This window comes from Tepidisphaeraceae bacterium (assembly GCA_035998445.1).
In the GTDB taxonomy this organism is placed as follows: domain Bacteria; phylum Planctomycetota; class Phycisphaerae; order Tepidisphaerales; family Tepidisphaeraceae; genus DASYHQ01.
Map to the genome: position 1 here is coordinate 282,650 of DASYHQ010000018.1, position 57,671 is coordinate 340,320.

51 protein-coding genes and 1 tRNA gene (1 of these 52 cut by a window edge) are annotated in these 57,671 nt (G+C 64.0%); 19 read left to right on the forward strand and 33 right to left on the reverse strand.

Annotated features, from left to right (window positions below; all coding sequences use genetic code 11):
• Positions 1-449 precede the first annotated feature (449 nt).
• Entirely contained in the window at positions 450-1,505 is a 1,056-nt protein-coding gene (locus VGN72_07885) for a hypothetical protein (GenBank protein HEV7299269.1), read from the forward strand.
• A gap of 66 nt (positions 1,506-1,571) precedes the next feature.
• On the forward strand, positions 1,572-2,264 hold the full coding sequence (locus VGN72_07890) for an SOS response-associated peptidase (protein HEV7299270.1): 693 nt from the start codon (positions 1,572-1,574) through the stop codon (positions 2,262-2,264).
• A 26-nt stretch (positions 2,265-2,290) separates the two neighbouring features.
• Here VGN72_07890 and VGN72_07895 read toward each other — a convergent pair whose 3' ends face one another.
• Positions 2,291-3,541, reverse strand: a complete 1,251-nt coding sequence (locus VGN72_07895) for an HD domain-containing phosphohydrolase (GenBank protein ID HEV7299271.1) — start codon at positions 3,539-3,541, stop codon at positions 2,291-2,293.
• Positions 3,542-4,043: 502 nt separating this feature from the next.
• On the opposite strand from VGN72_07895, the gene VGN72_07900 reads away from it, so the two are divergent.
• The gene (locus tag VGN72_07900) at positions 4,044-7,751 is read left to right on the forward strand and encodes a S8 family serine peptidase (protein HEV7299272.1); all 3,708 of its coding nucleotides are present in this window, start codon (positions 4,044-4,046) and stop codon (positions 7,749-7,751) included.
• 232 nt (positions 7,752-7,983) lie between these two features.
• Here VGN72_07900 and VGN72_07905 read toward each other — a convergent pair whose 3' ends face one another.
• Entirely contained in the window at positions 7,984-8,421 is a 438-nt protein-coding gene (locus VGN72_07905; GenBank protein ID HEV7299273.1) for a hypothetical protein, read from the reverse strand.
• A gap of 3 nt (positions 8,422-8,424) precedes the next feature.
• Positions 8,425-9,585: an ROK family transcriptional regulator gene (locus VGN72_07910; protein HEV7299274.1), complete on the reverse strand. Its 1,161-nt coding sequence runs from the start codon at positions 9,583-9,585 to the stop codon at positions 8,425-8,427.
• Between the two features lie 119 nt (positions 9,586-9,704).
• Between VGN72_07910 and VGN72_07915 the strand changes: the two genes are divergently transcribed.
• The 3 genes from VGN72_07915 to VGN72_07925 all read left to right on the forward strand — a co-directional run bounded on the left by VGN72_07915 (position 9,705) and on the right by VGN72_07925 (position 13,293).
• A complete protein-coding gene (locus VGN72_07915; protein HEV7299275.1) occupies positions 9,705-10,661 on the forward strand; it encodes a sugar phosphate nucleotidyltransferase in 957 nt (318 codons plus the stop codon).
• Between the two features lie 186 nt (positions 10,662-10,847).
• Positions 10,848-11,882, forward strand: coding sequence for a hypothetical protein (locus VGN72_07920; protein HEV7299276.1), 1,035 nt, complete (start codon positions 10,848-10,850; stop codon positions 11,880-11,882).
• A 145-nt stretch (positions 11,883-12,027) separates the two neighbouring features.
• Positions 12,028-13,293, forward strand: coding sequence for an NAD(P)/FAD-dependent oxidoreductase (locus VGN72_07925; protein HEV7299277.1), 1,266 nt, complete (start codon positions 12,028-12,030; stop codon positions 13,291-13,293).
• A gap of 23 nt (positions 13,294-13,316) precedes the next feature.
• Here VGN72_07925 and VGN72_07930 read toward each other — a convergent pair whose 3' ends face one another.
• The 5 genes from VGN72_07930 to glgX all read right to left on the reverse strand — a co-directional run bounded on the left by VGN72_07930 (position 13,317) and on the right by glgX (position 23,000).
• A complete protein-coding gene (locus VGN72_07930; GenBank protein ID HEV7299278.1) occupies positions 13,317-13,733 on the reverse strand; it encodes a hypothetical protein in 417 nt (138 codons plus the stop codon).
• A 27-nt stretch (positions 13,734-13,760) separates the two neighbouring features.
• Positions 13,761-15,530: a PP2C family protein-serine/threonine phosphatase gene (locus VGN72_07935; GenBank protein ID HEV7299279.1), complete on the reverse strand. Its 1,770-nt coding sequence runs from the start codon at positions 15,528-15,530 to the stop codon at positions 13,761-13,763.
• A gap of 59 nt (positions 15,531-15,589) precedes the next feature.
• Entirely contained in the window at positions 15,590-18,628 is a 3,039-nt protein-coding gene (treY, locus tag VGN72_07940) for a malto-oligosyltrehalose synthase (GenBank protein ID HEV7299280.1), read from the reverse strand.
• Positions 18,628-20,628 (reverse strand): malto-oligosyltrehalose trehalohydrolase, encoded by a 2,001-nt coding sequence (gene treZ, locus VGN72_07945; GenBank protein ID HEV7299281.1) that lies wholly within the window; start codon positions 20,626-20,628, stop codon positions 18,628-18,630. The genes treY and treZ overlap by 1 nt, the downstream gene beginning before the upstream one ends.
• A 146-nt stretch (positions 20,629-20,774) precedes the next feature.
• A complete protein-coding gene (glgX, locus tag VGN72_07950) occupies positions 20,775-23,000 on the reverse strand; it encodes a glycogen debranching protein GlgX (GenBank protein HEV7299282.1) in 2,226 nt (741 codons plus the stop codon).
• Positions 23,001-23,157: 157 nt separating this feature from the next.
• Between glgX and malQ the strand changes: the two genes are divergently transcribed.
• Together malQ and VGN72_07960 are read left to right on the forward strand one after the other, a co-directional pair.
• Positions 23,158-24,711, forward strand: coding sequence for a 4-alpha-glucanotransferase (gene malQ, locus VGN72_07955; protein ID HEV7299283.1), 1,554 nt, complete (start codon positions 23,158-23,160; stop codon positions 24,709-24,711).
• 61 nt (positions 24,712-24,772) lie between these two features.
• A complete protein-coding gene (locus VGN72_07960) occupies positions 24,773-25,168 on the forward strand; it encodes a hypothetical protein (GenBank protein ID HEV7299284.1) in 396 nt (131 codons plus the stop codon).
• Positions 25,169-25,192: 24 nt separating this feature from the next.
• Here the strand turns inward: VGN72_07960 and VGN72_07965 are convergent, their stop codons facing one another.
• The 3 genes from VGN72_07965 to VGN72_07975 form a co-directional block, all read right to left on the reverse strand.
• Positions 25,193-25,678 carry a DUF2809 domain-containing protein gene (locus tag VGN72_07965; GenBank protein ID HEV7299285.1) on the reverse strand — a complete coding sequence of 162 codons (486 nt, stop codon included), beginning with the start codon at positions 25,676-25,678 and terminating at the stop codon, positions 25,193-25,195.
• 4 nt (positions 25,679-25,682) lie between these two features.
• A tRNA-Arg gene (locus VGN72_07970) sits at positions 25,683-25,756 on the reverse strand.
• A gap of 53 nt (positions 25,757-25,809) precedes the next feature.
• Positions 25,810-26,247 carry an EamA family transporter gene (locus tag VGN72_07975; protein ID HEV7299286.1) on the reverse strand — a complete coding sequence of 146 codons (438 nt, stop codon included), beginning with the start codon at positions 26,245-26,247 and terminating at the stop codon, positions 25,810-25,812.
• A 176-nt stretch (positions 26,248-26,423) separates the two neighbouring features.
• On the opposite strand from VGN72_07975, the gene VGN72_07980 reads away from it, so the two are divergent.
• Positions 26,424-26,633 (forward strand): hypothetical protein, encoded by a 210-nt coding sequence (locus VGN72_07980; protein HEV7299287.1) that lies wholly within the window; start codon positions 26,424-26,426, stop codon positions 26,631-26,633.
• Between the two features lie 271 nt (positions 26,634-26,904).
• Here VGN72_07980 and VGN72_07985 read toward each other — a convergent pair whose 3' ends face one another.
• Both VGN72_07985 and bamE read right to left on the reverse strand, forming a co-directional pair.
• Positions 26,905-27,300 (reverse strand): hypothetical protein, encoded by a 396-nt coding sequence (locus VGN72_07985; protein ID HEV7299288.1) that lies wholly within the window; start codon positions 27,298-27,300, stop codon positions 26,905-26,907.
• A 62-nt stretch (positions 27,301-27,362) separates the two neighbouring features.
• Positions 27,363-27,728: an outer membrane protein assembly factor BamE gene (bamE, locus tag VGN72_07990; GenBank protein ID HEV7299289.1), complete on the reverse strand. Its 366-nt coding sequence runs from the start codon at positions 27,726-27,728 to the stop codon at positions 27,363-27,365.
• 295 nt (positions 27,729-28,023) lie between these two features.
• Here bamE and VGN72_07995 point away from each other — a divergent pair, with 295 nt between their 5' ends.
• Positions 28,024-28,431: an RNA-binding protein gene (locus VGN72_07995; protein HEV7299290.1), complete on the forward strand. Its 408-nt coding sequence runs from the start codon at positions 28,024-28,026 to the stop codon at positions 28,429-28,431.
• A 137-nt stretch (positions 28,432-28,568) separates the two neighbouring features.
• On the opposite strand, the gene VGN72_08000 is transcribed toward VGN72_07995, so the two are convergent.
• Positions 28,569-29,081, reverse strand: a complete 513-nt coding sequence (locus tag VGN72_08000; GenBank protein HEV7299291.1) for a DinB family protein — start codon at positions 29,079-29,081, stop codon at positions 28,569-28,571.
• A 90-nt stretch (positions 29,082-29,171) separates the two neighbouring features.
• Between VGN72_08000 and VGN72_08005 the strand changes: the two genes are divergently transcribed.
• Positions 29,172-29,537 carry a hypothetical protein gene (locus VGN72_08005; GenBank protein ID HEV7299292.1) on the forward strand — a complete coding sequence of 122 codons (366 nt, stop codon included), beginning with the start codon at positions 29,172-29,174 and terminating at the stop codon, positions 29,535-29,537.
• A 751-nt stretch (positions 29,538-30,288) separates the two neighbouring features.
• Here the strand turns inward: VGN72_08005 and VGN72_08010 are convergent.
• From VGN72_08010 to VGN72_08025, 4 genes are read right to left on the reverse strand one after another with little or no spacing between them, the layout of a single operon-like run.
• The gene (locus VGN72_08010) at positions 30,289-30,780 is read right to left on the reverse strand and encodes an anthrone oxygenase family protein (protein HEV7299293.1); all 492 of its coding nucleotides are present in this window, start codon (positions 30,778-30,780) and stop codon (positions 30,289-30,291) included.
• A 24-nt stretch (positions 30,781-30,804) separates the two neighbouring features.
• On the reverse strand, positions 30,805-31,167 hold the full coding sequence (locus tag VGN72_08015) for a hypothetical protein (protein ID HEV7299294.1): 363 nt from the start codon (positions 31,165-31,167) through the stop codon (positions 30,805-30,807).
• 57 nt (positions 31,168-31,224) lie between these two features.
• On the reverse strand, positions 31,225-31,683 hold the full coding sequence (locus VGN72_08020; GenBank protein HEV7299295.1) for a hypothetical protein: 459 nt from the start codon (positions 31,681-31,683) through the stop codon (positions 31,225-31,227).
• 18 nt (positions 31,684-31,701) lie between these two features.
• Positions 31,702-32,502, reverse strand: a complete 801-nt coding sequence (locus VGN72_08025) for an AMP nucleosidase (GenBank protein ID HEV7299296.1) — start codon at positions 32,500-32,502, stop codon at positions 31,702-31,704.
• Positions 32,503-32,605: 103 nt separating this feature from the next.
• Between VGN72_08025 and VGN72_08030 the strand changes: the two genes are divergently transcribed.
• Positions 32,606-32,950 carry a DUF6321 domain-containing protein gene (locus tag VGN72_08030; GenBank protein ID HEV7299297.1) on the forward strand — a complete coding sequence of 115 codons (345 nt, stop codon included), beginning with the start codon at positions 32,606-32,608 and terminating at the stop codon, positions 32,948-32,950.
• Between the two features lie 197 nt (positions 32,951-33,147).
• On the opposite strand, the gene VGN72_08035 is transcribed toward VGN72_08030, so the two are convergent.
• Both VGN72_08035 and VGN72_08040 read right to left on the reverse strand, forming a co-directional pair.
• On the reverse strand, positions 33,148-33,648 hold the full coding sequence (locus VGN72_08035; GenBank protein ID HEV7299298.1) for an HD domain-containing protein: 501 nt from the start codon (positions 33,646-33,648) through the stop codon (positions 33,148-33,150).
• Positions 33,649-33,659: 11 nt separating this feature from the next.
• Positions 33,660-34,010 carry an HNH endonuclease signature motif containing protein gene (locus VGN72_08040; GenBank protein ID HEV7299299.1) on the reverse strand — a complete coding sequence of 117 codons (351 nt, stop codon included), beginning with the start codon at positions 34,008-34,010 and terminating at the stop codon, positions 33,660-33,662.
• Positions 34,011-34,077: 67 nt separating this feature from the next.
• Here VGN72_08040 and VGN72_08045 point away from each other — a divergent pair, with 67 nt between their 5' ends.
• Entirely contained in the window at positions 34,078-34,617 is a 540-nt protein-coding gene (locus VGN72_08045; protein HEV7299300.1) for a DUF1697 domain-containing protein, read from the forward strand.
• An 83-nt stretch (positions 34,618-34,700) separates the two neighbouring features.
• A complete protein-coding gene (locus VGN72_08050; GenBank protein ID HEV7299301.1) occupies positions 34,701-35,294 on the forward strand; it encodes a YdeI/OmpD-associated family protein in 594 nt (197 codons plus the stop codon).
• A 968-nt stretch (positions 35,295-36,262) separates the two neighbouring features.
• Here the strand turns inward: VGN72_08050 and VGN72_08055 are convergent.
• The 4 genes from VGN72_08055 to VGN72_08070 all read right to left on the reverse strand — a co-directional run bounded on the left by VGN72_08055 (position 36,263) and on the right by VGN72_08070 (position 40,133).
• Positions 36,263-37,252, reverse strand: coding sequence for an ankyrin repeat domain-containing protein (locus VGN72_08055; GenBank protein HEV7299302.1), 990 nt, complete (start codon positions 37,250-37,252; stop codon positions 36,263-36,265).
• Between the two features lie 291 nt (positions 37,253-37,543).
• Entirely contained in the window at positions 37,544-39,187 is a 1,644-nt protein-coding gene (gene groL, locus VGN72_08060) for a chaperonin GroEL (GenBank protein ID HEV7299303.1), read from the reverse strand.
• 113 nt (positions 39,188-39,300) lie between these two features.
• The gene (gene groES, locus VGN72_08065) at positions 39,301-39,591 is read right to left on the reverse strand and encodes a co-chaperone GroES (GenBank protein HEV7299304.1); all 291 of its coding nucleotides are present in this window, start codon (positions 39,589-39,591) and stop codon (positions 39,301-39,303) included.
• 113 nt (positions 39,592-39,704) lie between these two features.
• Positions 39,705-40,133: a response regulator gene (locus VGN72_08070; GenBank protein ID HEV7299305.1), complete on the reverse strand. Its 429-nt coding sequence runs from the start codon at positions 40,131-40,133 to the stop codon at positions 39,705-39,707.
• Positions 40,134-40,434: 301 nt separating this feature from the next.
• On the opposite strand from VGN72_08070, the gene VGN72_08075 reads away from it, so the two are divergent.
• The gene (locus VGN72_08075) at positions 40,435-41,088 is read left to right on the forward strand and encodes a hypothetical protein (protein HEV7299306.1); all 654 of its coding nucleotides are present in this window, start codon (positions 40,435-40,437) and stop codon (positions 41,086-41,088) included.
• 114 nt (positions 41,089-41,202) lie between these two features.
• Here the strand turns inward: VGN72_08075 and VGN72_08080 are convergent, their stop codons facing one another.
• From VGN72_08080 to VGN72_08105, 6 genes are all read right to left on the reverse strand, one after another.
• Positions 41,203-42,483 carry a competence/damage-inducible protein A gene (locus VGN72_08080; GenBank protein ID HEV7299307.1) on the reverse strand — a complete coding sequence of 427 codons (1,281 nt, stop codon included), beginning with the start codon at positions 42,481-42,483 and terminating at the stop codon, positions 41,203-41,205.
• 242 nt (positions 42,484-42,725) lie between these two features.
• On the reverse strand, positions 42,726-44,663 hold the full coding sequence (locus VGN72_08085; protein ID HEV7299308.1) for a hypothetical protein: 1,938 nt from the start codon (positions 44,661-44,663) through the stop codon (positions 42,726-42,728).
• 98 nt (positions 44,664-44,761) lie between these two features.
• Entirely contained in the window at positions 44,762-46,966 is a 2,205-nt protein-coding gene (locus VGN72_08090; GenBank protein HEV7299309.1) for a site-2 protease family protein, read from the reverse strand.
• 100 nt (positions 46,967-47,066) lie between these two features.
• Positions 47,067-48,974 (reverse strand): HlyD family efflux transporter periplasmic adaptor subunit, encoded by a 1,908-nt coding sequence (locus VGN72_08095; protein HEV7299310.1) that lies wholly within the window; start codon positions 48,972-48,974, stop codon positions 47,067-47,069.
• Between the two features lie 101 nt (positions 48,975-49,075).
• Entirely contained in the window at positions 49,076-49,957 is an 882-nt protein-coding gene (locus tag VGN72_08100) for an efflux RND transporter periplasmic adaptor subunit (GenBank protein HEV7299311.1), read from the reverse strand.
• A gap of 271 nt (positions 49,958-50,228) precedes the next feature.
• Entirely contained in the window at positions 50,229-50,597 is a 369-nt protein-coding gene (locus tag VGN72_08105; protein ID HEV7299312.1) for a metallopeptidase family protein, read from the reverse strand.
• A gap of 124 nt (positions 50,598-50,721) precedes the next feature.
• Between VGN72_08105 and sppA the strand changes: the two genes are divergently transcribed.
• The 3 genes from sppA to VGN72_08120 all read left to right on the forward strand — a co-directional run bounded on the left by sppA (position 50,722) and on the right by VGN72_08120 (position 54,105).
• Positions 50,722-51,702 carry a signal peptide peptidase SppA gene (sppA, locus tag VGN72_08110; protein ID HEV7299313.1) on the forward strand — a complete coding sequence of 327 codons (981 nt, stop codon included), beginning with the start codon at positions 50,722-50,724 and terminating at the stop codon, positions 51,700-51,702.
• 146 nt (positions 51,703-51,848) lie between these two features.
• Positions 51,849-52,832 (forward strand): hypothetical protein, encoded by a 984-nt coding sequence (locus VGN72_08115; GenBank protein ID HEV7299314.1) that lies wholly within the window; start codon positions 51,849-51,851, stop codon positions 52,830-52,832.
• Positions 52,833-53,010: 178 nt separating this feature from the next.
• Positions 53,011-54,105, forward strand: coding sequence for a hypothetical protein (locus VGN72_08120; GenBank protein ID HEV7299315.1), 1,095 nt, complete (start codon positions 53,011-53,013; stop codon positions 54,103-54,105).
• A 53-nt stretch (positions 54,106-54,158) separates the two neighbouring features.
• On the opposite strand, the gene VGN72_08125 is transcribed toward VGN72_08120, so the two are convergent.
• From VGN72_08125 to VGN72_08135, 3 genes are all read right to left on the reverse strand, one after another.
• Positions 54,159-54,548 (reverse strand): hypothetical protein, encoded by a 390-nt coding sequence (locus tag VGN72_08125; GenBank protein ID HEV7299316.1) that lies wholly within the window; start codon positions 54,546-54,548, stop codon positions 54,159-54,161.
• 164 nt (positions 54,549-54,712) lie between these two features.
• The gene (locus VGN72_08130; protein HEV7299317.1) at positions 54,713-55,333 is read right to left on the reverse strand and encodes a sigma-70 family RNA polymerase sigma factor; all 621 of its coding nucleotides are present in this window, start codon (positions 55,331-55,333) and stop codon (positions 54,713-54,715) included.
• Positions 55,334-55,528: 195 nt separating this feature from the next.
• Positions 55,529-56,488, reverse strand: a complete 960-nt coding sequence (locus tag VGN72_08135; GenBank protein HEV7299318.1) for a hypothetical protein — start codon at positions 56,486-56,488, stop codon at positions 55,529-55,531.
• Positions 56,489-56,711: 223 nt separating this feature from the next.
• On the opposite strand from VGN72_08135, the gene aspS reads away from it, so the two are divergent.
• Positions 56,712-57,671 carry the 5' portion of an aspartate--tRNA ligase gene (gene aspS, locus VGN72_08140; GenBank protein ID HEV7299319.1) on the forward strand. The gene runs 846 nt beyond the window's last position, so 960 of the gene's 1,806 nt are visible here — the first part of the coding sequence; the start codon lies at positions 56,712-56,714; its stop codon lies off the right edge, out of view.

A 57,671-nucleotide genomic window follows, 5' to 3' on the forward strand; every position in this document is an offset into this window, starting at 1 on the left:
TTTTCAGCCTAAGGATTCCGCTTTTAATTGCACAGAACCGCGATAGACTGCGAATAACCAAACAACGCCCCGCCGCCGCAAATGAGCGGATTATCAGGGGTTTTCGACTGAATCCAGCGCCGGCCCATTGGTCATGACACGCTGGGGGTCACAGGTTCGAGCCCTGTACCGCCCATTTTTTGGTTATCCCCTCGCAGTTCGCGTCTTGAGCATCTGCCGCCAGCAGATTGACGGCATTTTCCGAAACTGGAAATCTTCCAGGCTCCGGTGAAGCTTCTATCGTGGCGACATCCGGAAACGCGGCGTGGCGGTGCTGGATTACATTTCTTCACAGGGGTTCCGTGAAACGCGCACAACTATTCATCTGCGGAGCGGTCTGCTGCGCCTGTACCTACGTTCTTGCGGCGCCGCCGGCGCTGCCTGCCGTGTCATCGCCGACGCCTCGAACGGTGCATGAACTGCTACTTGCCGCTCCACCACCCTCGGAGTTGGAAAAGCAACTGGCTGAGATGGTGAAGCTGAAATCGAAGGATCCCGCGACGCTGGAGTCCATCGGGTTCGCGTACCTGATGCTCGGCAAGTTCGACAAGGCCCGCCCGGTTTTGGAGGCGGCGGTGGCTGCGTCGGCGGGAACGCCGTCGCGGGACCTGGTCTACAACCTCGGGGTGGTCGACCTGAAGCAACGGACGAACGCGATGCGTTCGGTCATCAACATCGCCAACCTTCTCGGCCGACCGGGGCTGCCACCCGACGAGCCGCTGCAAGACCTGTTCGGTTCGCTCATCATCGCGGCGGGTAAAAACAAACCTGCTCGCAAGGCGCCGCTGTTCGTCAACGCGGTCAGCACGTACGTCGGGCACGACGCCAAGCTCGAAGGGGCTCGGCGCGACGGGTTCACCCGTTGGGGAGGCGGCTGGTTGAGCCCCGCACAGAAGCAGGCTGACGATAAGCTGCGGCGGGATTTACAGCCCCAAATCGACTACTTGGCCAACGATTTCGAAGAGAATCGCGCAGCGTTTGAGGCAGCCAAGAAGCGTGCCGAGAAGCTGAGAAGCCAAGTCGCGTTCACGAAGTCGGCAAGCGACAAGTACGAGCTGCGCGTCGCCACCGAACGGGCGGCGCATTACGATCGGGAAGCGATCGAGTCGAAGGGGAAACTGGATCAGGTTCGGCGGCGACTCCCCGCCCGGCAGTGGGCCGAGTCGCACGAGCCGATCCTTCCGCGGACGTTGGCGCGGTTGCAGGCGGATGACGCAGCTGCCAAAGTTGCAACGGTGGAGCCGGCGATGCCCGAACCGGTAACAGACGCCGCTCCGGTCGACGGTGCACCTACGCGCCAGTTGCAGCCCGAGCCCGAATTGGCCACCGCCGAACCCGAAGCCCCGAGGGTCGAAGCTGAAGTGGTTGCCGAGCCGGTAAAGGCCAATCCCCGGCCAATTAAGCGATCACCTGATGAACGGGCACAGCCGACCGCCACGTCGATCTTCGATTTTGGCGATGATTGAACGGCGCGAGTACGCTGCGGGCCCTTTGCAGGACGCGATCGCGATTCTCAGGTGTACAATGGTGGGATGTGTGGCCGCTACACGTTGCGTCGGGTCGATCTGGTACGGGCCGCGTTCGACGCGATGCCGACGTTGCCGTTCGAGGAGTTTACCGAACGGCCGCAGTACAACATCGCGCCGTCGCAGGACGTCGCGGTCGTGCGCGTAAACGGCAAAGGGGAACGGGTGCTGGGGTTGGTGCGGTGGGGACTCATTCCTTCGTGGACCAAGGACAAGCCCAAGCAACAGCCGATCAACGCGCGGGCGGAGACGATCGCGACCAGTGGCATGTTCCGGCAGGCGTTCGAGCGCCGGCGGTGCCTGGTGCCGGTCGACGGGTTCTACGAATGGCGGAAGCTAGGCGACCGCAGGCAGCCGATGTTCGTGCATCGCACGGATGACGCGCCGTTTGCCTTCGCCGGCCTGTGGGAACGCTGGCGCCCGGACCCGGACGTCGAGCCCGTCGATACGATGACGATCGTCACGACGTCACCCAACGCCCTCATGTCGCCAATTCACGACCGCATGCCGGTGATCCTGGATCGACACGATTACGCGCGATGGCTGGATCGCGACGCCCCCGGCACCGCTGTGTCAGATCTGCTGAAGCCCTACAGCGGCAACGACTTGGTGGCGACGCCCGTTTCGACGCGCGTGAACTCGCCGCGGAACAACGACTGCGACTGCATCGCGCCACTGACGGATCAGGAGGCAACCTAAATTGCTGGCCCGGGGTTGGCGGTCGATCAAGGATAACATGCTTCCAGTGGCGTGGTGATCGTGTCCCAGTCGGTCTCGGCCAGTGGCTCGGCGGGCGTTGCTGTGTCCAGATAAGACAGGTCCTCGCCCGCGAAACTCGCAAGCTTCAGGCTGCTTTCTGGGCCTTCACCGGGGTAGAACGGCGCCGTCAGCGACTCGGTGGGCACGCGTTCTCCCTTGGCGTCGAACGCGATCACCATCTGCGGTCGGAACGAATCGCGGCGGTTGTAGCGCACCACCACGCCGTAGCGGCCATCGCTTAAGCGGATCTTGCCACCGATCGGGAACGGCTGGATGAGCGAGTGGAAGACCTTCATCAGCACCGGATCGTAGTGCCGCGCCGTCGGGCCGCGCAACATCTCCCACATCGCCCGCGCCGGCGTCTTCGACCGACGATGCACGCGGTCGCTGGTGACGGCGACGAACGCGTCGCAGATGCGCACGATGCGCACGAACACGTGCAGGTTCAGGCCGGGCATGGCATCGGGGTAGCCCGTGCCATCGTAGTTTTCGTGATGACAGCGCGCGATCATCTTCACGCCGGCCGGCAGGGAATCGGGCAGCATCTCGGCGCCGGCGACCGGGTGTTCGCGGATCAGCTGGCGGTCGTCGTCGGTCAGCACGTAGTTGGGCTTGAAGACCTGCGGCAGCGAGAACATCGCGATGTCCATCAGCATCGCGCCCAAGCCCAACGGCGTCAGGTCCATCGCAAGGCTGTTGGACAGGTTGCCAGCGCTGGTCTGCCGTCGGCGCTCGGCAGTCACGTACTCGCGAATCGCCGAGCCAAGCACGATGGACAGGTAGAAGACGCTGCCAGAGTGATCGCTGAGGTAGTTGTCGGGCGTGTTCTGGCGTCGCAGCAGCGCCGCCGACACGGGGTTGGCCTTTAGGTAGTCGATGACCGATGCCGCTGCGTCGCGGATCGCGTTGTAGTTGACCGACGCGATCGACGTGCGGCTGGCGAAGCGATCCTGCACGTCGGCGAGCGTGCTGGCCACCTGGGCCTGGGCGGTGGCGGCGACCTCGCGGTCGCGCGAGTCGTCCTCGAAGTTCACCATGGCGTCGAGCACCGGGTCGCCGATCTTCAGCGTGACGTCCGGGTAGCGCCGGCGCAGCGTGTCGATGTCGTCGGGCGTCAGCATCTTGCCCCCGGGCAACATCGTGCGACCCTGCCAGCGAAACGCCTCGGCCAACCGCATCTGCGGCTGCACATCGGAACAATGCATCAGGAGTGGCATGGGACAACGATCCACGTTCAGCAGGACCCGCCAGCGATCATCCGGGCAAACAGAATGCCCGATAACATCCACGCGGCGGCGATCCCGTCCGGTCTTCATCGACACGTGAACCCTCACCATCCTGAGATATCGCGCTGATGTCGACCTTCCGCGGCAGTTACGAGCGAAACTGGGGTAATCGCGACGTCAATCGGGCCGACCGAAGCACACCGAGCATCTCTACGCAATTAGTTGAGCCCGCTGAACGCGCCGTTCTCGTCCCCCCACTACGCCCAGCGGCAGCTGTCCCTGAGGTCCCGCGCGGTGCCAAGCAGCGCGAGATATTGACAGCGACAATCTCCCACGCGACGATTTGGCCTGCACGAGGGCGAAGCGACGATGCCACTTCCGATCTGAAACTCGGGTTTATTATCGGTCATCGCGCCGCCTGCTTTGCGCTACGTTGTCTGTGATTCCACCTTCTATTTGAGGATTATTGTTTATGCCGAGCCCGAGGTCTGCCTTGCTGCGCCGCGTCACCGATCGCGCCGTGGTCGAGTTGCTTGAGAAACGCCAACTGTTCAGCGCCGCGTTCGACGTGGTGCAGCTGTCAACCATGCGCAACGACCCGGTTTACGCCGGCGTCGATGGCAGTGGCATCGGCGTGGCGGTGATCGACACCGGCACGTACGCCGCCCACCCCGACTTGCGCAACAACTTCAAGGCCTACTACGACGCGGTCAGCAACGGCCCGGTCCTGACGAACGTGGACGACGCCGGTGTTCGCGACCCCGGTGGCCACGGCACGCACGTCGCCGGCACCGCGGTCTCGAGCAACCCTGAGATCGGCGTCGCGCCGGCGGCCGGCCTGATCGGCATTCGCGGGCTGACGGCCGAGGGTGAGGCCTACCCGCGCTTCGACCCCGTGCTGCAGGGCCTGCGGTGGGTGCTGGCCAACCACGAGCAGTTCAACATCAAGGTCGTCAACATGTCGCTGGGCGTGTACAGCGAGAACATCAACTCCGAACTGCCCGCCAGCGACGAATCGCGCGTGATCGATCAGCTGGAAGCCGTCGGCATCACCGTCGTGTCGGCGATGGGCAACGGTTACGGTGGGTTCGTGGCGCCAGGCTCCAGCACGCCGGGCGTCTACTCGACCATTCAGGTCGCCAACACCTGGGAAGATTCCGGCACGGCCAACGACCGCAACGTCATCGGACTCGACTCGTCCGGCAAATGGGGCGTGATCGACAATCAACCCGTCGCCGACCAGCTGTCGGCCAGCAGCCAGCGCAGCACGCTGCCCAACAGCGTCGCCGCCCCGGGCACCACGATCTACAGCACGTGGAACGGCGACGGTGGGCTGATGTACAATACGATCCGCGGCACCAGCATGGCGTCACCGCTCGTCGCCGGCGCCGTCGCGCTGATGCAGGACGCGGCCATGTCGTTCGGCGGGCGCTATCTGGCCCCCGCCGACGTGCTGCAGATCATCCGCCAGACCGCCGATGCCGTCGTCGACCAGCAGACGCCCGGCACGTCGCGCATCCCGCTCACGCGCGACGCCAACGGCCAGCCCGTGCAGGCTGGCCCGGCCGAGGACATCCCGGAGACCGGCAACACGTATCTGCGCATCAACGTCTATAAGGCGATGCAGCGCGTGCGCGACCTGGTGACCAACGGCGGCACCAACCCGCCGCAGGAACCACCGCCGACCGACCCCGGCACCCGCGTGGACGACACGAACCACACGACCGCCTCGGCGATCGCCCTGCCGTCGCTGGACGCCACCTCGACCTACACCGCCACCGGCAACGTCGGCACCGACGGTCAGGTGAACGTGGGCCCCAACGACATCGACCTGTACAAGATCACCCTCGAATCGCCCGGCGTCGCCAGCTTCGCGTTCAGCGGCCTGGAAGCAGGCTTAGACCTTTACCCACGCCTGTTCGACGCGGCCGGTATGGAACTGGCCTTTGCGGGTAATACCGCCACCAGCGTGACCACCCAACAGCTAGCCGCCGGCACCTACTATTTCGGTGTCAGCAGCGAGACGAACACCGCCTACGACATCAACGCCGGCACCGGCGCCACCAACGGTGCCTCGACCGGCGCGTTCACCTTCACCGTCGGCTTGATCAACGACGACCCGAACGGTGTCTTCCAAGGCGCCGTCGAGGTCGACCTGACCAATCCGGACACGATCTACCCCGTGAACGACCTGCCGGCCAGCTTCTTCACCGGCAACATCGACAGCGATCCGAACCCGGTCGACCCGGCCGGCGATCGCATCGATATCGGCGCGACCGACGTCGACATGTTCCGCGTGATCGCGCCCGACAGCGGCACGCTCACGATCGACATCGACGCTATCGGCTCCACTGCCCACTCGACCGATGGCGTCGACAGCTACGTAAAGGTCTTCCGCCTGCTAGACGATGGGACCGTGGAGCTGGTCACCGATAACGACGACGAGGGCGCCGGCAACACCGATAGCTACCTGCAATTGTCGCTCGAGGAAGGCCAGACGTACTTCGTCGCCGTCACCACGTACGGCAACCGCAACTTCGATCCCGCCGATCCGTTCAACCGCACCAGCGAGGACAACGAGACCGGCCTGTACGACATGTATCTGAGCTTCGAGAACGGCGACGTCAACGGCACGCTGTTCGGCGCCGTCGACCTCCTTGAGGCGCAGCAGAACGGGGTCGTGCTCGGTCAGATCGGCGCCGACTTCGGCGCGCCGCTGGCGGGCGCGGCGACGAACGGCGGGTATAAGGACGTCGACTTCTTCACCTACACCGCCCCCACGGATGGCCTGCTCGACGTGACGGCCACCAGTGACAACATGAACCCCACCGTGGCGCTGTGGCAGCTTAGCGACGACGGCACCGACGTGGTGCGCGTGGGTGGCGATGCCTCGACCGGCGCGCGCGTCGTGATGATGGTGACGGCCGGGCAGGAGATCGGCATCTCCGCCACGGGTGAGGGCAACGGCGCGTTCAACTGGTTCGCGCCCGCCAGTGGCACCGGCGGCGACACCGGCACCTACGAGTTGACGGCCGTGTTGCGCGACCCGTCGGACGTGAAGACCAACGACTCGGTGAACGGCGGCACGCCCGAGGCGCTGCCGCTCAACACGCCGATGACGCGCAACCTCGGCTTCGATGGTCCGCTGGCCAACGGTGAGGCCGACGTCGATCTGTACCAGATCGTCGCCGGCGCTGCGGGCAATTACACGTTCATCGCCGACACCAGTGCCGAGCACAGCGCCGACACGGTACTGCGCGTCTTCAATTCGGCCGGCCAGGAGATTGCGTTCAACGACAACGCCAGTGCCACCACCAACGGTAGTGAGCTGACGGTTACCCTGGCCGCCGGGCAAACCTACTACGTGGGCGTCAGCGGTGCTGGGGCGTCGGCGCGCAGCTATGACCCGATCACCGGCAACGGCGCCGGCCCGGGCAGCCGTGGCAACTACGTGTTGTTCGCGTCGACGGATGCCGTCGTCACCGAACCCGCACCCGACCTGACCGCCGTCGTGGCGGCCCCGCGGCTGTTCACGACGCTGGTGCCGCTGGACCGTGGCGTGGTCGACGTGCGCGTCTCCAACGCCGGCGACCTGACGTTCCGCGCCGCGGTCGGCGTCGACGTTTACATGTCGACCGATCAAACGCTGGACGGCAACGACGTTCTCGTGGGCACAATGAAACCCCGTCGACTGGCGATGCGGCCCGACGCCACCAAACTGCTGCGCATCCGCATGACGGTGCCGGCCAACACCGGTGAGGGCACGTACTACCTGCTGGCCAACGTGGATCCGGCCAACACCGTGGTCGAGAAGAGCGAGGCGAACAACGTCGCTGTGGATGCCACGCCGCGCGAATTGAAGTGGCAGTTCGGCAACGTCGGCGCCCGCCGCAATGTACGGCTGACGCTCTCGGACGGCGCCGACGTGCCGGTGACGTTCTACCTGCGTGGTCCCGGCACCGGACAGGTCACGCGCGACGTGAACGACGGCATCTTCGACCTCTCCTTCACCGGCACCACCACCCGCTCCAGCGGCAGCCTGCGGTCGCGCGGCGTCTCGGCGATCGACGACATCTCGATCGCCGGTGACTTCCGCACCTTCACCGCACGCACGGTCGACCTGCTCGGCGAGGTGATCACCACCGGCGTTCGCGGCAACTTCCGCTTCCGCAATGGCTTGGTGATCGACGTGGTCGAATAAGCCGCTAGGCGCCGTTCAGTGTGAAAACAGGCAGGGCCGGACGAGCAATAGCTCGTCCGGCCCTGTTCGTTCTGCCCGTAGCATGGGCGTCCCGCCCATGACTATGGATTGAAATGGAAAGAAGATTTGTGGCAACCCGCTTCGACCGAGCCGCGGCCCAAAATTAAACTGCTGACCCTATTTCGGCCATGGGCGAGACGCCCATGCTACGTGCAGCGGGGCCAGCATCTACCTAGCGATCAGCGGGTTCAAAGCGGATGACATCCAGAACGTTCGGCCCATCATTCCGCAGTTCGATTGCCGCGGTGCTACGGACCGTGCGCATCGTTCCCCTATCGTCCTTGAATTGCATTTCGATGTTGCCCGCCCGATAGACGCGACCGGCCATGCCCGCTCCAAGCGGCACGACAGCTGTCCGCGAAGCGTCGGTTGACGATGTCGGGAGCGTCATCACCAGCGTTATGCTTAGCAAGCGACGATCCACCGGCTCAGTCGGCGAGGCCGGCGCGATGGCGCGCAGCGTCGTCGACTTCGTGCCTGCGGACAGGCCGCGGACCTGAACTTGGCCGTCGCCGACGTTCTCCTGCAATTCGGGCATCGCCGCATTGCCAGCATTTGATTGGCAACCGATCAACAGCACCGCCAGCATCATCGCGATCAACAAGCTCATCGTTCACCTCGCTGCGTCCGCACGATCGTCGACCGGCGGCGCGATCAACCGATCGATCGCCACCATCGCGAGCCCCGCGAGCCGATGGCGGGGAACGGCCCGCACGTCGATCTCACCGAACCGCTCCCACATTGCGCCTGCCCGCACCGCCGATGCGATGCGTTCGACGGTGCCGGGCAGTTCGGTGACGCTGCCCGTCAACACGACGCGGTTCAAGCCCATCATGTTGATCGCCCCCGCGATCACCAGGCCGGCGGCATCAAGGGACTCGCCCAGTGCGCTGCCGACGCCGTGTCGAGTTACGCGATCGACCGTGGCCTGCCACCCGCCGCTACCGTAGCCACGGCCACCGGTGACCACCATCGCCAGCGCATCACGCGACACCATCGTCTCCAGGCACCCGGTGCCACCGCAACCGCATTTCCGCACATTTCCCGCGACCGGCGTGTGCCCCAGTTCGCTGGCCAGCGGTAGCGGTCCACGGTAGACGGTACCGCCGATCATCGCCGCGCCACCGACGCCAGTACCAAAGTCGACGTGCAGGAAGTTCGGCGACGCCGGATCGATGATGTGCTGCCCCATCGCCAGGCACGCGCACTCCTGCACCACGTGTACCGGCGCGTTCAGCGCACGTCCCACTTCAGCCAGCAGGTCGACGCCTTCGATCCAGCGCAGGTTCGACGATAGCAGCGATCGACCCGCCGACTCGTCGACCACACCCGGAACGCTGATTAAGACCGCCTCGGGCCGGCGCGGCAAGGCTGCGGCAGCCATGCGGCGCACGTTTCCCAGCCAGTCTTTGAAGTTGCCAGCGGTCGGTGTGATCTGTGACCACACGTCGCTCAGCCGTGGCGCAACCGCAAGCGCCGCGACGCGCGTGTGCACGACGCCGAGATGAATCGCCAGGAAGCGTAGCCGCCCGCCGTCCAGGCGCAACATGTGGCTGGGCCGGCCGAGGCGCGGGGGTGGCGCGGGGTCGGCGATCGGTTCACCATGATCGGTGAGCACCCGGTCGGCGATCAGCTCGTCGACGATCTTGCCGGCGGTGGGCTGGCTCAGGCCAGTCTGCTGCGCCAACTGGGAGCGCGACGCGGCTCCGGCGCGCAGCGTTGCCAGGACGATTCGCCGCCGATTCATTTGACGCAGGTCGTTCGGGGTCGCCATGATGTTCCGCAGGATGCGCGACGGGCCCGCGTCGCTGTCCGCTCGTACGCTAGCAGGGTAGGTTGACAACCCAGCACGCACTTAATTAACATTGCTAAGTATCTATCTCAGGAGGCTCGGTGTCAAAGGTTCGCAAAGCCGTCATTACCGCCGCCGGTCGCGGCACGCGCCAGTATCCCGCCAGCAGCGCGGTGCAGAAGGAAATGTTCCCGCTCGTCGATCGCGACGGTCTGACCAAGCCGGTCATCCAGATCATCGGTGAAGAGGCGATCGAAAGCGGCATCGAGGAGATCTGCATCATCACGGCGCCCGGTGAGGAACAGCAGTACCGCGATTACTTCCGCCGAATGAGCGACCAGGACGTGAGGTCGTTCCGCGGGAAGGACTGGGCCATCCTGGCCAGCGAGAAGCTCGGCGCGTTCGGCGAGCGCCTAAAATTCGCCGAGCAGCACACGCCCGACGGTTTCGGGCACGCCGTCTATCAAGCCAAGGAATTTGTCGGTGACGACCCGTTCCTGCTGCTGCTGGGCGACCACGTCTACATCAGCGAGGAACGCGTGCGTTGCGCGCAGCAGCTCATCCGCGTGTACGAACAATACATGCTGGACGCCGTGACCGGTGTGCAGCCGACGGTCGAGAAATTGCTGCACCTGTTTGGCGTCATCCAGGGCAACCCGATCGACCCGAGCAAAGGCCTGTACAAGGCCGGCCTGATCTACGAGAAGCCACCGATCGAAATGGCGCGCGAGCAAATGGTGACGCCTGGCCTGCCGGCGGGCAATTACCTCGCCCACTTCGGCATGTGGGTCTTCAACCCCGGCATTTTCGACTCGATCGAATATCTCATCAAAAACAACCTGCGCGAGAAGGGCGAGATCCAACTGACGGCCGCTCAGGAACATTTCCGCCAGCAGACCGACAAGTATTGGGTGGCCGTTACCAAGGGCCAACGCTACGACACCGGCATTCCCTACGGCCTGATGGAAACCCAACTGGCGCTGGCCCTCAACGGCGTCCACCGCACGGACATCTGCGAAGCCATCGCGCGCATCCTGGCAATGCAGGTGAAGGATTAGCTCTACTTGCGCCGTCCGGTCCCCTCTCCCGGTACTCCGGGAGAGGGTGAGGGTGAGGGTGACTCGTGCTTACGAGAGCTGTCAGCAGTTCGCAATCACCTCAGCCAACCTCTCCCGGAGTACCGGGAGAGGAGCCGGAGCGAGCCCGTCGATTAACCGCCTGCCCTTCAGTACACTCCACGCCCCATGAACGTTCCCAATCCTGATGACGTTGTCGATCGACTGAGGGCCTTTCAGGCAGCCGTGCGCGACACGGTCCGTCGCTCGCATGCGCCGGCCGCCGGGGGTGGCGCGGGACCGCTGCACGCAGTTAGCCGGTCGTCGTCGGCCGACACCATTTACGCGATCGATACCGCGGTCGACCCGATCCTCGAGTCGTTCTGCGAAGACTGGGGAAAAACGACACCACTTGTGCTGGTGGCTGAGGGTTTGGAAGGACCGGACGGGCACGAGGTGGACCAGCGCATCTTCCCCGCCGGCGCGACCGAGGCCGACGCGAAGATCCGCGTGATCGTCGACCCGATCGACGGCACGCGCGGCATTATGTACGACAAACGCCCCGCCTGGGCATTGGCAGGCGTGGCGCCGAACAAGGGCCCGCAGACGCGGCTGCGCGACATCGAAGTGGCCGTGATGAGCGAACTGCCGACCAGCAAGATGGGCCACGCCGACGTGCTGTGGGCGATCAAGGGTCGTGGCGCGCACGGCCAGCGCGTCGACCTGCGCACTGGCGAAGCGTCGGCGCTAATGATCGCGCCATCGCGGGCCGACAAGATCGATCACGGCTTTGCGTCCGTCGCCAGCTTCTTCCCCGGCACCAAGGTATTGGCAGCCGAGCTGATGGAACACCTCGTGCGCAATCTCATCGGCGCCGCCGACGTGACCAAGGCAACCGTTTTCGATGATCAGTACATCAGCACAGGCGGGCAACTGTACGAGCTGATCATCGGTCACGACCGCTTCATCGCCGACCTGCGGCCGCTCTTCTACAGACTTCAAGGCCAACCCGAAGGGCTCTGCTGTCATCCCTACGACTGCGCTACGTTGCTTGTGGCCGAAGAGGCCGGCGTTATCGTTACCGACGGGCTCGGCCGGCCCTTGGATGGCCCGCTCGACGTGACGACCGGCCTGTCGTTCGCGGCCTACGCAAACAAGGGGCTACAGAGCCGCATTGAACCTCTGGTGAACGCGTTCTTCAAAGTACGTGGGCTGTCGGTCTAATCCTGACCCCGCATGAGTCGCGCGGATGCCCTTACATAGCCGCCGGCTTGCCGGTGGTCTTTCTTCACCCGATGAGAAGAACACCGGAACGTAGGTGGTTATGTGGCACCTATGACCACAACGCACAACGCGCTAAGATTGTCCCGTGACCGACAACGCCACACCACCCCAGCAAGACATCGCGATTATCGGTGGTGGCGCCGCAGGCCTTACCGCGGCGATCTTCGCGGGTGAGACGGCTGCGCCGGGCAGCAGGATCGTCGTCTTCGACGGCGCACGCGTCTTGGGGGCCAAGATCCTCGTTTCTGGCGGTGGCCGCTGCAACGTGACGCACGACGCGGTGAAGCCGGCCGATTTCAACGGCTCGCAGAACATCGTCCGCAACGTGCTGGCGGCGTTCGATGCCGATGCCACAGTGCGATGGTTCCGATCGCTCGGCGTCGAGCTCGTGCGGGAGCCGACCGGCAAGCTCTTCCCGGTCGCCAACTCTGCCAAGGCGGTCGTAAGTGCGCTGTTGCGCCGCTGCGCCGAACTGGACGCAACGCTGCAAACCAACAGCCGTGTGCGGCAGATCATCCCACCGGCCGCGGATGATCAACCCTTCACGATCGTTTACGACGATGGCGTAGCCCGCTTTGGGCGCGTGATCGTCTGCACCGGCGGCCGGTCACTGCCACGCAGCGGCAGCGATGGCGCGGGATGGGAGATTCTGCGACAACTTGGCCACACCGTCACCCCCACCTACGCCGCCCTCGTGCCGCTCGTGCTGGCGCCGCAGATGTTTCACGCGGCGCTGTCGGGCATCGCGCAGGAAGTGGAGCTGTCGACGTTCGTCGGCGGCAAGCGCATCGACCATCGCAGCGGCAGCTTGCTCTGGACGCACTTCGGCATCAGCGGCCCCGTGGTGATGGACGCCAGCCGCCATTGGACGATCGCGCAAGAGAGCGGACAGGAGGCGGTCCTGCGATGCAACCTCCTGCCCGGCGAAACGTTCGATAGCACGGAGAAGTGGCTGGTCGAATCCACCGGCGATCGGCCTAAGGCGTTGGTGTTGAACCACCTGACCCAGCGCGTGCCCGAGCGCGTGGCCGCCAGCATTTTGCAGCACGTTTCGATCGACCCCGCGACCCCAGCTGGCCACGTTTCGCGCGATGCCCGGCGGGCGCTGGTTCACGCGCTCACGGGTCTCGTTCTACCCGTCGTTCAACAGCGCGGCTGGAACTACGCAGAAGTCACCGCCGGTGGCGTGCCGCTGAGTGAGATTGATTTTCGCACGATGCAGTCGCGCAAGGTGCCTCGCTTGTACCTCGCTGGCGAGGTGCTCGACTGCGATGGGCGCATCGGTGGGTTCAACTTCCAGTGGGCTTGGGCAACTGGCTATCTAGCAGGACGCGCCGCGGCGAAGCGCTGACCGCTTGGGGCGCGGTCCGCCTGCTACAACACCGCGTTGGACAAATGGAATCGCACCCCGGCTTGCTCCGCGGCCGCCAGATAAGTCTCGGCGGCCTTCAGGTCGCGCAAAATGGTGTTGGGTTGCTTGAAGTCGTTCAGGTTGGCCGTCACGTATTCGATGAGCGTGCGCACTGCCTTCAACCCCTCGGCAGCGTCGTACCATCGTTCGGCGGGCAGGCGCATCTTCGACACGTCGAACCCGTCGGCGGTCATCTGGGCGGCGAGCTTCTCGGTGCTTTCCGACAACAGTGAGGTGATCGGCGCCACGCTGCGCCGCCGGGCGGCGCTGTCGATGCGGTCCGACTCGCGCGCCAGCGCCTTGCCGGTCTTCGTCTTCGCGTAGGCCGCGGTTGCCTCGGGCAGGTCCTTCTCGAGCGTTACGATGATCGCCAGTGCCATAGTTCGCCGGGTATACCACGACCGCGATCAGGCTTCCACGGCCCGCGCAACCCGCGTTCGCGCACGGCTCAGCTGAATCGCGACCAACGTGAGGTCGTCGTGCAGCGCCATCGGCCCGCGGAACTCGTTGACGAGTCGGATCGTCGCGTCCAGCAGGCCCTGCGACGATCCATAATGGCCGAACAGCGCCTTGCGCAAACCGTCGGCCCCCAGCCGATCGCCGCTGGGCGCTTGGGCGTCGGGCAGCCCATCGGTGTAGAGCAATAGACCGGCCTCGGGCGGCAATGCGAATCGCTCGGTGGGATAGGCGATGTCCGCCTCAATCCCCATCACCAGTTCCGGTGTGATCGGCAGTTCGTCGTATGCGCCACCTTCGCAAATCAATGGTGGTGGATGGCCAGCGGTGGCGATGTCGATCACGCCCTGCTCCAGGTCCAGCACGAGCAGCGTCATGGTGACGAACTGGCCGTTGAAGACCTGCACGCAGAGCTGCCGGTTGACCTCCTGCAGGCACTTGCCGGGCTCACCGACGCGCGGCATCGTGGTGCGCACGAGCAACTGCGTGGTCGCCATCAAAAACGCCGCCGCCATGCCGTGACCGGTGACGTCGCCGATCGCGATCACCGTTCGCCCGTCGGGCAGTTCGAACCAATTGTAGAAATCACCGCTGATGTGACTGGCGGGAATATTGAGCCCCGCCACATCAATCGATTTTGGCTTTTCGGTGGTATCGCGGTCCGGCAGCCATGCGAGTTGGATCTCGCGGGCCTGATCCAGTTCGCGCCGCAACATCGCGTGCTGCATTCGTTCGGTGCGCACACGTTCGCGAATCATGACGATGGCAGTGCTCAGCAGCACGGCCGTCAGCCCGACGATCGCGATGCCCGCCCAGATGATCGCCCGGCGGAAGACGCTGACGAGGTCGGTATCTACCGCGTCCATCGACGTCGCGATGTAGACCCACCACGTCTTGCCCGGCAACTTCACCGGTTCCGCACTAACGATCGCGGGCTGCAGGCGCACGCCCTGGAAGTCGATCCTGCGCTCAAACAGCAGCGTCGCCGACTCGCCGCGCGAGATGACCTGCTTTACCGATGCCTGCAGGGTTTCGTCCGGGATGTTCAGCAGGTTCATGCCAACCATGGCGGTGTTGCTGGTGGCCATGGTGGCAAGCGCATCGTCGACGAGCGTCAGGCCCATCGTCGACTGTTTGTTCACCTCCTGCATGAACTGCTGGTCGATGTGTGCCACCGGCACGGCGGCAACGAACACGCGGGCGTCGTCGGCACTGGGCACGCAAACGAGGTTCATGCCTTGGCCGTCAACCTGTTGATACTTGCTGACGGCGGTGGTGGTGATGCCGGTCAGCCAGGCCATCGTCTGCGCGACGATGGCCGCGGTCGGGGTGGCGTCATCGGTGGCGCCGATGTCGGTTGCCTGGCCAGCCGTCTTGTCGAACACGAAGACACGCGACGCGCGACCCTTCAACTGCTGCCACATCAGGTCCGCAAGTGGCGTTGGCGACGGCGCCTGGACTGACATTTCGGGCAGACTCGTGGCCTCGGCTTGGCGCAGCAGGTTGAGGTCGGTCGCGATGCCGTCGTAGAAGCTTTCGATGCCGCGCGCGGTCTGGTTTAGCAGCACCGTCTGCCGGGCCGCGGTGCGGTCGATCAGTTCCTTCCGCGTGCGGTCGTACACCTCGCGGGCCGCGAAGACGACGAACGCGATAAGGACGGCAAACGCCAACAGATGGGCGAGCAAGATCCGGCGGGCATATCGCTTGGCGGCTTCATCCATGGGTTATCCGGCTGGTCGGATGCCCATGCTAACGCCGCGATTGCTAAAGGTGAAATTAATCACTGCGACGGCTGGCTGATCAGCAACACCACCGGGAACGCGGAGAACAGCTCGGCACACGTAATCGAAGGATCGCCGTCGTCGTCGATGCGATGCACCGTATTGGTGAAGACGTCCAGCAGTCGCTTCCCGCGCGCCGCGGCTGGCAGCAGCAAGCGGGTGTTGCGCCAACTGCGTTCCCCCATTGGCGGCGCGCCATCATCTGACAGTCCCACGACCAATCGCGGCACCGCGACGATCGCCGTCATGTCGCCGCTCGTGCGGGCATACGCGAACAGATGTTGTGATCGATCGCCGTTCGCCTGCAGCGGCTGATAACTACCGGACGTAAATACCCCCGGATAATCCCGACGGGCACCCAGGGCGGCGAAGTGGATGAGTTGCTTGGCCCGACCATCCTCTAAGTTGCTCAGCATCTGCCCCACAGCCGCCGCGTGCTTCTCCGGGGTCGCCTCAAGAGCCGCCCGCGTATCGTTCAAGTGTTGCATTCGCCGGGTGTAATCAACGGGCCGGCGGTTGTCCGGGTCGACCAGGCTCAGGTCCCACTCTTCGGTGCCCTGGTACGTATCCGGGACACCCGGACAGGTCAGCTTAATCAGCGATTGCGACAGGCCGTTGATCATGCCGTAACGGTTGACCTTGCGCTGGAAGGCGAGAAAGTCATCGCGGAACGCCGTCGCGATGGATGGGTCGAAGATCTTGGAGATGAACGCCGCGACGGCGGCTTCATAGGCGGTGTTGCTGTCGGTCCAACTGGTGTGCACCTTCGCCTCGCGCATGGCCTTCACCATGAACGCCCGTACGCGATTCTCGAAATCGGCAGCGGCGGCATCGGAACCGGCATCAATTGGCCACGCGCCGACCAACGTCTGATAGATTGCGTATTCCTCGTTCCGATCCGGCACCGTCTGTCCCGCCACCTGCTGGCGATGCGGCGCGTTCAGCTCGCCCCACCGTTGCAAGTGCCGCTGCCACTCATCGGGAATCTCCGATAGTACGTTTAAGCGAGCGCGCACGTCTTCGCTGCGCTTCGTGTCGTGCGTCGACAGCGTCGACATCGCGTACGGCCAATCGCGCTGCCGCTCGGCGAAGTAACGATGCAGGTCGTCCGGCGAGATGCCGAAGTGCGACGGCTCGCCACCCACCTCGTTCAGCGAAAGCAGGCGGTTGTAGATGTAGAACGACGTATCCTCGATGCCCTTGGCGGTCGTGGGCGAGGTTAGCTGTTGGAACTTGCCGATGAACCGCCGCTGCGCCGCGCGATCGTCTTCCGAGAATCGCTTGCCACCCCGCATCAACAGCGTGTCGCGAATGAAGTGGAAGACCGCGGGCCCCGTCTTCGGATTCCGCTCGATGGCGGCGTCGGTCGCGGCTTCGATTCGTTTAACGTCGACGTCGGAGGTGCCGTCATCCGTGATGTACGACCGATAGACCGGGAAGCAGGCAATCATTTCCCGCAGTGCATTCGTGAGACCGGTCAACGTGAAGTCGCTGTAGCGGCGATCGCGTTGGGCGACGTTGTCGAGCAGGATCGCGAGCATGCGCAGCTCGCTGGCGAGCGAGATCGTGAGGATCAGCTTCTTCTTCTCGTACACGAGCTGCTCGAACGACGTGTGCCCGCCGGTCCATTCGTCGTAGAGCTTCGTGAAGGCTTCGGCATTGGTGGCGTCGACGAAGAGGCCGTTGGCCATGTTCAGGAAGTCGTACCCGCTGGTGCCGTGCAGCGCCCACTGCGTCGGCAGCGGCTCATCCATCGCCAGGATCTTCTCGCCCAGCACGTACAGCGGCCAGCGATTCGGGCCGTCACCAGCAGACGGAAGATCGCGTTCCAGCCGTTCGAGCAGTGGTGGCCGAACCGCAGTCCAATCGACGTCCTTCAACTCCGCATCGTCCTGCACGACCTGTTGCGCCACCGCGAGCAGATAGTGCGCCTGCAGCCTACGGAAGTAAGCCGCTGGATCGTATAGGCCGTCGGGGTGATCAACGCGAAGCCCGGCAACTTTGCCCTGCGCCAGCAAATCGAGCGTAAATCCATGCGCCGCCTCGAACACCTCCGGCCGCTCCATCGCCAGGGCGGCCAAGTCGTTCACGTCGAAGAACCGGCGGTAGTTGATCTCGTCGGGTGCGGACTTCCAGTACGCCAGCCGGAAGCACTGGTGTTGCAGTAGAGCGTCTAAACGATCGAAGCTGGCCGCGTCACCGGGCGTGCCGTTAAACGCTGCCACGGCCCGGTCGATGAACTGTCGAGCGGCGTCGTTGGCCGTGGTCAGCTTCGCGAGCCTCTGCTTGATCTGTTCCTTCGCTGCGTGGCGCTCGTCAGTCACCGCCGGGCCATCGCAGCGATCTGGCAGCGCTTCGCAGGCGGTGATGATCTCGCGCAACTGCGCACTTACGGACGCGTCCAGTCCAGCGGCGTCCAATCCGTGCGATAGCACCTTCGGGTACGCGCGCGGCGAGATCGGGAACGTTCGCTCGTAATACTTCACCGCAAACGCCCCGCCGTCGTACGCGAGCTTCAGTTCACCCTTCTCCAGCACGTCGCCGTAATGCGACCCGAGCGTGGGGATCAGCACCCGGCCATGCAAGCTGGCCCGCGGTGAACCTTCCCACGTGATGTCGAAGAATCGGCCGTAGCGCGACGCGGGACCATTCTCCAGCACGTCCTGCCAGAGTTGATTCGCGTTCGTCGCCACGCCCATGTGGTTCGGCACGGTGTCGAGGATGTGCGACATGCCATGCTGCTTCAACGCCGCCAGCAGCGCCTCGTAATCGGCGGGCGTGCCCAACTCGGGGTTAAGCGTGTTGTGGTCGATCACGTCGTACCCGTGCGTGCTGCCGGGCACCGCTTCCAGGTACGGCGAGGCGTACAGATGCGTGATGCCTAGATTAGCCAGATACGGCACGATCGCGGTGGCGTCGTTGAAGGTGAATCCCTTGTGGAACTGCACGCGATACGTGGATTCCGGCAGTCGGCGCAGCGCGGCGCGATCCAGCGTTTTGCGGAGGATGCGGGACAGATCGTCGGTTGAGATGGCCATTACTTGCCCTCGCCGCTCTCGGACTTCCGCTTGGGCGCCTGCGCCGAACCCGCATGCTTGATGCGCGTCGATACCGTGGCCTGATCTTCCGGCAGCGGTCGCAGCACGACCGTACAGCGGCCCAGGATAAACCATCCCTCCTGCTCCGTGTCGGGCGCGGGCGTGCCCGATCCGCCGTACTGCGGATGTTCGCTCGACCACACCAGCGACCATCGCTGGCCAGCGGGTGGCGCCAGCAGCGGCTCGGGTGCAATGTCGAGGGTTAGATCGTTTCCAAGGTTGACGATCAGCAGGCGGTCGTCGTGCCCTTCGCCGAAGAACCGCAGCACGAACGCATCGTGGCCCAGCACGGCACCGTCGATGTCCCCGCGTCGCTGCACACGGCGAAAAGCGGCTTCGGATCGCCGCAACGCCAGCAGGTCTTTATGGAACTGGAACATCTGCTGGTGGAACGGCTTCGGCCGGTCGGCCGGGTCCAGTTTCGACTTCAGGAACGTCTGCTCGTCGGCCGGGTCGAGCAGGTAGGGTTGCATCGCGTCGGTAGCGACGCTGGGGAACTGCGCCAGTTCCTTGGCCCTTCCCGCGGCCACCAGCTTGGCAAGGTCGGGGTTGTGGTCGGCGAAGTAGTGGAACGTGCTGGAGGCGGCAAACTCCTGGCCCTGGAACAACATCGGCGTCTGCGGCATCAGCAGCATCAATGCAGTCATCGCCTTCCATTGCCCGGGCGACGCGATCTGGTGAGCGCGATAACCGCGCCCGCTGTTGGCCACTTGGTCGTGGTTCTGAAGGAAGTGGACGAATGCCGTCGGAGGCAGATCGAGCGCGGGCGATCCGCGGCGCTTCTTCTGGTTCTTGTAGCGCTGCCCTTGGTACAGATAGCCCCATTTGGCCGACGAGATGAATTCCTGCGCCGTGCCGGGGTGGTCGGTGTAATACGATTCGCTGCGCCCCGAGAGCGCGACCATCGCGCTGTGGTGAAAGTCGTCGTTCCAGAGCGCGTCCATCCCGTAGCCACCGCCAGCGATCGGTCGAACGAGTTGCGTGTTCTGCGGTTCGTTTTCGTTGATCAGGTAGATGCTGCGCTTGCCCGTAGCGGCGCGCACCTTCTCGGTAATCTCGGCCAGCAAGTGCTTCGGCGACGTGTCGACGATCGCCTGGGTCGCGTCGTACCGAAAGCCATCCATGTGGAACTCGGTGACCCAGTAGAGCGCGTTGGAGACGAAGAACTCGCGCACGGGCGCACTGTTGTGGCCGTCGAAGTTCAGGGCCTCGCCCCAATCGGTGGCGTGCTCGGCGTTGAAGTAATCGTCTGAATACTCCTTCACGTAGTTGCCATCGGGGCCGAGGTGGTTGTAGACCAAATCGAGGATGACGCCGATGCCCAGGTTGTGCGCCCTGTTGACGAACGCGCGGAACGCATCGGGTGATCCGTAGTGGTGGAACGGCGCGAACTGATCGACGCCGTCGTATCCCCAGCCAAACCGACCCGCGAATTCGGCCACGGGCATCACTTCCAGGCACGTCACGCCGAGGTCCTTCAGGCCCGCCAGCTCGCGCGTGGCGGCCTCCCAAGTGCCTTCGGGCGTGAAGGTGCCGATGTGCATCTCGTACAGCACCTGCCCGTGCGCGGTTACGCCGCGCCAGTCACCGTCGGTCCATTTAAAGGCATTTGGGTCGACCACCTGCGACGGGCCGTGCGGGCCCTGCGGCTGAAAGCGCGAGACGGGATCGGGGTAAAGGTAGTTGACGTCGTCCAAGCGGTAGCGGTAGAGCGAGCCGGCCTTGGCATTGGGCGCGAGGCCCGCGAAGTAGCCTTGATCGTCGCGCGTCAGCTTGACGGGTTGCGGGTCGCCCTCGATCACGACCGCCACCTCGCGGCGCTTCGGCGCCCAGACGCGGAAGTGGACGCCTTGGTCGGAAATGACCTCCGCGCCCACCGGCAACCGTCGCGCCGAACTTACGGTCGCACTCGTTTTCTCGACGCTCGAATCAACGGGCATGTTGGATCGCTCCACAGGAAGATCGTCGGCAGCGGTCGCGCTGTCGCTCGCGGGACGTATAGCATGGGCCGCAGCGGGCTCCTACGTGCAAAAAACCTGACGCCGCCGTGGGCACGCACGTTCAATCGTTAGTGACGAGGTTCCGTTCACCTCGCGATTGGCGCGGTTGCTGTGTTGGCGGCCCGGCGCAGGACGTCCACCTCGGTCGACGTCACGTTCTGTCCTGCCTCGTCCGCCTTCACAGTACGCAGCAGCACGACCGATCGGCCGTACAGCGGGTACTGCTCGCGCTGTGGGCGCACGCGCACCGGTAGCGGCCGATCGGGCTCGGCGGTGTCGATCAACGTTTGCCAGACGTCACCATCGGTGGTGGATGGGAGCGTGAACGGAATTTCCTCCCAGTGCGCGTTCAGCATCAACAGGAGCGTGTCGCCCTTGATCGGCACGCCCCGCTCGTCGACGTCGTTGATCATGTCACCGGCCAAGCGCACGCCCAGACACTGTACAAAGCCGGCGTTCCACGATTCGTCGCTCATTTCGGCGCCGCTGGGGTCGAAGAACGAGATGTCCTTAATGCCCTGTCCACGAATCGGTCGGCCGACGAAGAACTTACGGCGTTGCAGCACGGGCTGGTCGGCCCAGATGCGGTTGCAGGTTTTGCAGAAATCCAGGAACGCATTCTTCCGGTCGTCCAAGTCCCAGTCGAACCAGGTCAACGGATTGTCCTGGCAGTAGGTGTTGTTGTTGCCGAACTTGGTTTTGCTCAGCTCGTCGCCACCGAAGATCATCGGCACGCCTTCAGAGAACAACAGCGTTGCGTAGAGGTTGCGCTTCTGGCGCTCGCGAAGCGCAATGATGCCCGGATCGTCCGTCGGCCCCTCGACGCCGCAGTTCCAGCTCTCGTTGTCGTTGGCGCCGTCCTGATTGTTCTCGCCGTTGGCCTCGTTGTGCTTCTGCTCGTAGCTGACGAGGTCCTGCAGCGTGAAACCGTCGTGCGCGGTGATGAAGTTGATGCTGGCGTACGGCTTGCGGCCGTTCTCCTGATACAGATCGCTGCTGCCCGACAACCGCGTCGCCAGTTCGCTCACCAGTCCGGGTTCACCCTTCCAGAACTTGCGCACGTCGTCGCGATACTTGCCGTTCCACTCGGTCCACAGCACCGGGAAGTTACCAACTTGGTACCCGCCCGGCCCCACGTCCCACGGCTCGGCGATCAGCTTCACCTGCGACAGGATCGGGTCCTGATGGATGATGTCGAAGAACGCGCCCAGCCGGTTCACGTCGTGCAGCTCGCGGGCGAGGGTGCTTGCCAAGTCGAACCGGAAACCGTCGACGTGCATTTCGGTTACCCAATAGCGCAGGCTGTCCATCACCAGTTGCAGCACGCGCGGGTGCATCATGTTCAGCGTGTTGCCGGTGCCGGTGAAGTCGACGTAATAACGCATGTCCTCGGCGCTCAGCCGGTAATAGCTGACGTTGTCGATCCCGCGCCACGACAGCGTGGGGCCCATCTGGTTGCCCTCGCAGGTGTGGTTGTAGACGACGTCCAAGATCACCTCGATGCCGGCGGCGTGCATCGACCGCACCATCGATTTGAACTCCTGCACGCTCTTGCGCGGCGACTGGCTCGACGCGTACTCCAGGTGCGGCGCGAAGTAGTTCAGCGTGTTGTAGCCCCAATAGTTCGTCAGCCCCTTCGTCAGCAGGTCGCGGTCGTCCAGATGCGCGTGGACGGGCAGCAGTTCGATCGCCGTCACGCCAAGCGAAAGCAAATGGGCGATGACCGGTTCCGATGCCAGTCCCGAGTACGTGCCGCGGCGGTCCTCCGGAACATCGGGGTGCTGCATCGTCATGCCGCGCACGTGCGCCTCGTAGATCAGCGTCTTGTGCCACGGCGTGTTCGGGCGACGGTCGTCGCCCCAGGTGAAGGCGGTGTCGATCACCGAGGCCAGCGGCGCGTAGGCGGCGTTGTCGCGATCGTCGAACGTCAGGTCATCTTCGCCGACCCTGTACGCGAACAGCGAATCGTCCCAGTTCACGTTTCGCCCGAGCGCTTTGGCGTACGGGTCGAGCACGATCTTGTTCGGGTTGAACCGCATGCCGGCCTGAGGGTCGTGCGGCCCGTGAACGCGGTAGCCGTAAAACTGGCCGGGCTCGACGTCGGGTAAGTACCCGTGCCAGACCATATCGGTGTGTTCGGACAACGTGACGCGGTGCGACTCGGTGGTCGACTCCGGACCGTCAAAGAGGCACAACTCGACCTTCGTCGCGTGCTCGGAAAATAAAGCAAAATTCACGCCCGCACCGTCAAACGAGGCCCCAAGCGGATAGGGACGACCCGGCCAAACACGCATAGCGATTCCTTCTGACATCTCAATTTACCGCCCGATTTTTCGGGCGTTCCCACTCGAAATCCCATTGTTCCCCCACCAGGTTGGCGGGCGTAGGCAACGGAAAATGCAAAGGGTGTACCGCGGCGGACCTGCACGCTTCGGCGCAACAGGCAGAGCGTTTGCAACGGGCGCCAGCATGGGCAAGAGCAAGGGCGCGGTTGCGCCGTCGATTTCAACCAAACTACCGCGATCGTCGGGCGTGCTGCTGCACGTTACCTCTTTACCCGGTTCGCACGGCATTGGCGACCTTGGGCCCGATGCATTTCGTTGGTTGGAGATGCTGGCGGCCGCAAAACAGTCGTGGTGGCAAATGCTGCCACTGGGGCCACCAGGCGCGGGTAACTCACCCTATCAATGCTTCTCGGCATTCGCGGGGAACCCGCTTCTGATCAGCCCCGACGCGCTGGTGGCGGATGGGTTGCTGGATCGATCCGACCTGCCGACCGATCGCGCCCCGACCGGTCCGGTGAACTATGACAAAGTCGAACGGCAGAAGACCGCGCTGCTGATCCGCGCCTTCGACCGGTTCCGCACACCAACCAAACAACGTAAATGGGCCCCGCTCGCTCAGCGGTTCCGCAAAGGCAACGCTTCGTGGCTAGATGATCTCGCGCTGTTCATGGCACTACGCGAAGCGCACGACGGGCAAAGCTGGACGCAGTGGTCCGCCGAGCTGATGCGCCGCCGCCCCGCCGCCCTTGCCGAGGCAAAGCGAACGCTCGCGGCGCGCATCGAGTACCACGCGTTCCTGCAGTTCCTGTTCTATCGCCAGCTCGACGCGCTGCGCGACCGCGCCCGGCGGCTCGGCGTGAAGCTGATCGGCGATCTGCCGATCTTCGTCTCGGCCGACTCCGCCGACGTCTGGGCGAACCCGCACTTGTTCCAGCTCGACCGCGAATTGCGCCCCAAGGCCGTCGCCGGCTGCCCGCCCGATGCGTTCTGCGGCACGGGGCAGCTTTGGGGCAACCCACTGTACGACTGGCGCGCCGCCGAGCGCGACGGCTACGCCTGGTGGGTCGCGCGGTTGCGTGCGTCGCTGCGACAGGCGGACCTAGTACGGCTCGATCACTTCCGCGGCTTCGAGGCCTACTGGCGCGTGCCCGTCGGTGACGCGACGGCCGAACACGGCACGTGGACGAAGGGACCGGGACCGGCGCTGTTCGAGGCGTTTCGCGACGAGATCGGTTCACTACCGTTGATCGCCGAGGACCTAGGCGTCATCACGCCGGCGGTCGAGCGGTTGCGCGACCGGTTCGAGCTGCCGGGCATGCGCATCGTTCAGTTCGGCTTCGGAGACGACGCCGCCAACCCTCACCTGCCACACAACTACGTTCCAAATGCCGTCACCTACCCCGGCACGCACGACAACGACACCTCGGTCGGCTGGTATCGCTCGCTCGATGCCAACCAGAAGTCGGGCTATGAACGATACACCGGCCAGCAGACCGGCCGCGATGTGGCATGGCAATTGATTCGCCTCGCGTGGTCGTCCGTCGCGTCACTCGCCGTGGCGCCACTGCAGGACGTGATGTCGCTGCCAAGCAGCGCCCGCATGAACCAGCCCGGTACCGGAACCGGCAACTGGCGGTGGCGGCTGAGCGATTTCGACGCCGCGGAAGCTGGGATGGAACGTCTTGGCGAACTCACTGAAACGTTTGGCAGGTCAGCATCTTCGCCACAGCATGAATGATCGATCGGTTGGTACCGACGCGTTGTCGCGTTCCGAAGGGCCAGGTAGAGGAGCGAACCCCATGTCACGTCATCAACGCCTCGTGGACACGAGAGCCGCCCATGCGCTGGGCTGGGCCAGCATCGGCATCGGCTTGGCCGAGATCGCCGCCCCACGGCAAGTGCAACACATGATGGGCCTGGACGACACCGCGACCCATCGTGGCGTGCTGCGCGTGCTGGGCTTACGAGAGGTCCTGCACGGCGTAAGCATTCTCGCGGAGGATCGTCCCAGTGCGGCATTAAGCGATGCGCTCCGCATGCGCGTCGTGGGCGACGTGCTCGACACCGCCGTTCTCGGTGTGGCCGCTGCCAAAACCAAGAGCCCCGCCAGCTTTGCAGCGGTGGTGCTCTCTGTGTTTGGGATTGGCATTATGGACACCGTGGTCGCCGCACGCCTGGAGCGATATCAGCAATAGGCCACGACCCGTTGATCAGTCTTGCTACCGCCGGCGCTTCTCCGGGCGAATCAGCACGTCCAGCCCGGCGGCGATCACGACGCCGGCGGCGTTGGCGATCAGGTCCAGCCAGCGGAACCGGTCACCGAGAATGGCGTAGCCAATGCCGCGATCGCGAAATTGCTCCAGTGGAGCCCAGCGCAGGAGGTGGCTCGCCTCAATCGCCACGCTTAGCGCGAGCGTGAGCAGCGCCAGCGTGCGCGTCGACCAGTAGGGTCGCAGCATGGCCAACAGGCAAAACGTGCCACCGGCCCACAGCAGGTTGCCGATGATCTCCTTCACGCGGACCGGCAGCCACCAGTACCGGCCCTGCCCCCAGTCGGCGATGACCGCTAGCGCCACTATCGCCAGGAACATGCAGGTGGCGCGGATGCGGCCGCGCGTGGGTTTGGAAAGTCGCACAGTCGGTTTATCGGTTCGGATGAGCCACGGTATGAAGATCAACCCCACCGGCACGTCGGCAGCGGCCACGAAACGCACCCGAGTGGATTCGAACCACTGACCGTCCGCTTAGAAGGCGGATGCTCTATCCAGCTGAGCTACGGGTGCAGGCGACTCGCTGGCATGTTACCCGAGACGTTCGCAGCTTTTCCACCCGGCACCTATCCGGCGCTCGGTCGCGACACCAGGATCGCGCCCACGACCATGCAGGTCACGCCCACCCAGTTCAATGCCGACGGGCGATCCTTCAGGAACACGACGCCCATCATCACCGCGATCGGCAGGCTCAGGCGGTCGACCGTGGTCGCACGGGAAATCTCGGTCATCTGCAGCGCCTTATACCCGCAGAACCACGCCAGACCGGCGGCCACGCCTGATAAGCCGACCAGTCCAAGCGCCCACTTCGGCGACCCGCCCAGCGCCGACCATCGCTGCGTGATGGTGGTGACCGACAGCAACGTCACCAGCATGACGACGCTTTGCACCGTTACCGCCACCGCAACGTCCAGCTTGTCCAGCGCTCGCTTGGTCATCACCTGCACGGTCGCTGCAAGCACCGCACCCAGTAGGGCGAACATCAACCACGTGTACTGTCCCATGGCGGCAGTATTGCGTCGCCGCGCGCAGCCGCATATGGACAATCCCGCACGCACGCGCGATCAATTGAAAAAGGTTACGCGAATCGGCGCTGTGCTCGGCGGGCCGGGCAGTTAGATTGCACGTCGAGGTCGCTGCGAGCGGCCAGCACATCCGTTTCCTTAGTTGGAGTTCCAATATGCGTACGCTGATCGCAACCTTCACCGTGATGACCGCCTGCTTAATCGGTGGCTGCCAGAGCGACGATGGCAAGACCACGACCCACACCAAGACCGAGATGAAGAGCAGCGACACGAAGAACATGTCCGCCGACGCCTGCTCGCATTGCGCCGGCGTGCAAAAGGCCAACGCCAACGGCACCTGCCCGAAGTGCGGGATGAAGCTGTAGTTCGTTCGGCAGCAGGGTTGCCGTTCGATCGGGTGACCGGCTCGAACGGCTAGAGCAGGGGGCACCTTACCGTAGCGTCTGGGTGCCACGGTTTGGTACTCCAAGCCGTGCTGGGTAGACGCAACCGACACGGCTTGGCGTACCAAACCGTGGCACCCAGAGGACAAGCCGCTACAGGAATAAGTCCGCTGCTCTAGTCAACAGCTTAGAACCGGCCGCGACTCACGCCCTTTAGGTGTCCGTCGCGGCCGTGTTTCGTTCGGCGATGTGATTATCGTCGCCTTGAGCCGAAGTGGCGAAGCCATCTGAGGCTGGCCATCGCGTGGAACAAACGCCGCGCCGCCGCGATGGTGGGAAAGCCCACGGACCACCCACCCGAACCCCGCCGATACTCGCGGTTGGCGATGGCGGCCACCGTATCGCGCGTCACCACACCGCGCTCGTCGCGCGTCAGCTTTCGCACTTCCTCGACCAGGCCGCTGGCCTCGTCCTCATCCCACCCTTGGGCGACAAGGTCCCCGACGATCTCCTCGGCAACCCGCCCCGCCAGCAACTGCTCGCGCGACCACTCGGCCGCGGCGTCGATGGCACCGTCATCGTTGATGATCTGGTCGAACGGTGAACCGGCTTGGTCGGGTGGAGAATTGGCGTGGTCGTGCTGCGTCATGCCGTCAAGATTCTGGGCAAAGGGTTCAGTTCGGGCCCGACGTCGTTCGGCGTCACCCGATTCTACCCCTGCCACTTGCGCAGGACGACCCCGTCCTTCATCTCGAAGTAGGCGGCGCTGTCGGTGCTTTTGACGTCGCTGCCGCCGAAGATCAGGAACACGTATGCGCTGCTGCGCTTGGTCTCGGTGTAGGCGTACTTCCAGATCTCGTTGCTCCCCTCGACCGAGAGCCGCTGGGTCGGCTCGCCCAGCACCGCCATCACCCACGCCGACGAGGTGGTGCCCGGTTCGATCTGCTGCAGCGTGGCCGACGACACGTATTTTCCTTCGCGCTGGATGTTCGACGACCCACCCACGAGGCACCCGCCGCTTACCAGCACCCCCACCCCAAGGGTCAGCGTGACGAATGTGCTTCGGAGGTTGCTCATCTCGATATGCCCCTGTTGAAGTGACGGTCAATCACAGATGTAGCTTACCCGTCCAATGGGCGTCTGCAAAAAGCGGATCAGATTCGGTTGGGAAATTACTCGACAGGGGGTTTTCCGTCAGGTATAGTCTCCGCGGTTGGTCAGCTGACAAGAATCGGTCCGGCGACAGTTCATTTTCTGGCCGCAGTCCCCTTCTCGACTCCTTTCCTACTTTTAGGCCAAAAGGTTGGCCTCTTTCCACACTGGCTCGGAAAGTAAAACATCGGGTCTACGCCCTATTCTATCGGAGAACACAATGGGCAAGAAGTTGTATTGCGGTAACTTGAGCTACGACGTCGACAGCAGCACCCTTCAGGAGCTGTTCAGCGCGTACGGAACTGTCATCAGCGCCGAGATCATCAGCGACCGGGACACCGGCCGCAGCAAGGGTTTCGGCTTCGTCGAGATGGGTAGCGATTCGGAGGCCCAGGCGGCCATCGCGGCCCTCGACGGCCAGCAGAACGGCGGTCGCGCGTTGACCGTCAACGAAGCCAAGCCGAAGGAAAACCGCAGCGGTGGCGGTGGTGGTGGCTACGGTGGTGGTGGTAACCGTGGCGGTGGCGGCGGTTACGGTGGTGGTGGCAACCGTGGCGGCGGCGGCGGCGGCGGTTACGCCGGTGGCTCGCGCGGTGGCAGTGGTGGTGGCGGTCGCGACCGCTACTAAACCACGTTCGCCTGCCAAGGCAAACTGATTTAGCAACAAGAGGCCGTCCCCCACAAAGGGACGGCCTCTTCCATTTAACCGACACTCTCGTTTCACCGGGCTTGCCGCTTCAGCGGCAGGCTTCTTCGCTGCACGCGTTACCGCGCGTCCATCCGGCTCTGCGTGATCAGCATCACGTCGGGCAACGGGTCGACGCCCAATTGCCTCAGCATGTTCTTCAATTGTGCCGCGGTGTACTGCGAGTGGGTGAACAGGTGCATCAGGACGTCGCCCGCGGGCGTCGCGAACGTCCGCCCCGCGCCGCTCGACGTGCTGCGCTTGGTGATGGGTCGATCCAGTTCCGCCTCGATCAACCGGTCGTAGTAGTCGGCCCACCGCGCATTCAGCTCTCCCCAGGCTTCCGCCAGCTCGTCCATCGATGCGAACCGCCTGCTGAAGGGTGAGACCGGCTCAACGACGCCGCTGATCGCCTCCATCCATGCCGCCTCGGCGGCGTACAGGTGCACGATCGTCGCCCGCGCCGATCCCTGCCCCATCGCCATCGGCCGATCCAACTGCTCCGCCGACAACGGCCGGCACGCCTCCAGCAACCGTGCGTTCGCCCAAAGCTGGTGCCGCCGTAAACGATGGATCACATCCGTTGCGTTCATGCCTATCATGCTACTGCCGGTACCGCCCGTGACCAATCGAACGGCTCGTGAGTCGTTGGCGAGCGGGCAGCGGCTTAAGAGGATCGATCTATGTCCAAATTCGTCGTGCTCGTCGGTCATTGCAACTTCGATGGTCCGCGCCTTCAGCGGGAGATCGAGACGAAGGTCGCCCCCTGCAAGGTGCTGCGCGTCAACGATGTCCCCAGCCTCACCGAGGCCTGCGAGAACGGCGTCGACCTGCTCCTGATCAACCGCGAGCCCGTCGGCTTCGACGAGGCCGGCCTCGACCTCGTGAAGGACCTCCACTCGCGCTACCCGCAGCAGAAGATCATGCTCGTCAGCGACTACGCCGACGCGCAACAGCAAGCCATCGGTTGCGGCGCCCTCCCCGGCTTCGGCAAGGCCGACATGGGCTCTCCCAAGCTCATCGAGACCGTGAAGGGCGCGATCGGCTGATCCGCCCGCACGATCCCCCACCGGTCGGGCCCTTCGTCTGTAGGACAGGCATTCCTGCCTGTCTCTCCCCCCGTATTTATCTCCCCCCGTATTCGGTCTTCTGTGGCACAGGCATCTTGGGCATCAACATACTTGATGCACGTGTTCCCAGTCCCCTCTCCCGCGTACTCGCGGGGGAGGGCAAGGGAGGGGGCTGCGCGTACGACCTGGAACATGTTGGCGCTCGCCCCCACCCTAACCCTCCCCCGGAGTACCGGGCGAGGGGACCGGAGGGACGCGCGGGCACGGTGTGCATCAAATATGTTGTTGCCCGTTTTGTGTCTCTTCTGCCCTTCCTTCTTCCGGTGGGACGGACATTCTTGTCCGGACCTATGCACTTGAGAAAGTAGCCCGTTGTCGAGCCGTCATCCTGAGGTACTCCGCAGGATCTCCCCCCGTATTCGCCGTCGGATGATGGCGTGATGGAAGCGGAGGGCATTGCGCCAAATCAACTTCAATTGCGCAGCGCGAGCGTAAAAACGGATAGTGTGTTCTTTGACAACCGAATAGCCGACGCCGCACCAACGCCAGCGCCCGTCACCTTCCCCCGATGGTGCACAATGGTGCAAAATGGTGCACGAAATCCAAGTTTCCCTTACCCAGACCGCCGCGACGATCGCTCAAAGTCTCCTTCGCGGTCCTTCGCGTCTGCCCTTCGCGCCTTCGCGTTCCCTTCCGACGCAATCGGCGCGCACCACCAGTTCCTGACTCTTCAAGAAACCCGCCTCACCAGCGCCATCATGAATACCACCGCCGCCGCGACCGCAGCGGCGGTGCGGACGTGGTTGCCGAGCGTCCACGAGCGCACGTAGCGCGCCCAGTGCTCGGCCGCCCCCGCACTGGCCGGATCGACGACCGCCAGCGCGTCGTTCCGCGGCACGTGGAACACGATCGTCAGCACAGCCGTGCCGATGACGTACAGCAACCCGCCCGCCAGCAGGTAGGGCGCGATCGGCCGTTGCCAGTTCAGCATCGCCCAGACGCTCAGCGACGTGCATAGCGCAGCCGTGCCGAACATCGCCGCCATGAACCACACGTTGATCACGACGATGTTGATCGACTGCATCGCCGCGATGCCCTGCGCGGGGGCCAGGCGGGCCAGCGCCTTCATCACGAAGGTGGAGAACGCGAAGAACGCCCCACCCACCACCCCGCTTCCCACCGCCGCCAGCAGGGTCAGGATCATCAGCACGCGATCGCTCATGGGTTGCCCCCTCATCGAAACCGTCTAGTCGCGCATCGCGAGAAACAATCCACGTGCGCCCGTCACGAGCATCACGACCCCGCCGGCCACCGACGCGAAGGCCAGCACGTACAGCACGACCATCAGCGTGAACTGTGCCGGCGTCAGCGACCCCGTGCCGCCGGGCGTTAATGGGCCGAAGAACAGGCCCGGCGTGATGATCGACAGCACGCCGATCAGGAAGCATCCACCGATCACCAATAGCCCCAACCCCGCCAGCACGATCGCAGCCGCCGCCCAGACGCGCATGGCGGATCGTTCCGGTGGCGTGGCATACGCGATCGCGGGCACGGCTCGATCCGGAGACGTCGACTCTACCAGCTGCTCCGTGCCGCTCATCTGCATCATGATTGCCGCCTCGTCATCGCTGAAACCAACTCCATCGACGCGCCAGATCGCACCGATCTAATCGAGCGCTTTATCGACCTTCACTTCGTGTTTCCCAGCACCGTCGGTCACCGCTACCGCCGCCACGGGTTCGTCCGCCTTGAAGGTCGCGTTCACCTCGAATGGCCAGATCGCCTGGAACGCCGGGCCGTCCGGCTTCTTCCACTGCAGCAGATACTGGGGCGGGTAGATCTTCAACTTGCTCGGCTGCAACTTCACTTCATAGCCACCCGTTGGCGCCTCGCCGCGCGCGGTGATCGTCATCTCACCCGGCGTCTGCGTGGCCGTGTAGTTCGCGCTCGGCACGAGTTCCCAACCGCCCGCCTCAGCCTGTTGCGCGCTGGCCATCGTGGTCGCCTTTGCAGGATGAACCTTGTTCCCCTTCATCGTCGCCGCCTTGGGTTGGGGTGGTTCGCCGTGCGTGCACCCGGTGAAGACCAGCACGCCGCACAGCATCGCCGCGATTTCGTTTCGCATAAGGAATGTCCTTTCGTTTTACTTCCGTATCCGCCGCGTTCCGTTCGAATCGAAGCGCAGGTGCTTCACGCTCTCGCCGCGGTCGCGCAGCTCTGCGAGCGACTCGATCCCCAGCCGCAGGTGCAGTTCCACGAAGCTCGCGTTGGCCGCCCGGTCGCTGCGGCGGGTCTTCACACCGTCGGGCGTCATCGGGCTGTCGCTGACCAGCAGCAGCGCGCCGCGCGGGATCTCGTTGGTAAAGCCGACGGTGAAGATGGTGGCCGTCTCCATGTCGATCGCGTTGGCGCGGATCTTCGTCAGGTACTTCTTGAACTCGTCGTCGTGCTCCCACACGCGCCGGTTGGTCGTGTAGACGACGCCGGTCCAGTAGTTGATGTTGTGCCTGCTGATCGTCGTCGCGACCGCCATCTGCAAGCGGAACGACGGCAAACTTGGCACCTCGGCCGGCACGTACTGCTCGCTGGTCCCCTCACCGCGAATGGCCGCGATCGGCAGGATGAGATCGCCCACCTTGTACGTCGACTTCAGGCTGCCGCACTTGCCCAAAAAAAGCACGGCGAGCGGCTTGATCGCGGTCAGCAGGTCCATGATGGTGGCCGCCATCGCGCTGCCCATGCCGAAGTTGATGATCGTGATGTCGTTGGCCGTCGCCGTCTGCATCGGGCTGCCACGGCCCATCACGCGCACGTCGAACTGATGCGCGAACGACTCGACGTAATCCGTGAAGTTCGTCAGCAGGATGTACTTCCCGAACGCCTTCAGCGACCGCTGCGTGTACCGCGGCAGCCAGTCGCGCACGATCTCCTGTTTGGTCTTCATCCGCTGCGTAGTATACGCGCGGCGATCGACGATGAGCACGTTCGCCGCCCGGCACGGCACCCGATTTGCAGAGTTTCGGAGACGTTCATTCAAGGAAATCTCAATGCCGAACCGCAAAACGACTTCCCGCAAAAATCCCGCCGGTGGCCTTACCGCTGCCGGTCGTCGTCATTTTAAGGAAACCGAAGGCGCCAACCTGAAGCCCGGCGTGAAGGAGGCCAAGTCGCCGGACGACCTGCGCCGCAAGGGATCGTTCCTGCGCCGCCACTACGGCAAGGCCGACATCCCGCCACTGAAGGACGCCGACGGCCAGCCCACCCGCTTCGCCAAGCAGGCCCACGCCTGGGGCGAACCCGTTCCGACAACGAAGGCCGCGGTCAAACGACTGGCCAGCAAAGGCACGAAACTGCTGGAGCGCTACCACCGCGAGAAGGACAAGAAGGCGTAGTCGCCCGCGAGATAAGGCAACACCATACCTGACGCACACCGTACCCACGCGTTCCTCCGGTCCCCTCTCCCGGTACTCCGGGGGAGGGTCAGGGTGGGGGCGCGATCGCCAACCGTTCCAGGTCGACGCGAAGCCCCCTCCCTAGCCCTCCCCCGCGAGTACGCAGGAGAGGGGACCGGAACCTGTGCATCAAGTATTCAACGCTGCGTCCGCTCCATGATACCGCGGTACGCTTTCTCATCGATTCGGCCAGTCAGGAACTGATGGCTGGCCGCGTATCGTGCCAACCGCGGCAAATCCTGCTTCAGCTTGCCGGGCCGAAACGTCACGCGCCGCAGATCGGCGTTATCCATCAAATCCGCGATCTTCACCGCGCGGGCGAGCGGGTCGCGCTTCAGCTTTACGATGTAGTCCGCGTACGCCGTCCCCTCGTCGTGCGTCAACCGCTGCACCGCCCGCACGACGGCCAGTGGCATGCCGGCGCGCCGCAGATCGTCCGCCGTGGTCGCCGTTCGCTCGAGCACATCGTGCAACACCGCCACGCAGCGCAGCCGTTCGTCCACCTGCGCGTTACCACTAAGCGCCACCGCCGCCATCACGCGCAGCGGATGCAGCACGTACGCCTCACCCTGCGAATGTTCCTGCCCCGCGTGGGCCGCAGCGGCCAGCGCGATCGCCTTGGAAAGTAGATCTGCCATCGCCCCCCAGTCTACCGCCGCCGCCGACGCTTCGGGTGATCGTTCGATGTGACAACGCGGAAGTTTCGGTCCGGCGACTGCTTCGCGATCCACTTCAGGAACGGCTGCAACTGCGGATGCGCGCGCAGCTGTTCGACCTGCGCCAGCTCCCGCTCCAGCGTTTTATTATCGAACGTCGCGTGGATCTGCTTATGGCACGGCTTGCACAACGGCACGCGCTGCTCCGCCGTGCCGCCACGCGATTTGGGCGTCAGGTGATGCAGTGTGATCAACCGCCGTGGCACGTCGCGCTCGCAGAGGGAGCACCGCTCGGTTGGCTCGTTCGAACGGTGGTCGACCATCTCCACAGTGTAGGCGGCCATCGTAAGCTGCCGCGACGAACACCGCTTTCCTGTTGCCGTCAGCCGTGGCGGCGTTACGTTGAGCGATATGGCAGCCAGAACCATCTACATCATCCTCTTTCGCGGCGTGGGTGGCGCGACTCAGCTGCCCACCGCCCCACTCCGCGCTGCACTGACGGCCGCGGGGTTCGAAGGCGTTGCGACGTACATCAACAGCGGCAACGCCGTCCTCGCCAGCAAGCTGCCGCGCGAGAAGGTCATCGAGACGGTCGCCGCCGTTTGCCGCGAGAAGTTTGACTTCACGAAGGCGATCTTCGCGCCCACCTTGGCCGAGTGGGAGGTGCTGATCGCCAACAACCCTTTCCCCGACTTCCGCGAGGGCAAGCACCTGCACGCCGCCCTGCTCGCCGCCCGCCCCACTCCAGCGGCCGTCAGCTCGCTGCTATCTCACGCGAAGCCCGGCGAAGGCCTGAAGATCGTTGGCGACGTCGCTTACCTCCACACGCCCTTCGGGTTCGGCACCTCGAAACTGGCCGAGCGCTTCGACAAGGGCCTCGGCGTGACGAACACCGCCCGCAACTGGAACACCGTCCAGAAACTTCGCAACCTAGCCGCGGCCATCGCGTAGGGCGGGATGGCGATCCCGCCTTCACCCTTCACCGCCCCCGCCATCGATTGCCGCGTTCGGACTGCCTCGCTACGCTTTTCGGCATGCCGGTAATCGTCGATCCCGCCATGGTCCGCACCTTCCGCGACGCCGCCGCGTTCGAGCGGTGGCTCGCCAAGCACCACGATCGCGAGACGGAACTCTGGATCAAGATTCATAAGAAGGCGTCGGGGCTGAAGTCGATCACCGCGGTCGAGGCGATCGACGTCTGCCTCTGCTGGGGCTGGATCGACGGCATCCGCAAGGGGCTGGATGAGACGAGCTTCCTGCAACGCTACACGCCGCGCGGCCGCAAGAGCGTCTGGTCGAAGGTGAACGTCGCCAACGTCGCCCGCCTCACCGCCGCCGGCCGCATGACCGCCCAAGGCCAGCGCCACGTCGACGCCGCCCAAGCCGACGGCCGCTGGGCCGCCGCCTACCAGATCAAGTCCGCCACCGTCCCACCCGACCTGAAGCAAGCCATCGACGCCTCGCCAACCGCCCGCGCCACCTTCGCCACCCTATCGGCCCAGAACCGCTTCGCGATCATCTACCGTACGAACGCCCTGAAGACGCCCGCCGGGCGGGCGAAAAAGATCGCCGCGATCGTCAACATGCTGGCCCGCGGGGAGACGATCTACCCGCAGAGGAAGCGATAACTGCGTGGGATGGTGGTGGCACCGGCTTCATACTGGCCACCTATGCTATTCAGGTCGGTTTGTGATCTGGGTCTGATGAAGACACAGGTCGCGAGTACACAACCTTTGCCCCCCGCCTACATCCATCCCCAGCGCCCCTCTCAACTTACACCCCGCTTCACACCCACAACCCGCCGCATCGGCTTGCGGGGCGAAGGTCCGAATAATGCTTTCTCGTTTTCCCTGAAGCTCTCAGAGAAACCCTCACGCCCTCTCGTTTACTGCGCAACCTTCTCGTTTTCCCTGCGGCCTTCCCATTTACCCTGACGCCTTCCCACTTTCCCTCACGCCCTCTCGTTTTCCCTGAGCCCTTCTCGTTCGCCCTCAGCCCGTAAGGGAAAACGACACGCCCTCCCACTTACTGCGCACCCTTCAGAGTAAACGACACGCCCTCCCGCTAAACGAGAAGCCTCGCCCTTTTCTCCCAAGCCAAGTGCCAGAGGTCGCGGTACTCCAGGAGCTGTTTCTTCGTCGGGCGGATAAGACCCAGGTCTGCGAGTACGCCGAAATGTGGCACCCGGCCCGCCCGATAAAATCGCCCTTCGCCCGCTGCCGATCTGCCGCGCCATAACATCCCGTTTTTCTCCGTGCGATGGTGGGCTGTTAATCTTCCGTGGTGGACGACGGAACTTCCGTGCAAGTGCACGGAATCTCCGTGGTGGACCACGGAACTCGCGTGGTGGACCATATGACTCGCGTGGTGGACCACGCAACTCGCGTGGTGGACGACGCGACCTCCGTGGTGGACCACGGAACTCCCGTACAAGTGCCGGATGCCATGGCCACGCTTTGCCGAAGACCGCAGCCGCATCGCACCCCCGCCCCGCGTGGCCATGTCTTGGTCACCCCTCCCCCATAGGCATGGCCACGCCCCATCCATCCCGACCGCTGAACGCAACTCGCCCGCGTGGCCATGCCACCCGCCCACCCTACTTGCTAGCATTTCGGCCGCGTACGGCCACAGATAGAAGAGAAATTATTGAGTTCTTCTCCGGACACTCGGTCAGAAGTGCTGCCCGTTCAAGCGGAGTCGTTCCCAGTAAACTGTCGCGGGCCGTTACGTCCGCCCCGAGTTCAATCAGTCGCCGGACCACTGAAGGGAACTTCGCGTGGACTGCGTAGTGCAACGGCGTAAGGCCACTTGGACCAGGCGCATTAATTGACGCACCAAGGGCCGCGAGCGTTTCGACGATATTTAACACCTTCGCCTCTGGGTTGAAGTGAAGCACCGAATCCGCAATGAGCGAGGAATTGCGATCCAGTGGGCATCCCGCCTTCACCAGTGCCTTCACTAGTTCGGCCTCGCCGGCAAAAGCAGCCAGTTCCAAGGGTGTCGTCCGCGACCCCGGCGAATGAAGAGAACTTGCGCCATCCGACAGCGCGCGCAGCGCGTTGGGGAGGCATCTTTCGTTGATCGCCGCTAGGAGCCGGTCGCTAGCGGGGCATTCCCCACTTTCCAGCGGGTTCAGTTCGGTCAGGGTGATCGACTGGTATTCAGCCGGATCCCCTTCTAATTTGAAACCACCGTCTACAGCCCGCAAGGGTGGCTGAACATTGATCTTGATCCCTAGTCGCGCAGTGATGGTCTGCAGGACCTCCCCTAGGTTATTGTTGCAGCGGAAGGGGTACTTCCCATACATCGTACCTGTGAATGATCGGACCCGGACGGGGCCTGAATTCTCGATGCCGCTTGCGTCCAAAGACACCTTCAACATCCCCCGCTTCCAGTAACGGAAATGCGTCTGCTCTTCGTACAGATCCGCCCATGCCATCGCAACATCTGTCTGTTCATTCAACTGGACATCCGATTCGCGAACCGGTCTCTCGGATGTCACGAACACGTAGACCCACGGATCACCATAGAGACTTGCCGTCATGTAGTATGGCGGTGCAACAACGGACGGCGGATGATCGCGCAAGCTTATGCGATCGTATGGCGCATTCCAGAGCCGTGTACGACTATAGCTGGGGGTAAACCTAATAAGCGACTCGGTGTTACAAGGGTTTTTTGCCTTTGTTCCGTTCGTATGCCGCCAAGCGAAAACTCGAAGGAGTATAGAACCTGTGGTGTGCATAGGTTCCGGCCGGCGGAAGTGAGTAGCATCCCACGACGCTGCCGTCCAGCTCTTTCATATTAGACGAAAAGGGGTCGGGCGTCTATCAACGCCCGACCCTTGGTTTGAACTCAGCTTGTCAGCGACTTCAATCGCTTAGTACATCCCACCCATACCACCGCCCGGCGCGCCCGCCGGTTCGGGCTTGTCTTCCTTGATCTCGGAGACGACGGCGTCGGTCGTCAGCAGGAGCGACGCGATGCTGGCGGCGTTTTGCAACGCGCTGCGTTCGACCTTGGTGGGGACGATGACGCCCATCTTCAGCATGTCGCCGTACTCGTGGGTGAGGGCGTTGTAGCCGAAGTTGACTTCCTTCGATTCCTTCACCTTCTGGGCCACCACGCCGCCGTCGCCGCCGGCGTTTTCGACGATTTGCTTGATGGGGGCCTCAATCGCGCGGCGGACGATTTCGACGCCGACCGACTGGTCGTCGTTCTTAGCGGCCTTCTTCACGCCGTCGAGCACCTTGGCGGCGGCGCGGATGACGGCGACGCCGCCACCGGGCAGGATGCCCTCTTCGACGGCGGCACGGCAGGCGTGCAGCGCGTCTTCCACGCGGGCCTTCTTCTCCTTCATCGCCACTTCCGTCGCGGCGCCGACGTTGATCTGGGCCACGCCGCCGGCCAGCTTGGCGAGGCGCTCCTGGAGCTTCTCGCGGTCGTAGTCGCTGGTGGTGTTCTCGATCTCGTTCTTCAGCGCGTCAATGCGGCCCTTGATGGCCTTCTCTTCGCCGGCGCCTTCGATGATCGTGCAGTTGTCCTTGTCGATGCGGACCTTCTTGGCGCGCCCGAGCTGGGTGAGTTCGACGGTCTCGAGCTTGATGCCGAGTTCCTCGAAGATCGCGGTGCCGCCGGTGACGATCGCGATGTCTTCCAGCATGGCCTTGCGGCGGTCACCGAAGCCGGGCGCCTTCACGGCGGCCACCTTCAGCGTGCCACGCAGCTTGTTCACCACAAGGGTGGCCAAGGCTTCGCCGTCGACGTCTTCAGCGATGATGAGCATCGGCTTGCCCTGCTCGGCGGCCTTCGACAGGGCCGGCACGAGGTCGCGGGCAGAGGAAATCTTCTTCTCGTGGATGAGGATATAGCAGTCGTCGAACACGACTTCGGCGGTGGCGGGGTCGGTGACGAAGTGGGGGCTGAGGTAGCCCTTGTCGAACTGCATGCCCTCGACGAGCTCGACGGTGGTATCGAGGCTCTTGCCCTCTTCGACGGTGATGACGCCGTCCTTACCGACCTTGTCCATCGCGTCGGCGATCATCTGACCGATCTGGGCGTCCTGGTTGGCGCTGGAGGTGCCGACCTGGGCGACTTCCTTCGACGAGGAGATCTTCTTGGACATGTTCTTCAGCTCGGCAACGATCGCCTCGACGGCGAGGTTGATGCCGCGCTGGATCTGCGTCGCGTTGGCCCCGCTGGCGACGTTCTTCAGGCCTTCGCTGAAGATGGCCTCGGCATACACAGTGGCGGTGGTGGTGCCGTCGCCGGCGACGGTGCTGGTCTTGCTGGCGACTTCCTTGACCATCTGGGCGCCCATGTTTTCATGGGCATCTTCCAGTTCGATCTCCTTGGCGACGGTGACGCCGTCCTTGGTGACGGTGGGCGAGCCGAAGGATTTTTCGAGGACGACGTTGCGACCCGACGGGCCGAGGGTGACCTTGACCGCGCGGGCGAGCTTCTGCACGCCGCGGTGGATGGAGGCGCGGGCCTCGGTGTCGAAGGTAATTCGTTTTGCTGCCATGTTAATTGCTCCTGCTATTTGTCAGTTGTCAGTGGTCCGTTGTCAGTTGTGAAAGACCTTTCGGCCACGCGTGTCCGCAACGGACAACGGACAACTGACCACGGACAAATTGCTTACTCGACCACTGCCAGGACGTCGTCCTCGCTCATGATCATGAGTTCTTCGCCGTCGATCTTCACTTCGGTGCCGGCGTAGCTGGTGAAGATGACCTCGTTGCCGACCTTCACGCTGAACGACGACAGCTCGCCGTTGTCCATGCGCTTGCCCGCGCCGACGGCGATGATCTTGCCGCGCTTGGGCTTTTCCTTGGCGCTGTCGGGCAGCACGATGCCGCTCTTGGTCTTGGATTCAGCTTCGACGCGCTTCACGAGAATCTTGTCGCCGAGAGGACGTAGCTTGGCCATTGTTTGGCGCTCCTTAGTGTGACTGTCAGTGGTCCGTGGTCAGTTGTGAAAGCATTGTGATCCGATCCGTTGCAACTGACCCCTGACAACGGATGACGGATGAATTTCTATTACTATCCCGGCCAACGGCTTTCGTAATGCCGTTTCATGACGCGGGCCATGGCGTCCAGCAGCAGGTTGAAGTCGACCGGCTTGCTGAGGACGCTGAACACGTGCATGCCCAGGGCCTCGCGAAGCAACGCGCTCGAGAGGTCGTCGGCCACCAGGATGGCCGGCGGCGACTTGCGGTGGTCGGCCTTGGCCATCTCGCGCATCAGCTTCACCACCTGCAGCCCACCGAGGCCGGGCATCTGGGCATCCAGCACGGCCAGGTGGATCGGCTGGGCCTCCATCAGCTGGATCGCCTCGCGCCCGGAACGGGCCGAGATGGTGGTGACGCCCTGCGGTTCCAACAGTCCGCGCACCGTCTGGTGCCAGCCTTCCTGTTCGTTGGCCAGCAGCACCGTCAGACGGTTTGTGAGGTTCGCGTGGACCATGTGCATGCGGGTCGAACGACACGTTCGCCCGAGCGTGCAATAACAAGCCGTGTGCCGCAAACGAACGACAGAGGCGGGAGGACGATCATCGCTAAGCGATGGATTTTCCATTACTTAGAATGCGATCACCAACGGTGAGCTTAGCGGTTGATCTGGCCGATTCTGCCAAAACAATTTCAGAACGGCCGTAGACTGCCACTGTGGCACCGCCTTATTTTCCGCAAAGTCGCTATCCATTGGGGCGATCGCGGGTCTGGATCGCTAGGGGTGGCGGGTCGTACTTCAACCTTCACGGAGGACTGCGCCGATGCGCATCGCAACCTTAGTCGCGTCAGTTGTATCGACGGTCGGGCTATTCGCATCCACCACGGCTCTAGCGGCGCCTGGCCGGCCCGCACTCGATTTGGGCGTTGGGTTTGGCGGGGTGACGCTGGAGAACTCGGTCCCGGAAATCGAGAACAGCGTTGGTGGGAACTTTCACCTGAACTACTCGTTCGCGCCGTTCCGCGACGTCGAACAACTCCGGTTCGGCGTGGGGTTCATGATCGAGGGGGCCAGCGAACAAGGGCCGCGGACGCAATCGACGTTCGACCCACGCGTGCGCGAACGGCCGTACTCGCGGGTGTCGTCGTTTACGCCAGAGTTTAAGGTCGCGTGGTCGCAGCCGCTGGGCGAGCGATGGTTCATCGAGCCGAGCGTCGCGCTGGCGGTGCCGATCGCGCACTACGAGGTGGGCGAACTGGAGTCGTACCGCGACTACTACGGCTATTACGACGTGGACGATTCGGAGACGCGCATCGGCATTGGCGTACGGCCGGGCCTGCAGGTCGGCTATTGGCTGGCCGAGCGCCACGCGATTGGGTTGGAACTGAACTACCTGTTCGCGACGATCGATTTCCGCAATGTGGGGCCGAGTTTCGAGGCGTACAGCATCGGGTTCTTCTATCGGTTGGCGTTCTAACGCATTTGCCGTGGCAACATCTGGTCGCGATGCGTTTTCCGTACCATAGGCGGCCCGCCCGTGCTTCTTTTTTAGGGAAATAAGACACGGGCGGGCCGCCCGTGATACGGCCGTTCACGCGATGGCGTTGAACTGCGTGCCGAACGGGAACGGCTTGCCGAGCAGTTCGTAGCGCAGCATGGTGATGGCCATCTTGGCGCTGCGGTCACGGATCATCTCGCGGTCGCCGAAGGTGTTGAATCGGCGGACCAGCGTGCCGCTGGCCGACGCCAGGGCGATCCAGACGGTGCCCACGGGCTTGTCGGCCGTACCACCATCGGGGCCAGCGATGCCGGTGATCGCCAGGGCGTAGGTCGATCCGGACTTTTGACGTGCGCCCTCGGCCATCGCGCGGGCGACGGGTTCACTGACGGCGCCGACGTCGTTCAGCAGCGCCTCGGGGACGCCCAGTTCGCTGGTCTTGGCGGCGTTGGCGTAGGTGACCCAGCCGTAGCGGAAGATCGCGCTGGAGCCGGGCAGGTCGGTCAGCATCTTCGCCAGCAGCCCACCCGTGCAGCTCTCGGCCGTCGCGACGGTGGGTTGATTCGGGGCGGCCTTCAACATCGTCAGGACCGCGCCCTGCAGCGTCTCATCCCCACGGCCGAAGACCAATTCGCCCATCACCTCGCGGCAGGCGGCTTCGGTGTCGTTCAATTGCCGATCGGCCTCCTCGCGCGACGCCGCCCGCACGTTCAGGCGTAGCGAGACGAACCCACCGCTGACCGTAGTGCCCACGCTGGGATTGCGGCCGCGCGTCATGAGGGCGCCGAGGCGCTCGCCAACAGCACTTTCGCCAAGGCCGAAGGTGTGCAGAATGCGCGACGCGATGACCGCCCCACCGCCGCGTTCGACGAGCCAGGGGAGGACGTCGCGCTCGAACATCGCCTTCATTTCCTTCGGCACGCCGGGCGTCGAGAAGATCTCGCACGTGCCCAGCCGCGCCCGAACGCCGGCGGCGGTGCCGGCGTGGTTGTAGATCATGGTGGCGCCGCGCGGGATCATCGCCTGCACCTTGTTGATCTCGGGCATCTTGCGATTCGTGCGCGCGAAGTACGTCTCCAGCACGGCCATCCACTCATCGTTGCGATCCAGCGGCGCGTCGAGCACGGCCGAGAGGGCTTGGCGCGTGAGGTCGTCTTCGGTGGGACCGATGCCGCCGGAGATCACCAGCACATCGGCGCGCTGCGACAGTTCGCGGATGGCGGTCTCGATTTCAAGCTGGCCGTCCCCCACGGTGGCGTGCGCGACGATCTCGCATCCGACGGCGGCCATCTGCTTGGCGATCCAAGCCGTGTTGGTGTCGACCGTTTGCCCTAAGACAAGCTCGTCGCCGATGGAGAGGATGCAGGCGTTCATTTTTGCGGGGTGTCCGTGGTCAGTGGTCCGTCGTCAGTAGGTTGATGCGGCAGCACTGTAACGTACGGCGGGCGGGTGACAATGGATGATGGCTGGGGGGAAGTACGGCGGCGTCGGTCAATGATCCGCAGCTACGGGTAAATCGAAATCACCCTCACCTAACCTCTCCCGGAGTACCGGGAGAGGGACCGGAGTCTGGGCCGCGTCGTTCGACAACGGGCGACGGGCCGCAGACCCACCAACTAGAACGGCAGCGACTGATCCATCCAGTCGTCGTTCTTCAGCACCTGCTTGCGATTGAATCGCGCGATGCGTTCGGCGCGGCTTTGTGCCATCTTGATCAGGCGGTCGGCGCCGATCGCGCGCCAGTGCCGGCGCGACTGGCGGGCGTGGCGGATGAACAGGTCGTCCTCGACGCAGACGAACTGCTGCGCGCAACCGGGATCGCCCTGGCGGGCGGCGCGGCCGAAGAGCTGGCGGTCGACGCGGTAGCTGCCGTGCGGTTCGGCGCTGATCACGTGCAGCCCGCCCAGCTCGGCAACGCCGCGGCCCAGCTTGATGTCGGTACCGCGGCCGGCCATGTTCGTGGCGACCGTGATGCGCTTCGGTTGGCCCGCCTCGGCGACGATCGTCGCCTCCTGCTCGTTCTGCGCGGCGTTCAGCACGCGGTGGACGCGGCCCAGCTTCGCCAGCCGACGGCTCACCTCTTCGCTCGCCAGCACGCTGCGCGTGCCCACCAGCACCGGCACGCCCTTGTCGTTCAGCTCGATCACGCGTTCGACGACGGCGTCGTACTTCTGGTCCATCGTGTCGAACATCTGCGTCGGCAGCTGCACGCGGATGTTCGGCTTGTTCGTCGGGATCTTGATCACCCGGCGGTGGAAGATGTTCCACAGTTCGCCGGCGGCCTCCCAAGCGGTGCCCGTCATGCCGCCCATGATCGGGTACTGGCGGAAGAAGCGCTGGAACGACAGGCGCGCCAGATTCTCCTTGTCGGCCGTCACCTTCACGCCTTCCTTCACCTCGATCGCCTGGTGCAGCCCGTGCCGCCAGCTGCGGTCGGCCATCACGCGGCCGGTGAACTCATCGATGATCTGTACCTTGCCATCGGGCGCCACAAGATACTGTTCGTCGCGCACGAAGCAGTGCCGTGCCGACAGCGCCTGCTGCACGAGTTCCTCGCGCCGGCGCTGTCCGCGCCAGAAGCCCTTGTCGTCTGACAGGTGTTCCAGCCGATCCTGCCCGCGGGCGGTCAGCTCGACCTGCCGCACGGTCCGGTCGATCGTGAAATCTTTGCCCAGCTCGAGCTGCGCGGCCAGATCGTTGGCGGCAATGTACAGGTCGGCGTTGGGCTCTTCCTGTGGGCTGTTGCTGATGATCAGCGGCGTCACGGCCTCGTCGATCAGCAGGCTGTCGGCCTCGTCGACCAGCACGCGAGACAGCCCCGGCACCAGCAGGCCCGACGCGCCCCGGCCGCTCATGAGCAGCTGGATCGACGTCTGCGTGCTGTTGCGCAAATTGCCCAGCGCGATCTGGTCGCGCAGGAAGTCGGCGACGAGCTCCTTGCTGGTGCAGTAGATCACGTCGCGGCGATAGTGGTCGATGCGCTCGCCCTGCGCGGTCTCATGGGTGACGTGGCCGACCTTCAGGCCGCACATCTTGTAAACCGGGCCCATCTCCTCGGCGTCGCGGGCGACGAGGTAGTCGTTGACCGTGATGACGTGCACCGGCTTGCCATACCAACCCCACAACGTGGCGGCAAGCGACGCGGTCAGCGTTTTGCCCTCACCCGTGGCCATCTCGGCGATGGCGCCCTGGCACATCGCCAGCGCGCCCATGATCTGCACCGGGTACGGCCGCATGCCCGTGGCGCGGAACGCGCCCTCGCGGATGATCGCCATCGCGCGCTCGAGCGCCGGTCCGGTCAACCGATCCAACCGCGCCAGTTCGCGCGATTCGGTCACCGCCTCCTTGAACCGCGCGGCCGACAGGTTCTTGATCTCCGGCTCCAGCGCCGAGATATGCCCTTCCTGCGTGCGCAGCGTCGACAACACCCGCTGCCGGTTTTTAAAGAACCCGACCCAGCTGTTCACCAGCGCATCGAGCCCCTTCAGCTCCGGCGCTTTCACCCGCCGGGCGTTGAACACGGACCAGAGTTCTTGATTAGCTAGACGAGACATAAGAGATTGCCGATTTTCGACCGCCGATTTTCGATTGAGAAGTCGACCTGCTGAAGTTGCCTTTCAATCGGCAATCGCAAATCCAAAATCGACAATCGTTAGATCCACTTATCCGTCTGGTGCGTCTTCACCAGCTGCCAGAAACGGCGCGTCCAGTTCCACGCGAGCGGCTCGTACCGGACCTTGAAACGCACCGTCGCGGTCTGGCCGGGGAGATACTCGGCGTCCGTGGCGTCCAGCGTCATCTTGGCCTCGAACTGCATGCTCATCGGGCGACGCCCCGTCTGGTCGCTGGGGTCGATCGCGATGCTGTTGCCACCGGCCTGGCCGAGCGCGGCGTGAGGCAACTCGGGCTGAACCGAGTCGTAAATCGTCAGCGTCACCGCGTTCAACACCGTGCCCACCGCGCCGGCCAACCGAACCTCGACGGGCGACTCGTCATCGGCCGCGTTCATGTTGGCAAGGACCTTCGAATCGCGGATGACCTCGTAGTCGCGCTGTTGCAGCGCCGCCCGCACGATCAGTGGCCCCTCGGCCGACACCTGACCGATCGACCGGCCGCGCTGCAGGTAGACGCCCTTCAGCTGTTCCACGTTGGGCGCCAGCAGTTTGCCGGCGATCGGGGCCTTCACTTCAAGCTCGCCCTTCTGCTTCTCGTAGTAGGCGATGTTCTCCAGCGTCAGGTCGATCGCTTCCTGATCGATGCGCGCCTGCGCCACGTCGGTCACGCTCGAGAGCATCTTGCGGGCCTGAAGCGACGCCAGGCGCGCGTCGAGCGTCTTCAGGCGGGCGTCGAGCGTCTCGTCGCGCATGCGCAGGATCACGTCGCCGGGCTCCACGTGTTGGCCGTCGAGGGCGACGATCTCCGTCACCCAACCCTCGGCCTGCGGGGAGACCATCTGCTTGGCCGACGGTTCGACGATGCCCTTTTCCTCCACGTACACCCAGAACGGGATGACGCCGATCGCGATCACGATCGCCGCCGCCACGCCAGCGCAGAACGCGGTCGCCTGCCCGCGCTTGCGGTGCAGTTCGGGCTCGAGCGCCAGGTACTTGAACAGCTTCGACGCCGGCACGACCAGCCACGTGATGATGCCACCGATGGCCATCAGCACGCCCAGGATCGGGATCTGCCACGTCACCACGAGGATGATGACGATGCCGATGATCGTGCGGTACACCACGCTGGTGATGTGGTACAGGAACAGCTCGATGCGCTGCCGCACGGGCGGCAGTGGCTGCGTCTGCTTCACGCGGAACACGTGGCGCTTCACCAGCCCCAACGTGTACTCGGCGGCCTTCTGCCGCATGTTCGGGATCTCGAGGAAGTCCGACAGGATGTAGTACCCGTCGTAACGCAACAGCGGGTTGGCGTTGAAGATGACCGTGGTCACGCTGGCCACCAGCATCGCGTTGTACGCCAGCTGGTTGATCAGCGAGTTGCTGTCGGTCGCCAGCCACACGAACGCGCACAGCGCCGCGAAGAACATCTCCACGATCATGCCGGCGCAACCGACGAAGATGCGGTGCCACTTGTTCGGGAAGCTCCAGGCCGTGCTGGCGTCCACGTACGGCGTGGGGATGAAGATCAGGAACATGATGCCCATCTCGTGACACTCACCGCCAAAGCGGCGGCACGAGAAGGCGTGGCCCAGTTCGTGGATCAGCTTCACGAAGACGAACACCAGCCATAGCCAGAAAGCGTTCCACGGGTTGCCGACCATGTCGATCGAGCTGCGCGCCGCATCCTTCACGGCCTCCCAGTGCGGCGCGACGGCGATGCAGGCGGCCAACAGCGTCAGGATCCAGACGACCGCGCCCTTCCTGCTCAGCATGTGCCGCACCAGCGGCATCCAGCGGACGAGGAAGCGGTCCGGGTCCCACAGCGGGATCCGCGGGAACATCGCCTGCATCAACCGGCCCTGCAGCTTCTTCTGCTGCTGCTTCTTCTGGCGGCGCAGCAGAACGGTGGCGTCGGGCGTGACGTCGGCGTCGATCAGGTTGGCGCTGTACAGGTGCGTGAGGATCTGGATGACTTCCGGCTGCGTCGGCGCATCGTCGGCCAACTGCCCGCCTACCAGGTCCCAGGCCTCTTCCACGGTGCGCGTGCCGTCCAGCAGCCCGACGAAGCGATAAGCGGCGTCCGACAGGCGGTGGAACTGGTTGCCGGCCGGATCGCGCACGACGTACCAACGCTCGCCACGGTAGAACTGCCGGCTGATCTGCGCGCTGCTGCGCAGCTTCGCCTTCAGCGTCTTCACGCGATACCAGGACTCGGAAAATGTCGGGCGGACTGCGAGCATTCGATTGGGTCCGTTTTCAGTGGTCCGTCGTCAGTCGAGATCGCCCGTCGATCGCTGTCTTTCAACAACGGACAACGGAATACCGACGACGGACGAGGTCTTACATCCACAGCTTCAGCTGCATGAACTCGACGAGGCGGTGCGTCCAGATCCAGATCAGGGGCTTCTTCTCGATGTTGATGCGGGCCTCGCCCTCGGCGCCGGGGCGCCAGCTGGGGCTGACCGTGTCGGCCGTCGCGTAGACGGTGAAGACGTTGCTGGATTCCTTCGGCGTGCTCATCGGAACGATGCGCTCGATCTTGATCGCGTAGCCCTCGCTCGGCAGCGCGTTAGTGGCGATCTCGCCGGTCTGCGTCTGGTTGATGAACTGGATGTCGCGCTCGTTGACGGCCAGCTCGACCTTCAGGTTGTCGATCGGGCCGACCTCCATCAGCACATCCTCGCGCTTCACGGGCGAGCCGACCTTGTCGGCCAAATCGCCCTTCAGCACCTCGCCGTCCATCGGCGCGACTACGGTCGCCTGCGCGACCTGCCACGCGAGCAGATCGGCCTCGGCCTTGGCGGCGTCGTGGTCGGCCATCGCGATCTTGTAGTCGGCGATCCTCGTGCGGTCGGCGCGGTGCTTATCAGCCGTGCGCATCGCGCTCAGGGCGCGCTTCTCGGCGTCCAGCTGCTTCAGGCGCAGTTCTTCGGTCTTCAGCTCGAACAGCTTCTGACCCTTCACGACCTTCTCGCCGGGCTTGGCGTGAACCGCGCCCAGGAAACCTTCGAACGGCGCCGACAACGAGGCCTTCTCGACGGCGGTGAAGCGGAAGGGGGCGCTGACGCGGTACATCGGCTCGTAGAACGTGACGAACAGCAACAGCGCGATCGATGCGACCACGATCAGCTTCGTGATCATGTACTTCTTGCCGATCGCCTTCTCGCCCAGCTCACGCGTGCTGATGCCCGCCTTGGTGATCAGCCAACGATCGTTGACGTAGCGGTCCTGCAGCTGCGGGGCGAGCAAGTCGACCGCGACGGCCAAGCCGCTGGCGACATTGGGCCCAAGCGGTTGGTTGGCGGGGAATTCCAGCGTGGTGACGCCGACGATCTCCTCACCCTTGCGCAGTGGCAGTGACAACACGATGTTGCCCCCCTGCGCCCGCGACACGATCTGGGCCGCCCGCGCAACGTTCGGCGTGCTGCTGGCGCCAGTGGGGTCGTACAGGACCACTTCCTCCTGGTCCAGGCACTCCTCCATCGCGTTCTGGAGCTGCACGACCAGTTCCTGCTTCTTGTCGAACTGTTCAGTGTGCGACAACGCCTTCACCTTGATCGTGCGGCCCTTCAGCCAGCCCAGCGCAACACGCACCGCGCCGCTGCGGTTGGCGAGCTCGTTACACAGGTTGCGGGCGGCGGCCTCGAACCCCTCGGCGACGGCGACGGCGGTCGCCAGCTGCAGCACGTGCTGGTGGCTCTGCGCGATCACGCGCGCCTGCTCGCTGTTGCGGCGCAGCGAGAACAGTTCGAAGTAGCCGGCGACCAATTGCATGCTCATCAGCCGCTGGCGGGCACGCTCCAGGTTCATGCAGCGGGTGATGACCGCGCTGGCCGCGACGATCTCACCGTCGGCGCGCAGCAGCGTGACGAGGCAGAACTGCGGTTCCATTGACGTGCCGTCGGCGGCGTTGATCTCGATCGCGCCGTCCTTGCCCTGGTCGATGCACGGCTTGATGATGTCCTGAAACGCCTGGATGGCGGCGGTTCGCGTCTCGGCGTTGGAATTGTCCGGGCGCACGTGCGCGATCGGGCGCAGCAGCACGTCGTCGCTCGACTTCTCGAGCATGAAGCCCGCCGCCTCGGTGCCGGCGACGGTAACCGCCTGGGCGGTCACGAGGTCGGTCACGAACGCCGGCAGGTTCGACCCCGCCGTCAGCAGCCGCTGCACCAGCTTCGAGCGTGACCCTGCCTGGTGGGCGTCCTCCTGCCCCTTCTGTGACTGCGATTCAATGACTTCGTTGGCCACGTTTCACCTTTCCAAATTTGCGACTTGCGATCGCCGATACTCGATTGTGCCCTGCGACCTCTTCAAATCGCAAATCCGCGTTCGTTACGTCGCAAACGTCCTTATCGTCCTTCCGCCAGCGCCGCGACGTTCTCGGGCAGCGTAACGGAGACCTGCAGGCCGCTCGAGCGGTTGTCGGGATTTGGCAGTTCCAACCGAACCAGCTGCGTGTCGCTGGCGGCGTCGGCGACGGGATTGATGTAGATGATTTTGGCGGGAATCGCTTGCGCCTTCTCGTCACCGACGTGCTTCACCATCAGCGGCGCATTGCGGTCCAGGTGCTGGCTCTGGCGTGTCGGCAGGTGAACCTCGACCCACAGCGGGTTGTTCTGCACCACCGTCACCGCGCCCGTCTGCTTCTGCGGGTCGGCCCATTCACCGGGGCCGACGTCGATCGACTCGACCTGCCCGTCGATCGGACTCTTGAGCTCCATCAGTTCGACCTTCAGCTTCTGCGCATCACGCTCCAGCGCCTTGATTGCTTGCGCCTCCCGCTGAATCTTCTCGCGGAACTGGCCGATCTCCACCTCAAGGCGTGCCTGTTCTACTTCCGACACGCTTCCAGCCCGATCCTGCAGCAGCTTCTCTTTACGCGCGAGTTGGACCTTGTTCAGCTCGTACTGGGCCAACGCCGCATCGATCTGCCCGGTGCTGGCCGCTTCCATCTCCAGCGAGGCGAGCCTGCTCTTCTCGATGGTGTCGTCCAGTCGAATCAGAACTTGCCCCTTCGTTACCGTCTCGCCGGATTTCACTGCCCGTTCGAGGACGATCCCGGGAACCGGCGAGGCCAGCTTCAATCGCTGCGACGGTGCCGTGATGCCGGTAACCGTTGTTGCGCTAAGGTCCGAATTCAAGGGCGATGACTGGCCGCGAAGATCGGTTGCGAAGACCGACAAACCCACCGCGAGCAAGCCCGCGGCGCCAAAGAGGGTGCGCTGGATCATGTGCTTTCAATCTCGTTAAACAACTACTGACAACATCTGCCGATAAGCTCGGCATCCCGCCCGGAGCGGGTCGTGCAAAACGTACAGCTTGGATTATCGGACCACCCACGACAGTCGTGCGGGGAACGGCCCCTTCTCGGACCATCGGCTGATGGTACGACCCCGCTTTAGAGCACAACCCCTCCGGATCGCGCCGAGGGCCCATTGTGCATAAAACTCAATGTAATACGAACAGAATAGACGCCACTCAAGAGAAATCTTTCCAAACTTGCTATCCAAAGCCGAGCTCATCCAGCTGCTCCTCGGTCATGCCGTAGTGATGACCAATTTCATGCAGCACCGTCACCCGAACTTCATTGATGAGCTCGACTTCGCTATCGCAGGCTAACTCGATGTCTTCCTGAAAGACGTACACCACGTCCGGGAGGTTCCCGGAATCCATCACGCTTCGGTCGGTTCTCGGCCGGCCTTGGTAGAGGCCCATCAGCAGGTCGTTCGAACCCAGCCCCACGCTGCGCAGCTCCTTCTTCGTCGGCCGATCGCGAACCTCGACCGGCACCTCGTCCAAGTGACTTGCAAACGGTTCGGGCAGCGACGACAGCGCCTCCTCGACCAGTTCCGCAAATCGTGCTTTGCTCACATGATAGGCCATGGGTAAGATCACCCCGTCGTCCTGTCGCGTCTTTCTAAATCGGGTCCGTCGGCATTATAGCCGCGACCTGGCCTGTCCGAAGTGGGCATCGGTCTGAATCCACAGGAGTTTCATGCGGCACGCGCTCATCAGTTGCATCGCGATGTGTCTTCTAATGATCGGCTGTGGCACGCCCAGCCTGCTGATCACGCCCGTCTCGAACAACAACGCGCTTCAGGAGATCACCGTGCAGCCCGGCCGAGGGTGGTCGCCGGACAAGATTGCGATCATCGAGATCGAAGGCCTGATCAGTAACTCGCGCACCGAAGGCCTGTTAGGTGGCGGCGAGAACCCGGTTTCCCGCTTTACCCAGCAGATCGAAGCAGCCGAGCGCGATCGGAAGGTCAAGGCGATCGTTCTGCGCCTCAATTCGCCCGGTGGCACGGTGACTGGCTCCGACACGCTCTACCAGCTGGTCGAGCGATACAAGAAGCGCACCGGTAACCCGGTCATCGCCTCGGCACAGGAAGTCGCCTGCAGCGGCGCCTACTACGCGGCGCTGTCGGCCGACCAGATCGTGGTGCAGCCCACTAGCGTCGTCGGCAGCATCGGCGTGGTCTTCAACGCGTTCGAATTCAGTGGTGGGCTCTCGAAACTTGGCATACGGACCGACGCCATCAAGAGCGGCGAATTTAAAGACATGGGCTCGCCGTTCAAGCCCCTGCCGGTGGACGAACGCGCCCTGATGCAGGCGATGGTGGACGAGTACTTCAACCTGTTCGCATCGCTGGTCAAAAAGCACCGCCCCGGGCTGAAAGGCTCCGACTTCGCCGTCGCGACGGACGGGCGGGTCTTCTCCGGTGCGCAGGCGGTCGAGATCGGCCTGGCCGACCGAATTGGCTTGCTTGCCGACGCGATCACGCTCGCCCGGCAGGCGGCCAACGCGCCCAAGGCCAAGGCGATCTTATACAAACGGCCGCACGGGTACTCGGGGTCGATCTACGCATCGTCCCACGACCCCCAACCCCGGTCCGATACGCTGACGTTGCGGCTTCCAGAGTCTGTGACGCCATTGCCGGGCGGCTTTTACTACCTGTGGGAAGCCGGCCGGTAAGTTGGCACTTGCAATCAATGTGAAATGCCGAAGGAAGACGGGGCAATCCTGGTCGGCGTGCGGTAGACTGACCTCCACACTTGGCACCGGGCATCCGAGACTCGACATTTCCTATGATTTCAATCTCCTGCACCAACTGCAAAGCGATGTTGACGATCGACGAGGCCTTCGCCGGTGGCGTTTGCCGATGCCAGCACTGCGGCACGATCCAGACCGTCCCCACCGCCGCCAAGGGCAACGACGGGTTGGTCGGGGGCTCGATTACCGGTCAATCGCTGGGTGGGTCGAAGGTGATGGTGCCCAAGCAGCAGTCGTCGGGCACCGGACTGGACGATTTGGCCGACATCGTCGCCAGCAGTGGCCTGGCTGGCAGTGGACTCACGTCCCGCCGGCTCAGTCGCACCCCCGCCACGCCCGGCGCAGGCGCCGCGGCGCAGAAGCCGAAGTTGATGCCGATGATCGTCGGTGGCGCCGCGATGGGCGTCGTCGTCGTGGCGGCGATCGCGTACTTCGCGACGCGCGGTGACGCAACGGCCGGCGCTGGGGGTGACGTCGTGACGGCGGTCGACGGTGACGGTGGCGCCAGCGCCGCGGCCGCGGTGCGCGGACCGGCGTTCGCGGGCGTGAGCCTGGACGGCAACAACGTCATCTACGTCCTGGACCGTGGCAGTGGCACGCGCGAGGTCTTCGAACTGATGAAGCTCGCCACGCTCCGGTCCATTGGCTCGCTAGGCAACGACCGCAAATTTCAGGTGATCTTCTGGGACAACACCAGCGACGAGATGATGTTCCCCGAGACCGGCCCCACCTACGCCACCGCAAAGAAGATCGAGGAACTGCGCACCTTCCTCGACGGCGCCGCCGCGTTCGGCGCCACCGATGCCGGCCCGGCGTTGGCGAAGGCGTACGCGCAGTCGCCAGACACGGTCGTGCTGGCGACGGGCAAGGGCCCAGACCTGAACGATGAGTTCATCGCGGGCGTCGACGCGGCCCGCAAGGGCGCCAACATCCGCACCCACACCTTCAGCCTCGGTGAAGGTGGAAGCGATGCGCTGAAGTCGATCGCGGAGAAGACGAACGCCCAGTACCAGCACCTGACGCCTCGTCAGTTGGACGCGTTCACGCGATAAGCGTGCGTCGACTTTAATCGCGTACCGACATAGCCCCTGGCTTGCCCGGGATCTTTCTTTGAACCTGTATCGATACGAAGACCCCGGACAAGCCCGGGGCTAAGTCGGTACGCGTCTCCACAACCTTGCACCGCGCCCACGCCACCTTATATTGATTCCCCTTCACGGGAGACCACTTTTGCTGGGACGTTGGATTATCGTCGTCGCCGTCGGTTGTTACGCATTGATCGTCGGCTGCATGCTATTGCCGGCCCAGACGCCCGCGAACGAGGCTACTGCCGACCCGGTTCAGGCCGCACCCGCCGTCGGCGCGCCACTGACGGGCCTGCCGTACCGCGGGGTGGGCATGCAGATCCAGCGGGTCGACTGGATCGACCGCTACGAGCAGAGCATCGACGAGATCGCCGCGCTGGGCGCCGACACCGTCTCGCTCGTGGTCGACGCCCGGCAGGAGAACGGCAGCAGCAACCGCATCTACCTCGACATGCGGCTTACGCCGTCGCCCGAGCAACTGGGCCGGCTCATCCAGCACGCGCGCGGCAAGGGGCTGCGCGTCATCCTCATGCCGATCGTCCTGCTCGACGCGCCGCGCGATAACGAGTGGCGCGGCACCATCGCGCCGCAGGACTGGGAGGAATGGTGGACCAGCTACCGCCAAATGCTCGGCCACTTCGCGTGGATCGCCCAGTCGTACGGCGCCAACGTGCTGTCGGTGGGATCGGAACTCGTCAGCACTGAGGACGCGCGATTCGTCGACCAATGGCGGCGCGTCATCCGGGAAGTCCGCCAGTCCTTCCACGGCCAACTCACCTATTCCGCCAATTGGGACCACTACCGTGCAGTGAAGTTCTGGGACCAGCTCGACCTGATCGGCATGAACAGCTACTACAAACTGGGCTCCGATCGCAACGTGAAGGTGCCGGAGATCGTCAAGCGCTGGCAGGAAATCCAGAAGGACCTGCTGGCCTTCCAGCGCGACGTCGGCAAGCCGCTATTGTTCCTGGAGGTCGGCTGGTGCAGTCTGGCCAACGCTGCCCACGAACCGTGGGATTACACCAAGACCACCGAACCGCTCGACCTGGACCTGCAGAAGCGCCTCTACCAAGGCTTCTTCCAGGCCTGGTACGGCAAGCCCCAACTCGGCGGCTTCATGATCTGGGAATGGACGCCCGGCGACGGTGGGCCGAAAGACAAAGGCTACACCCCCGAAGGCAAGCCCGCGGAAAAGGTGATCGAAGAGTGGTACGCCAAGCCGCGTTGGGACGTGAAGTGACGACTGCCAGAACCGTTCGATGACCGGTCACCCGGACCTTTTCTGATGTCGCTCTACAGTCGCTCAGATCCATCGGCTTCGTTCTTCGATTCGGCCGGAAGCGAGACGACCTTCAACTGGTCGACAACAAAATCTACGAGTCGAATCGCATCCTGATCGAGCGACGCGACGTCTGCCAATGCGATCCAGGAATCGATACCGTCCTGTGCCTGCCGGGCGGCTCGCGTCGTCACCTCATTTGGAACGGCGAGCGCCGAGATCACCGGCGTTGCCGTCGTGGCGTGTGCGGGCTCGCGCGACGTCGTCGGCCACCACGACACGCCACCCACCACGATTGCCATCCCCGCTGCGACCGCGACGGACGCCGCGACGCCGATCCAGTACCGCCGCGGATTGCGATCAACCCCGTTCGCGCAGGCCGCGGATTGGCGAACACGATTCATCGTTCGCTCGTGCAGGGATGCCGAGAACGCCGGAGGTGTTTCCTTGGTCGCCGCACTGCATAGGAGATCATCGAATTGTCCGTCGTTCATTGCATTCCTTTCGACCATCGCAGCTGAGCATCGTCGCACACACGGATTAAGAGGCGATGGCTCAAGAGGCGTCGTCAAACGTCACTCAAGTACTTCGCCAGTCGTTGCCTCGCGCGGTGCAGCAGCACCTTGGTCGTCAGCCGCGATCGGCCGAGCGCCCGAGCCAAGTCGGGCATTGGTAGTTGTTCAACGTAGTACAGCCACAGCACGTCGAACTGGTCCGGCCGAAGGTTCCGCCGGGCGATCGCCCATAGATTTCGATGCTCATCCTGCACGACGGCCATCGCATCCGGACCGGGATCGTCCGACGCCCGATCATAAACTGGGGCCCCGTCGGCGATGCGCAACCGCCGATGGTGCGTCGCCGCCTGCCGGACGGCGATCGCGAACAGCCAGCCCGACAGCCGCCAGCGCGGGTCGTACTTGCCGATCTTGCGGAACGCGCAGACGAACGTCTCCTGCAGCACGTCCTCGGCGTCGGCCGGGTTCGCCATCCGCCGATTCAGGAACCGCATCAGCGGCGCTTGATACGCTCGTGCGATCCGATCGAACGCTGCCAGTGAACCGCTGGCGGCGTCCATCGCCCACCGCCGTTCGTCGGCATCCTCAGGTCGCCCGTCCGACATTGCGACCGAAGGCGACAACGCCGCGACGGCCGGGCTCGTCGCGGCGAGGTTGTTGCTGATCGATCGCACGGAACTAGTTTCCTCAGGCGTCGCCGGTAACGCGAGCTTCTGCTCTTACCGTGGCATGGGCGTCTCGCCCATGCGTGTAATGAGGCCCTGAATTTCTTTCTGTGGCAACCGCGTGGCCCGCGCAGTCTGGCACAAACCCAGTTTCTCATTCCAATCCATAGGCATGGGCGAGACGCCCATGCCACGGTGAGCCCCCTACTTCACCGCCGCGGGCCGTCGCAGGACCTGCGACTTGATCGCCTCCACCACCTTCTCGGCCGGTGTTTCGAACGAAAGGTCGACGCCTTGTTCCGTCTGCGACAGCTTCAACTTCGTCAGCAGTTCGTCCGCCATCTGCAATCGATCGTCGGCGTCGGCCTCAGCGGCCTTCATCGACACGATCGCCCGGATTCCCTCCGCCGCCCGCAGCAGCCGCTGGGCGCGTTGGGCATCGGGCGCTTCCACGTGCCCCTTGGCGAACAGCTGCTTGTCGGCGTTCTCGCCCATCGTGATCCACGCCGACTCCACGTTCGCCATCGCCGGTGACGCCTGTTGGGTCTTCGCCAGTTCGGCCAGCCCACGGCCCTCAACGTACATCAGCACCCCCGCGTCTTTCGCTGGCACCGCCCCGGCCAGTGGCGCCATCGTCTCCGCCTTCTTATCCAACACGTCCGCTGCCCGCTTCACCAGGTCGGCCGACCGCGCGATGGCGATCAGGTCGTTGCGGAGGAACGAGCCGTACATGGTCTTGCCCTTGTCTTCCCAAGAGACGACCTCGCGATCGCCGTATATTTCGTTGGTGTAGGACGGCGCCAGTTCGAGCACGCCCAGGACGCGGTTGCTGTCGAACGTGCCGTGGACGAGGACGACGTTGTGTTCCTCCCCGAACGCGTCGCCGTAGAGCGTGACGCCGTGCAGATCGTTCGGGAACGAGAAGCCCGCGAGTCGTAGGAGCATGTCGAGCCCCTGCTGCGTGTCTGGCCGGGCCAACACCTCATCGATGATGGCCGACCCGACCGTCGACGTCTTCGTTTGATCGGCGTCGAAGTGGATGACCCACTTTGGATCTTTCGGCACCTGCTGCGGGTCCAACGGCGCTGCGTGGGTGGTGGACGAGCCGAGAATCGCCAGAGCGCCGGTGAAGGTGAGGCCGATGATGAGGTTGCGCATCCGCATGGTCAATTGCTCCAGTGAGTTTTCGAATTGCCGCACGCCAATGGCCGCGGGGTCGCAAGCCTATACGCGTGCTGCGGAGCGCCGGTTACCGCGCAAATGGGCGATCTCGACATTTGCCGGCGGTTCTGGGAAACTTCCCGACCGCGCGCCGCCAACTTGGCGCCCGCCGGGCTGCCGTCGAACGACGGTGCCGCAACCGCTTTTTCTTAGGATCCGTCGCGTCATGGAAGCTATCGAAACCCGTTATCGTACCCATACCTGTGGCCAGTTGCGCAAGAGCGACGTCGGCAAGGACGTCGCGCTGGCCGGTTGGGTCCACAGCTACCGCGACCACGGCGGGCTGGTCTTCATCGATCTGCGCGACCGCGACGGCCTGACCCAGCTCGTCTTCAACGCCGACACCTGCGGTGCGCAGACGCTCGAGGAAGCGCGCAAGCTGCGCGCCGAATGGGTGGTCAACGTTCGCGGCACCGTGCAGGCGAGGGCCGCCGAGGTGGTGAACTCGAAGCTGGCGACGGGCGAGATCGAGATCCACGTGAAGACGATGGACGTGCTGACGCCGTCCCCCACGCCCCCCTTCACGCCCGATGAGCACGAGAACGTGAACGAAGAGCGCCGGCTCCAGTATCGCTTCATCGACCTGCGCCGCCCGGAGATGCAGCAGACGCTGAAGACGCGCTACCGCGTGACAAAGATCATGCGCGACGTCCTCGGCGACCTGGGTTTCTGGGAGATCGAGACGCCCATCCTGACCAAGAGCACCCCCGAGGGCAGCCGCGACTTCATCGTGCCCAGCCGCCTGGTGCCGGGCAGCTTTTACGCGCTGCCGCAGAGCCCGCAGCTGTTCAAGCAGATTTTGATGGTCAGCGGCTGCGACAAGTACATGCAGATCGTCCGCTGTTTCCGCGATGAAGACCCGCGCGCCGATCGGCAGGCGGAGTTCACGCAGCTCGACGTCGAGATGTCGTTCATCGATCGCGAAAACATCATGACGATCATCGAGGACCTGCTGCGCACCATCTGGAAGCAGATCCTCGACGTCGACATCCCGGCCAAGGTGGCCCACATGGAGTACGACGAGGCGATGAACAAGTACGGGAGCGACCGCCCCGATCTGCGCTTCGGCATGGAACTGCACGACGTAACCGACCTCGGCCAGAAGACCGACTTCGGCGTCTTCAAG

Excerpts from the sequence above, each read along its gene's own strand:
- VGN72_07890 (HEV7299270.1), top strand. The coding sequence starts at position 1,572 with ATGTGTGGCCGCTACACGTTGCGTCGGGTCGATCTGGTACGGGCCGCG.
- VGN72_07895 (HEV7299271.1), bottom strand. The coding sequence starts at position 3,541 with ATGCCACTCCTGATGCATTGTTCCGATGTGCAGCCGCAGATGCGGTTG.
- VGN72_07905 (HEV7299273.1), bottom strand. The coding sequence starts at position 8,421 with ATGAGCTTGTTGATCGCGATGATGCTGGCGGTGCTGTTGATCGGTTGC.
- VGN72_07910 (HEV7299274.1), bottom strand. The coding sequence starts at position 9,585 with ATGGCGACCCCGAACGACCTGCGTCAAATGAATCGGCGGCGAATCGTC.
- VGN72_07920 (HEV7299276.1), top strand. The coding sequence starts at position 10,848 with ATGAACGTTCCCAATCCTGATGACGTTGTCGATCGACTGAGGGCCTTT.
- VGN72_07930 (HEV7299278.1), bottom strand. The coding sequence starts at position 13,733 with ATGGCACTGGCGATCATCGTAACGCTCGAGAAGGACCTGCCCGAGGCA.
- VGN72_07935 (HEV7299279.1), bottom strand. The coding sequence starts at position 15,530 with ATGGATGAAGCCGCCAAGCGATATGCCCGCCGGATCTTGCTCGCCCAT.
- treY (HEV7299280.1), bottom strand. The coding sequence starts at position 18,628 with ATGGCCATCTCAACCGACGATCTGTCCCGCATCCTCCGCAAAACGCTG.
- treZ (HEV7299281.1), bottom strand. The coding sequence starts at position 20,628 with ATGCCCGTTGATTCGAGCGTCGAGAAAACGAGTGCGACCGTAAGTTCG.
- glgX (HEV7299282.1), bottom strand. The coding sequence starts at position 23,000 with ATGTCAGAAGGAATCGCTATGCGTGTTTGGCCGGGTCGTCCCTATCCG.
- malQ (HEV7299283.1), top strand. The coding sequence starts at position 23,158 with ATGGGCAAGAGCAAGGGCGCGGTTGCGCCGTCGATTTCAACCAAACTA.
- VGN72_07960 (HEV7299284.1), top strand. The coding sequence starts at position 24,773 with ATGTCACGTCATCAACGCCTCGTGGACACGAGAGCCGCCCATGCGCTG.
- VGN72_07975 (HEV7299286.1), bottom strand. The coding sequence starts at position 26,247 with ATGGGACAGTACACGTGGTTGATGTTCGCCCTACTGGGTGCGGTGCTT.
- VGN72_07980 (HEV7299287.1), top strand. The coding sequence starts at position 26,424 with ATGCGTACGCTGATCGCAACCTTCACCGTGATGACCGCCTGCTTAATC.
- VGN72_07985 (HEV7299288.1), bottom strand. The coding sequence starts at position 27,300 with ATGACGCAGCACGACCACGCCAATTCTCCACCCGACCAAGCCGGTTCA.
- bamE (HEV7299289.1), bottom strand. The coding sequence starts at position 27,728 with ATGAGCAACCTCCGAAGCACATTCGTCACGCTGACCCTTGGGGTGGGG.
- VGN72_07995 (HEV7299290.1), top strand. The coding sequence starts at position 28,024 with ATGGGCAAGAAGTTGTATTGCGGTAACTTGAGCTACGACGTCGACAGC.
- VGN72_08000 (HEV7299291.1), bottom strand. The coding sequence starts at position 29,081 with ATGAACGCAACGGATGTGATCCATCGTTTACGGCGGCACCAGCTTTGG.
- VGN72_08005 (HEV7299292.1), top strand. The coding sequence starts at position 29,172 with ATGTCCAAATTCGTCGTGCTCGTCGGTCATTGCAACTTCGATGGTCCG.
- VGN72_08010 (HEV7299293.1), bottom strand. The coding sequence starts at position 30,780 with ATGAGCGATCGCGTGCTGATGATCCTGACCCTGCTGGCGGCGGTGGGA.
- VGN72_08015 (HEV7299294.1), bottom strand. The coding sequence starts at position 31,167 with ATGATGCAGATGAGCGGCACGGAGCAGCTGGTAGAGTCGACGTCTCCG.
- VGN72_08020 (HEV7299295.1), bottom strand. The coding sequence starts at position 31,683 with ATGCGAAACGAAATCGCGGCGATGCTGTGCGGCGTGCTGGTCTTCACC.
- VGN72_08025 (HEV7299296.1), bottom strand. The coding sequence starts at position 32,502 with ATGAAGACCAAACAGGAGATCGTGCGCGACTGGCTGCCGCGGTACACG.
- VGN72_08030 (HEV7299297.1), top strand. The coding sequence starts at position 32,606 with ATGCCGAACCGCAAAACGACTTCCCGCAAAAATCCCGCCGGTGGCCTT.
- VGN72_08035 (HEV7299298.1), bottom strand. The coding sequence starts at position 33,648 with ATGGCAGATCTACTTTCCAAGGCGATCGCGCTGGCCGCTGCGGCCCAC.
- VGN72_08040 (HEV7299299.1), bottom strand. The coding sequence starts at position 34,010 with ATGGCCGCCTACACTGTGGAGATGGTCGACCACCGTTCGAACGAGCCA.
- VGN72_08045 (HEV7299300.1), top strand. The coding sequence starts at position 34,078 with ATGGCAGCCAGAACCATCTACATCATCCTCTTTCGCGGCGTGGGTGGC.
- VGN72_08050 (HEV7299301.1), top strand. The coding sequence starts at position 34,701 with ATGCCGGTAATCGTCGATCCCGCCATGGTCCGCACCTTCCGCGACGCC.
- groL (HEV7299303.1), bottom strand. The coding sequence starts at position 39,187 with ATGGCAGCAAAACGAATTACCTTCGACACCGAGGCCCGCGCCTCCATC.
- groES (HEV7299304.1), bottom strand. The coding sequence starts at position 39,591 with ATGGCCAAGCTACGTCCTCTCGGCGACAAGATTCTCGTGAAGCGCGTC.
- VGN72_08070 (HEV7299305.1), bottom strand. The coding sequence starts at position 40,133 with ATGCACATGGTCCACGCGAACCTCACAAACCGTCTGACGGTGCTGCTG.
- VGN72_08075 (HEV7299306.1), top strand. The coding sequence starts at position 40,435 with ATGCGCATCGCAACCTTAGTCGCGTCAGTTGTATCGACGGTCGGGCTA.
- VGN72_08080 (HEV7299307.1), bottom strand. The coding sequence starts at position 42,483 with ATGAACGCCTGCATCCTCTCCATCGGCGACGAGCTTGTCTTAGGGCAA.
- VGN72_08085 (HEV7299308.1), bottom strand. The coding sequence starts at position 44,663 with ATGTCTCGTCTAGCTAATCAAGAACTCTGGTCCGTGTTCAACGCCCGG.
- VGN72_08090 (HEV7299309.1), bottom strand. The coding sequence starts at position 46,966 with ATGCTCGCAGTCCGCCCGACATTTTCCGAGTCCTGGTATCGCGTGAAG.
- VGN72_08100 (HEV7299311.1), bottom strand. The coding sequence starts at position 49,957 with ATGATCCAGCGCACCCTCTTTGGCGCCGCGGGCTTGCTCGCGGTGGGT.
- sppA (HEV7299313.1), top strand. The coding sequence starts at position 50,722 with ATGCGGCACGCGCTCATCAGTTGCATCGCGATGTGTCTTCTAATGATC.
- VGN72_08115 (HEV7299314.1), top strand. The coding sequence starts at position 51,849 with ATGTTGACGATCGACGAGGCCTTCGCCGGTGGCGTTTGCCGATGCCAG.
- VGN72_08125 (HEV7299316.1), bottom strand. The coding sequence starts at position 54,548 with ATGAATCGTGTTCGCCAATCCGCGGCCTGCGCGAACGGGGTTGATCGC.
- VGN72_08135 (HEV7299318.1), bottom strand. The coding sequence starts at position 56,488 with ATGCGGATGCGCAACCTCATCATCGGCCTCACCTTCACCGGCGCTCTG.